Source organism: Glutamicibacter sp. NPDC087831, from assembly GCF_044742845.1.
In the GTDB taxonomy this organism is placed as follows: Bacteria; Actinomycetota; Actinomycetes; order Actinomycetales; family Micrococcaceae; genus Glutamicibacter.
The window spans coordinates 121998-178257 of sequence record NZ_JBIUVH010000001.1 but is presented as its reverse complement, the minus strand read 5'-3'; the positions used below and the strand labels follow the sequence as shown (position 1 = coordinate 178257).

Genomic DNA, 56260 nt, shown 5'->3' with positions numbered 1-56260 from the left:
ATGCCGCTGGCGTGCACCCTGATGACCTGAAGGAACTGAGCGACCTCGCCAAGTTCCCCTTCACCGACAAGGAAGATCTGCGCAAGAACTACCCTTTCGGCATGTTCGCCGTCCCGCAGCATGCAGTCGCCCGCATCCATGCCTCCTCGGGTACCACTGGCCAGCCCACCGTGGTTGGCTACACCAAGAAGGACCTGGAGGACTGGGCCAAGCTCGGCGCCCGCTGCCTGCGCCTGGCCGGAGTCAAGCCAGGCTGGAAGGTCCACAACGCCTACGGCTACGGCCTGTTCACCGGCGGCCTGGGTGCGCATGCCGCCGCCGAGCACCTCGGAGCGACGGTCATCCCCATGTCCGGAGGCCAGACCGACAAGCAGATCTCGCTGATCCAGGACTTCGAGCCTGATGCGATCCTGTGCACGCCGACCTACCTGTTGACCATTGGCGATGCCATGCAGCGCAAGGGCCTTGATCCGCGGTCCACCTCGCTGAAGGTGGCCGTCCTCGGTGCCGAACCATGGACCGAAGAGATGCGCCACGAGCTGGAAGAGATGTTCAACATCACCGCCTGCGACATCTACGGCCTCTCCGAGGTCATGGGCCCCGGGGTGGCCGGCGAATCCGGAGAACGCAAGGATGGCAGCCACATCTGGGAAGACCACTTCCGCCCGGAAATCATTGATGCCTTCGACGAAACCAAGGTGCTGCCCGATGGCGAGCACGGTGAATTGGTCTTCACCTCGCTGACCAAGCAGGCCCTGCCGATCATCCGCTACCGCACCCACGATTTGACCCGCCTGATGCCTGGCACCAGCCGACCGGGCCACCGCCGCATGGGCCGCATCACCGGACGCAGCGATGACATGATCATCCTGCGCGGCGTGAACCTGTTCCCAAGCCAGATCGAGGAATTGATCCTGAAGGTGCCGACCCTGTCGCCGCACTTCCAGCTGATCCTGACCCGTCCGGATCGCATGGACCAGCTGGCGGTGAAGGTGGAGCGCCGCGGCGAGGCGTCCATCGAAGATGCCACCAACGGCGCCAAGGAACTGGCCAAGCTGATCAAGATCCATGTCGGTTCTTCCTGCGCCATCGACGTTGTCGAACCGGAATCCCTGGAACGCTCCATGGGCAAGCTCAAGCGCATCTACGACATGCGCGCTAACTAGCCTCCGCCGGGACATGGGATAATCAACTAATCATGGAAACTACCGATACTGCCAACCGTCCGGCCAAGCGTGGCCGCCCTGGTTACGATCAAGAAACCGTTTTGCGCATTGCTGTCGAGGCATTCAACGAATACGGCTACGACGCGACCTCCATGGGCAAGCTCGCCGACCGACTGGGTATCAGCAAATCCGCGATTTACCACCATGTCCCGTCGAAAGAGGACCTGCTGCGCCTAGCGTTGGATGAGGCGCTGATTCCCCTGGAGGCGGTGATCGCCGAGGTCCGCTCGCATGAGGGCACCGCGGATGAGCGTCTGGAATTCTTCCTGCGCGCAACCTTCAGGATCCTGCTGGCCAAGCGTTCCTACGTGACCTTGTTGTTGCGTCTGCGTGGCAACACTGATCTGGAACGCCAGGCGCTGGAACGCCGCCGCGCAATGGACCGCCAGCTGGCAGAATTGGTGACTGCCGCGCAGTCGGATGGCAAGTTGCGTGCCGACTTGGAACCTCGGGCCACCGCCAGGCTGCTTTTCGGCTTGATCAACTCAGTGGTGGACTGGTACCGCGCTGACGGGCCGATCGACGGACCCGAGTTGGAGGACCAGGCTGTTTCGCTGCTCTTCAACGGCCTGCATACCGGCGGCGCCTGATTCCAAGTCCGGGCTCCCCATATCGGCTCCCGCCTTCCAGTCGGGAGCCGACGTCGCTAACCGGGCTGGGCGTCCGCTGCAATGTGGCGCAGCCAACCTTGTAATCTTGCCGTCCTCACAGAAATCACCGTTAGCATCGAAGGGGTGCTTTAGCACCTGTCATTCTCGATCAACCAAGTGAAGAGCGCTGTGGATTCCATCTTAGAAACCCTTTTCATGGCTACCGCCGACAGCAGTAGTTCCTTTGTCCAGATTTTGCTCTCGGCTGCGAGCATGCTGCTCGTCTTCGTCTCCGCCGCACTGCTGGCGCACCGCAACGACCTGGGTTGGTGGACCCTGATCCTGGGTGTCTTCGTAGGCCCGGTCATTTCTTCGATGCAGTTCGACCTGCTGGGCCTGATCTACGCCGTTCCGCTGCTGCTGATTGCAATCTTCGGCCTCTGGCGCTTCTCCCGCTACGAGCTCAAGGGAAAGTTCACCCGCATGGTCACGAGCACCGCGGTGACAGTGTGGTCCGCGCTCGGCCTGCTCGTGGGCCTGATCCTGCTGGTCGCCTTGCGCTTCGGCCCGTTCCTCTTCAATGGCGGCTTCATGAGTGCAACCCCGGAAATCTGGGTGCTGTACTTCGCTGATGCGGCCATCTTCGCATCGTTCGTCATGGTTGCCCGCGGTGTGCGAGCTGGCTGGCTGGTGCTGGCCGTGGCCGCCGTTGCCGATCTGGTCGTCTACTTCCTGATCTCCCCAATGCTGGGCATGCTGGGCCTGTTCGTCTTCATCGCCTTGGCGGCACTGTACGGCTTCTTCCTCTGGCGCAACCTGCCAGCCGCCGGCCAGGCCGGTCAAGGCATTGCAGAGCTCTCCGAGGCCGAGCTGGCACTGGATGCCGCCAAGGAAGCTACCTTGGCGAAGCTGAACAAGCAGCACGGAATCAACGGCGCTTCCTAGGCTTCGCGAAAATGGCGTTGGACCACGATTTCCTCATCGTGGCCCAACGCCATTTCTTGTTTCCCGCGAAGGGGTCAGCCGGACTTAGCCGTTCCAGTTGGCATAGGTCGAGTCGGTCTTTTCAACCAAGGTCAGCACGTCGTAGGTGGCGACCAGTTCATCGTTCTGGTTGTGCAGCACCGCATCCCAAGCAACCTCGCCGTATTCGTCGGTGACGCGCGGGGTGATTTTCTTGGCCGTCAGGGTGACGCGAATCGAGTCGCCGGCAGCTACAGGGGTGATGAATCGCAGTGATTCAAGGCCGTAGTTAGCCAAGACGGGTCCCGGAGCGGGCTCCACGAACAGTCCCGCGGCCCAGGAAACCAGCAAGTAGCCGTGGGCCACGATTCCCGGGAAGAACGGGTTGGCTTCGGCGGCGGCCTGATCGGTGTGCGCATAGAAGGTATCGCCGGTTTCGTGAGCGAATTCGGTGATCTTCTCCAAGCTGACTTCACGCAGATCCGAGACGAAACCGTCACCGATCTTCAGCTCAGCCAGCGACTTGCGGAACGGGTGGACGTTCTGCGGCTTACCGCCAAACTGCTGGCTGCCAGCGAGGGACTGCTGGGCACCGGTGTGCCAGACGCCGCTCAGCGCGGTGATCATGTTGGGTGAGCCCTGCACCGCGGTGCGCTGCATGTGGTGCTTGACCGAACGGATGCCGCCCAGTTCTTCGCCGCCTCCGGCCCGGCCTGGACCGCCATGGACCAGATGCGGAACCGGAGAGCCGTGGCCGGTGGTGGATCGTGCGGTTTCGCGGTTCAGGATGTGCACGCGCCCGTGGTGCGCGGCAATGCCCAACGACAGGGCGCGCATGGCTTCGGCGTCATTGGTGCACACGGTTGCGACCAGCGAGCCGGCGCCCATGGCAGCCAGTTCCACGGCCTCGTCAACGCTGCTGTAGCCGATGACGGAACTGACAGGGCCGAAGGCTTCGCGCGAGTGCACCATCGGGTTGCGCGCGTCGTTCCAGCGAAGGACCACTGGGGACATGAAGGCTCCGCCTTCTGCCACGGCGTCCTTTTCGGGAGCGACACGTACCGCAGGGGCATCCAGGCGGCCGTAGGCCAGCTCGCCGCCGGCAGCGATCATGTCCTCGACGGCCCCGCGCACATCGGCCAGCTGTTCCAGCGAAGCCAGGGCACCCATGGTGACGCCCTCAACTCGAGGATCGCCGATGACCACCCGTTCATCGATGCGCTTGCCAACGGCCGAAATGACCGCATCCACCTGTGCTGCAGGCACGATGTTGCGACGGATGGCGGTGCATTTCTGGCCGGCCTTCGACGTCATTTCATTGACGACAACCTTGACGAAAGCGTCGAATTCCGGGGTGCCTTCCACAGCGTCGGGGCCGAGGATGGCTGCATTCAGGGAATCGGTTTCAGCCGCGAAGCGCACGCCTCCGTCGATAACGTTGCGGTGCGACTTGAGCTTGCTTGCGGTGGATGCCGATCCGGTGAAGGCGAACATATCGCGGTAGTCCAGGTGGTCCATGATGTCGCGAGCAGAACCGGAAAGCAGCTGCAGGGAACCCTCTGGAAGGATGCCCGAGTCCAGCATCATGCGCACAGCCGCTTCGGTGAGGTACCCGGTGGGGGTTGCCGGCTTGACGATTGTCGGCACACCGGCGATGAAGGCCGGTGCGAACTTCTCAAGCATCCCCCAGACAGGGAAGTTGAAGGCATTGACCTGGACGACTACGCCGGCCATCGCGGTGTAGATGTGGGTGCCAATGAAGGAACCGTCCTTGCTCAGCGGCTCGGTGGGGCCATCGAGGATCACGTTGGAATTAGGCAGTTCGCGCCGGCCCTTGGAAGAGAAGGTGAACAGCACGCCAATGCCACCGTCGATGTCCACCATCGAGTCGATTTTGGTGGCACCGGTCTTGAAGGAAACCTCGTACAGGTCCTTGCGCCGCTCATTGAGGTACAGCGCTAGTTCCTTGAGCTTGAGCGCCCGCTCATGCAAGGAGAGCTTGGCTAGTTCGCGCTGGCCGGTCTGTCGGCCGTATGCCACGGCGCCAGCAACATCCAAGTTGTCCTTGGTGACGGTGACCAGCACTTCGCCGGTATTGGCGTCGCGGACCTCGGTTCCGCCTTGTGCCGCTGGGCTATGCCAGTTCCCCGCGATGTAGCTGGGTACTACGGTGATCTGTTCTGTCGTCATTGACGCAATTCCTTCCTGAACGGTCGGTCAGTATTACCGTTAACCATAGCAGGAAGGGGTGATCGAGGACACTTGCGCGCCTCGCTGCTTCGCCAGCGCTCTCCTGGCTCCTAGCGTGCCAGCTGGCGCAGGCGCTCCACGGCGTTCTCGCTCATTCCCTGGTCCAGCAAATACCTCCGCGTGGACCCGAGCCACCTGAGGAAATTCTCCAGTTCGCCAGCTCGGCCATGAATAATTTCCCGCAGTTGCCCTTCACTGCGGTAGCTCTCGTACGGGTGCTTGCGAGGGGAAATGCGATGCCACTCATTGATCCCCCTGACCGCGAGTTCATCATGGAGCAGGATCTGGCCATCCAAGCCAGCCAGCTGAAGCAGCATTGTGGCTATCAATCCCGATCGGTCGCGTCCAGCCGAGCAGTGGACCACCGTGCCCTGATCCGCGGTCGCGAGTCTCTCGAACACCGCCCGCAGGTGGTCGCCGAATTCCTCGCAGACCAGCTGGTACATCCCGGTGTGATTCATGTACGGCACCGCCACCGACTCGAAACGTTCATTGCCTGGCGATTCCAGCGGCAGGTTCACCAGCTCGATCCCTGCGAGGCTTGCCGCGGGCACCGCTGGGTCATGCTCGCGACGGCGGATTTCATCCGGGTTGCGCAGGTCGATGACTCTATTGACGCCAGCAGCGTGCATTTGCTGCCAACCCTCAGCCGTCAGCCACTCATGCCTGCCCATACGGTAGAAGGCTCCGCAGATGTGGCGCGCATTAACGGCTCCGCTCCAGTCCAGGTCCCCGGCTTGCTTGCGGTAGGTAAGGCTGTGGCTCATAAGCCTATTGCAACACATTGCCCGGCTGTTGTATTGTTCTAGTCATTGGCAAATGTCAATCAGTCTATTGAAGGAGGGGTAACAATGATTGCTTACCGCCTGAACAAGCCATTTCCCCCTTCTCCCAAGGACTACTTCCGATGCATTTTCCCGCTGGCCTCGAGGCCGCAAATTCGCCACTGATCGCCGCTGCCTCCACGGATGCCGATCAACAACTGAAATTCAGCAAGCACAAGCCGGTCTGGAACGACTCCGAGACCGGTGATCCGGCAAACGGCCAACGTTATTCGACATGGCCATTTATCGAGAAGGGCTTGCGCGGACCCAAACCGTATCCGCACTGGCTCATCGAAGAGGCCGCAGCCATCGACACCGAGCTGGGCATCTTGAAAACGGGCAAGGAAGGCGATGTCTTCCTGCTGGAACGTGCCACCGAAGATCGCAGCAGCCTTCTGGCAGCAAAGCGCTATCGTTCGCGCGAGCAAATGCAGTTCAGCCGCTCGCAGTCCTATAGCGACGGGCGCTCCGCACGGCGTTCGCGTGATAACCGCGCTATCCGCAACAACTCCACGTACGGCAAGCAGATCGCCGCTCTGCAGTGGGCCAATGCCGAATGGAGCTATTTGCTCCGTTGCTACGAGGCGGGCACACCTGTTCCCTACCCTGTGCAAATAGATGGCACCGAAATCCTCATGGAGTTCATTGCCGATCCAGACGATCAGCATGCGGCAGCGCCTCGCCTGCAGCAGCTCTCGCGCTTTGACCCGCGCCTTCCATCGCTATGGGACCAGCTCACCGGAGCATTGGAGAAATTTGCCGGGCTCGGCATCGCCCACGGAGACCTCTCCGCGTACAACATTCTTGTCTCCGGCGAAAGGCTGGTAGTAATCGATGTTCCGCAGTGCGTAGATCTGGCCGGCAACCCGAACGGCTTGGACTTCCTGCACCGTGATTGCGTGAATCTTTGCGATTGGTTCACTTCCAAGGGCTTGCCCAATGACCCCGATGAATTGTTCTCCTCGCTGATGAGCTACCTCTTCTGAGGACAGCCAGAACTGGGCGCGCCCGCGACGAATCCCGATGATTCGCCGCGGGCGCGCGCCTGCGACCAGCTTTCCGCCGCCCACTTCGCCCAGGTAGGCAGGACCTGGCGTCCCCAGGTGGCGTTCGCGACAATGGCAAAGGAGCCGTACCAAGCCAGGAATGCGGTAACCAGGCCCAACCAGCCTCCGAGTTCATGTATCAGCGTGCTGCCGGTGAAGGCACCGATAGTCAGGCAGATGAAGGCCGCGGTCAGCATGGTGAACACGGCAACCAGCACGCCATTGGTACGCAGGGCGGCGACCGCCATGTAGGCGGTGAAAATGGTCCACCCTAGAAGGAAGGCACCGAGGCCCGCCGGGCCCGCCGCCTGCGCTACCTCCGGGTTGGTTTCCAGCCACCAGAAGGCCATCCAGAATGCGCCATAGGAAGTGAACGCGGTGGCGCCGAAGACATTGCCTTTCGCGAATTCGATGACGCCAGCAATCAGCTGGACCAAGCCACCGTAGAATAGGGCAATCGCCAGGACGGCGGCGCCAGCTTCTGGAATGATCCCGGCGTTGGACAGGCTCAGCGCAAAGGTTGTCAGCGCAAAGGCGCCCAATCCCAGTGCCGCGGGGTCAGCCAGGCCCGGCTTGGCCGGTGCGGCTGGTGAGGCGATTCCAACGGGGTCTTCTCGGGTCAGCAGTGCGGTCATGGCGGATACTCCATCGTGTCAGCGGTCAGTTCAATCCAGGCAAGTGATGCCGATCACTTGCCTTTAGCGGGTATCCTAAATTGATGGTGAGTCGGATCACTACCATCTAAAGGAGGTAGCCGGTGACCACTGATTCTTCGCACGAAATAGCCCTTTTGGACCGCACGCTCAATACTTTGGCGGCACGCACCGGCCTGCCAGTTGCCTTTGGCGGATTCGCCCGGTCCACGGGTACGAAGCTGACTTGTTTCGCAGGAACCCGTACCGGTTCGCTGCGTGGCCTGGTGGTCAAGCCCGGTGAGGGCCTAGGCGGCTTGGCGCTATCGCGGCGTCAATTGGCTGCCACGGATTCGTACCATGAGACCCCGGAAATCATTCACAGCTATGACCGGGAAATTGGCGGCGAGGGAATACTGGTCTTGCTGGCAGTACCGGTCGTGGTTGACGACCAGGTGCGCGCGCTGATCTATGCCGGACTGCGAAACCGCCGGCAGCTGACCGATGGAATGCTGTCCGCCGCCGCAGCAGAGGCCCGCCGGCTCGCTTGGGAACTATCGGTCCATGAAGAGACCCAGAGGCGCATGGCGGTGCTCAGTGCCTACGAACCGCAGGCCGCGCACCCCTCGGAGATGGCATTGAGCCAAGAAGATTTCAATGCGCTCTACACCGAGCTGCGCGATATTGCGCGGATGGTGCAGGATCCGGAGCTCGCCGCACGGCTCAGCACGGCCGGCACGATGCTGCGCCCAGGGCAGGGGCCAGCGCCGCAGGCAATCGACGGCCCCTCGAACCTTTCGCCGCGTGAGCTGGATGTGCTTTCCCATCTGGCGCTGGGCAAGCGCAACGCCTTGATTGCGACGCATCTGGGATTAGCCGAAAGCACCGTCAAAAGCTATCCGGCCTCGGCCGTGCGAAAGCTGGGTGCCACGAATCGCTTTGATGTGGTGTTGCGCGCTCGCAGCCGGGGCCCGATCCCCTAGGCGGCCATTCCGGGGACCCCGGGCCCGGGCTACGGGCGTCGCAACTGGCTTCAGCCGTTTACCAGCTGTAGAAGCCCTGGCCGGTCTTGCGTCCGAGCTTGCCCTGGGCCACCAGGTCCTTGAGGATCTGCGGCGGAGCGAAACGCTCCCCCAGAGTCTCGTGCAGGTACTGGGCAATGCCCAGGCGCACATCCAAACCGACAATGTCGGTGGTCTTCAGCGGGCCGGTAGGGTGCTTGTATCCCAGGACCATCGCGTTATCGATGTCTTCGGCACTGGCTACGCCGTCCTCGACCATGCGCATGGCTTCCAGAGCGATAGCCACGCCCAAGCGGGAAGAAGCGAACCCGGGAGCGTCATTGACCACCACTGCGGTCTTGCCCAGTGCTTGAACCCATCCGCGCGATGCGTCCACCAGGGTCTTATCGGTCTGCTTGCCGATCACGACCTCGATCAGGGTGGAGGCGGGAACCGGGTTGAAGAAGTGCAAGCCCAGGAAGTTCGCGGGACGCTGCAATTCCTTGGCCAAGCCGCTGACCGACAGCGACGAGGTGTTCGAAGCGAGCACCGCCTCGGCGTTCAGCGCCTGCTCCACGGCCTGCAGGGAAGAAACCTTCAGATCCCAGATTTCCGGAACGGCTTCAACCACCAGCTGCGCGCTGGCGAACTGCTCGTAGTCGGTGCTGGTGGAGAAGCGGGCCAAAAGCTCTTCGCGGCTTTCGCTGATCTGGCCACGGGCAATGGACTTGTCCACGGATCCGGCCACGCGCTCATAGGCCGCCTGCGCCGCCTCGTCGTCGCGTTCAACAACGAGAACGGCGCTGCCGCTGGTCAAGAAGGCGTGGGCGATGCCGGCACCCATGCGTCCGCCGCCGAGCACGCCCATCTGCTGCGGCAACGCTCCGGTGGTGAAGCTGGTTTGTGCACTCATGGTTACTTCTTCTTTCGATCTAGGAATGCTTGCATGCGGTCGAATTTGGCTTGGGACTCGAAAAGCATGCCCTGGGCCAAGGTATCGATCACCGGATGGACTTCGCGCGGAGCATGGAAGACGGACTTGGTGATGCGCACCGCCAGCGGATCCTGGGCTGCTATGCGATCTGCCAGTGCATCGGCGGCGGCATCCAGCTCGGCAGCCGGATGCAGTTCGGTCACCAGGTTGGCGGCCAGGCATTGCTCGCCGGTGAGCACCTTGCCAGCCAGCAGGATTTCCTTGGCCAGCGGCTCGCCGACCAGTTCCTTCAGCCGCCAGGTGGCGCCTGCGGCGGCCATGATGCCCAGATTCGTTTCCGGGTTGCCCATGCGCAGCTCGGGGGTGCCGATGCGGAAGTCCGCGGCGTAAGCCAGTTCGGCGCCCCCACCCAGGGCGAAGCCGTCCAATGCCGCAACCACCGGCATCGGCAACTTGGCGATCCTGTCGAAGATGCCCGAGTTGATCCCGGCGAGCGCGTCATCCCGGCGGCGTTCGCGCAACTGGGAAATATCGGCTCCGGAAGCGAAGATGCCCTTGCGCCCCTTGGGATTCGCTTCGCTCGCTGCCTCTGCGGGGGTGCCAGCCATAATCAGGATCTTGGGATTCTTCTCCAGATAATCGCAGATGGTGTGCAGCTCGTCGACCATGGCCTGGTCAATGGCATTGCGGACCGCTGGGCGGTGCAGGCGCACCCAGAGGCGGTCATCGGTTTCCGCCAGCTTGAGGGTGGTGAACCCGCTGTTCAAATCGCCCACTTCTAGACGCCTTCCAGCAAGATCGCGGTGCCTTGGCCCACGCCAACGCACATGGTGGCAATGCCCAGCTTGCGCTGCTCGGAAGCCAGCTCCCGTTCCATGCGGCCCAGCAGGGTGATGACAATGCGGGAACCGCTGGAACCCAGCGGATGGCCCAGCGAGATGGCGCCGCCGTCGCGGTTGACGATTCCTGCATCGACCCCCAGCTCGCGCATGCTGGCCAGGGACTGGCTGGCGAAGGCTTCATTGATTTCCATGGCACCGATCTGGTCAATGCCCAGTCCCGCGCGTTCAAGCACCTTGCGGGTCGCCGGGACCGGTCCCATGCCCATGATTTCTGGTTCCAGGCCCGCGGCCTGCCCGTCGACGATTCGGGCGCGCGGCGCCAGTCCGTACTTCTTGATGGCCCGTTCGGAGACCACGAGGATTGCCGACGCTCCGTCGTTCAGCGTCGACGCATTGCCAGCAGTGACGACGCTTCCTCCCTTGACTACTGGGCGCAGGGCGGAAAGCACATCCATGGTGGTCCCTGGCCGTGGCCCCTCGTCGGTGTCCACGATGCTCTCTGCCTTGCGTCCCTTGACAGTGACCGGAACGATTTCATCGCGGAAATGCCCGGCCTCGATGGCGGCAATGGCCTTGGCGTGGGATTCGACGGCGAACTGGTCGCAATCCTCACGCGAGATGTTGTAGACGCGGGCGACTTCCTCGGCGGTTTCCGGCATCGAGAAGGTGGCTTTGCCATCGCGCGAGTACTGGCCGGAGAGGAATTGCGGGTTGGTGAAGCGCCAGCCGATGGAGGTGTCGAAGGTTGCTCCCGGCTTGGCGAAGGCCTTGGAAGGCTTTTCCATGACCCAAGGTGCCCGCGACATGGATTCGGTGCCGCCGGCGATCACGATGTCCGCGGCGCCGGCCTTGATCATGTGGCTGGCCATAGTGATGGCGCTCATGCCCGAGGCGCAGAGGCGGTTGACCGTGATGCCCGGGACGGTCACGGGCAGGCCGGCCAGCAGCGCAGCCATGCGGGCAACATTGCGGTTCTCTTCGCCCGCGCCGTTGGCGTTTCCGTAGATGACTTCATCAACGTCGGCCGGATCGATGCCCGCGTCTTCAATGACTCGGCGAATAGTCAGCGCGGCCAGGTCATCGGGGCGCACAGCACTGAGCGCACCTCCATAACGGCCTACCGGCGTGCGTGCTCCACCTACGAGAAATGCCTCGGTCATCTGTGCTCCTTATGCCAAAATGATTAGTGACCCTCAACACCTAAACTTACCGACCATTCGTTCAATAATAAAGTCGCGGGTCGCCGGATTTTCACAATTGAGCATTTCCAGGCCGCCGGGACCACATGGCCGGGCCACGGGCCAACCCCCGTTCTGTCCGCAATTGCGGGCAATCAATTCCATGTCAGTGGTTGATTTTAGAAATTGATTCGAATAGCCTCTGGTATTTAACCGACTCCGGGGAACTCCCGGATCGTGGACCGCGGCCAAGGCGATGAATTCCTATCTGGCCTTAGGGCGATCGGTCGACGGAAAGCTGAAAACAACGGAGCAGCAATGCAACCGGAACATAGCCAGCCAAACGACAACTCGAATGCACATAATTTCGCTCCCGACCTGGACCATGACATCGGGCCGGACATGAACACGCAAGACGGCCGGCAAGAAGTTCGCAAGGCCACTGCGGCATCTGCCATGGGCAACATGACCGAGTGGTTCGACTACGGTGTCTATGCCGTGGCCGTCACCTACATCACCGCCCACTTCTTCCCCACCGAGGGCGGCACCTTCATGGCCTTGGCCACCTTCGCCCTCTCCTTCCTGGTCCGCCCGATTGGCGGCCTGGTCTGGGGCCCGCTGGGCGACAAGCTGGGGCGCAAGAAGATCCTGGCCTTGACCATCATCATGATGTCGCTGGCCACCTTCCTCATCGGCATCCTGCCAACCTTCGAAGCCATTGGCGTCGCCGCGCCAATCCTGCTGGTGCTGCTGCGCATGATCCAGGGCTTCTCCACCGGTGGCGAGTACGGCGGCGCGGCAACCTTCATGGCCGAGTATGCGCCGGATCGCAAACGCGGCTTCTTCGGTTCCTTCTTGGAATTCGGCACCTTGGGCGGTTTCGCCCTCGGCACCGCCGTGATGCTGGGCCTGCAGGTGGTGCTCAGCGAGGAAGCCATGATGGCTTACGGCTGGCGCATCCCATTCTTCCTCGCTTTGCCCATGGGCCTGATCGGCCTGTACCTGCGTAGCAGATTGGAGGACACGCCGGTCTTCCAGGAGATGGAAGAATCCGGCGAAGCCCAGCAGGGCGGGTCGCTCAAGGAACTGGTGTTCACCTACTGGCGCCCCATGCTGACCATGACCGGACTGGTCATTGCGCTGAACGTCGTGAACTACACGTTGCTCAGCTACATGCCGACGTACCTGGAAACCCAGTTGGGGCTGGACCCCAACGCTTCGCTAGCCACCATCCTGATCGGCGAGGTGGCCATGATGGCCGTAATTCCATTTGCGGGCTCGCTTTCGGACAAGGTCGGACGCAAGCCAATGTGGTACGCCTCAGTCATTGGCCTGTTCGTCTTGGCAGTACCGATGTTCTGGCTGATGGGCAAGTCCTTCGCCTGGGCCATTGTCGGCTTCGCCGTGCTGGGTCTGCTCTACATTCCACAGTTGGCCACGATTACCGCGACGTTCCCGGCGATGTTCCCTTCGCAGGTGCGCTTCGCAGGATTCGCGATTACCTACAACATCGCTACGGCGGTCTTCGGCGGCACCGCCGCGATGGTCAATGAAGCGGCCATCAATGCCACCGGTTTCCTGCTCTTCCCGGCCATCTACATGATGGCAGCGTGCGTGATTGGTGCGATCGCCATCAAGTTCATGCCGGAGACCGCCGGCGCTTCGCTGCGCGGCACCGCGATTCCCGATGCCTTGGACACCGGCATCCTCGCTGCGGTGCAGCGCGATGAAAACCGAACGTCCTGAGCCATCCAGCCGCCAAGGGGGCGCATCAGTTGAACTGCTCCCTTTAGCGGCTGGCGCATAATCGCTGGCGGCCTAGAAATCAATGCCCGGCCGGGCGTGCTTGCGAGCAAAATGCCATCCGCCCCACAACAGCAAGGCGAACACCGGAATTGTGGCGATCGTGTACAGCCCCACCGGGAAGACCTCGCCGTTTTCCCCGGTCAAGGTATCGAAAGAAATCAGGACGGTGATAACCAGCAAGGAAATCAATCCGACCCAACCGGTAATGGGCGACCCGGGCATGGGCAGCGAGGAAACAGAGCCCTTTTTCTTGCGCAGCATGAGCTGGCATCCGAAAATCGAGGCCCAGGTGAACAGCACGCCGATGGATGCGGTATTCAAGGCAAGGTCGAAGGCGAAGGAATCTCCGAGCCAGATGTTCAGGATGACGCCGGCAAGATAGACCACGCCCACGGTGATAACGCCGGTCGAGGGAACAAAGTGCTTGTTCATCTTCGCGAGCCACTGCGGAGCATGCCCATTGCCGCTCATGGTGCGCAGGATGCGGCCGATGGAATACAGGCCCGAGTTGCACGAGGACAGCGCAGCGGTAATCACCACCAGGTTCATCGCGCTGCCAACCCAGCCCAGGCCCATCTTCTCGAAGACCGTGACAAACGGGCTGACCCCGGATTCGTATTCGTTCCATGGCAGCACCATGGCCAGCAGGGAGACGCTGCCTACGTAGAAGACCAGGATGCGAACGACCACCGCACGGATTGCCGATGGAACTTCCTTTTCCGGGTTCTCCATCTCGCCGGCGGCAATGCCCACCAGTTCAATGGCGTTATAGGCGAAGATCACCGAGTTCAGGACCAGGATGCTGACGAAGAAACCACGGGGGAACATTCCGCCCTCGCCGTTCTCATCGCCGATGAAGAGGTTGGCCACCGACGCGGTGTGGTCTCCCACCTGTGCGTTGGTCACCACCATGTATGTACCCACGGCCAGGAACAGGACGATCGCGGTCACCTTGATGCAAGCTGCCCAGAACTCGAATTCTGCGAAAGCCTTGGCGCTGAAGAGGTTGATGGCCACCAGCAGCAGCAACGCGCAGAACGCGGAAACGGTTACCGGAACATTCGGGAAGAAATACTGGAAGTACAGGCCGATGGCGATCAGCTCGGCAATGCCGGTCATGATCCAATTCAGCACGTACATCCATCCGGAGATGAAGGCGCCCTTGGGGCCGAAGAGCTCAGCCGCATACGAGACGAAGGAACCGGAAGTCTGGCGGTACATGATCAGTTCGCCCAGTGCCCGCATCAGCAGGTAGGCCAATGCGCCAGCTACCAGATAGGACAGCACCAGCGCCGGACCGGTCGAGGCCAGGCGCCCGCCGGAGCCCATGAACAGGCCCACACCGATGGCGCCGCCGATCGCGATCATCTGGACGTGGCGGCGGCTCAGGGATTTCTTGTAGCCCTCGGCACTGATTTCCGGGGTTGCCGGGCGATGCTGACCAGATGGCATAGATGAACTCCTGACCTACGGACGCGTTCAATGAATCCGTGCAAAAATCGTGAAATGAATCCGGTGATTCACTGGATGGTCCAAGCCGTACGGGCGGGGATTCCACGCGCAACCGCGAGTCGGGCCGTGAAAAGTCTACTCCTCCTTTCTTAGAGTTCCGGACGAAACCGACTAGCATTCATAGGGTGAGTAGCCTGAATAATTCCGCATTGCCCGAGAAGGTCTCCGATGTCTTCGATCCAACGCGCTGGCGCGTGGTCGAGGGATTCGACTTCACCGACATCACTTACCATCGCCAGGTCCAGCGAGCGGCGGATGGAAGCATCGTGCGCGACCTTCCGACCGTGCGCATCGCTTTCGACCGCCCCGAGGTGCGCAACGCCTTCCGCCCGCACACCGTGGACGAGCTGTTCCGCGCCATGGATCATGCCCGCATGACCAGCGACGTGGCCACTGTCCTGCTGACCGGCAATGGCCCCTCGGAAAAGGACGGCGGACACGCATTCTGCTCCGGCGGCGACCAGCGCATCCGTGGCCGTGACGGCTACCGCTATGCCGAAGGCGAGACCCGCGAATCCATCGACCCGGCGCGTGCCGGGCGCCTGCACATCCTGGAAGTCCAGCGCCTGATGCGCACCATGCCCAAGGTTATCCTCTGCGTCGTCAACGGCTGGGCTGCCGGTGGCGGCCATTCGCTGCACGTGGTCTCGGATCTGACCATTGCCTCGAAGCAGAACGGCAAGTTCAAGCAGACCGACGCTACCGTCGGTTCCTTCGATGCCGGATACGGTTCGGCATTGCTCGCCCGCCAGGTCGGGCAGAAGACCGCCCGCGAAATCTTCTTCCTTGCCCGCGAGTACTCGGCCGATGACATGGTCCGCATGGGCGCCGTCAACGAGTCGGTAGAGCACGAACGCCTCGAAGAGGTGGCCCTGGAGTACGCAGCCGACATCGCCCGCCAGTCCCCGCAGGCCATCCGCATGCTGAAGTTCGCTTTCAACTTGGCCGATGACGGCTTGGCCGGCCAGCAGGTCTTCGCTGGCGAAGCCACCCGCATGGCGTACATGACTGATGAGGCAGTAGAAGGACGCGACGCGTTCCTGGGCAAGCGCGACCCGGATTGGTCCAACTACCCTTACTACTTCTAATCTTCCGCGACGGAACGAGGACCGGATATGGACAGACAACTCTCTGAACTGCTCGCAGCCTTGGCCACGGCGGCCAATGACGGGGGGCCGGCCGTTGAGGTATTGCTCGATGAGAGCAACCCCAACGGCTGGCGCATCGAGTACTTTGCACCACAGGACCTGCCAGGTTTCGAGCAGCCCATGGCAGTGGTGCGGACTTCCGGTTCCACCGGCCGGGCCAAGCGCACGGTGCTCAGCGTTTCGGCGTTGGCATCCAGTGCGCAGGCCACGGCCGAGTTCCTCGGCTTCGAAGGCCAGTGGCTGCTGGCCTTGCCGGTGCACTATGTCGCGGGACTGAGCGTGCTGACGCGTTCATTGTTCGCCGGCACCAAGCCCGTGGTGATGGACACCGAGGGCAGCTTCTCGGCCACGGCATTCACCGAAGCCGCCAATCAAATGATCGACTCCCGCCGGATCACCTCGCTGGTTCCAACCCAGCTTGCCCGGCTGCTGGATAACCCGGCGCCGGAAACCTTGCAGGCGCTGAAGCGTTTCGACGCCATCCTCTTGGGCGGCGCGCGAGCCAGCAAGGACCTGCTGGTCAGCGCCCGACACCATGGGCTGAAGATTTTCCAGACCTATGGGTCCTCGGAAACTTCCGGCGGCCTGGTCTACAACGGCACGGCCCTTCCCGGCGTGCAGCTGGCAGCGCATGAGGGGCGCATCTGGGTCGCCGGCCCCATGCTCGCCGACGGATACGCCAACTCCCCCGAAGCCACCGCCGAGCACTTCATTGAACGCGATGGTGTCCGCTGGTACGTCACCGATGACCTGGGCACCGTTGAAAAACAGCGCTTGAAGATCATTGGACGCATCGATGATGTGATCAATACCGGGGGCATCAAGCTTTCGGCATCGAAGATTGAAGGGCTGCTGGAAGAATTCTTCACGCAGGCAATCGTGGTCCCGGTGCCCGATCCGCAATGGGGCCACAGCGTTGGCCTGGCCTATGCGGGCCCGACCAATACCGCCGATGCCTTCGAAGCGGTGCGCCGGACCTTGGGCAAGGAAGCGGTGCCCAAGCACGTGCGCCACTACCCTCTTGGCTTGCCGCAGCTGCCTAATGGCAAGTTCAATCGACAACTGGTCATCGAAGAACTAGGCGTTCGCGACTAGTCTCGATTCGCCTTGCACGCCTAATCGCGGGAAACTAGAGGGTACGAGTTTCCGCTTGCCCTGAAAGGACAGAAAGTGGCCACACTTTCCCAGTGGGTTTCTGGGGCGCGTTTGCGCACCTTGCCTATCGTCATTGCCCCGGTTGTCATCGGTACCGCAGCCGCGCTGGGCGAAACTGGAACCGTTCATTGGTTCCGTTTCGTCTTGGCTCTGCTGGTTGGCCTGCTGCTCCAGGTCGGAGTGAACTACTCCAACGACTACTCGGACGGCATCCGAGGCACCGATGACGAACGCGTCGGCCCGCTGCGCCTGACCGGTTCCAAGCTCACCGAGCCGAAGAATGTGCGCAATGCCGCTTTCGGCTGCTTCGGGCTAGCCGCCATCTTCGGTCTGGTCCTGGTCATCATTTCTTCCTCGTGGCCGCTGCTGCTGGTAGGCGTCGCCGCGATCTTCGCCGCTTGGGGCTACACCGGCGGCAAGAACCCCTACGGCTACCGTGGCTTGGGCGATATTTACGTTTTCATCTTCTTCGGCTTGGTCGCCACCTTGGGTACCACCTTCACCCAGATCAACCAGCTGACCATGGCTTCGCTGTGGGGTGCCATCGGCACCGGCCTGATTGGCTGCGCCCTGCTGATGGCCAATAACGTGCGAGACATTCCTACCGATAAAGAGGTGGGAAAGATTACCTTGGCTGTGCGCCTTGGCGAACACAATGCCCGCTTGAGCTACGTGCTGATGCTGGCGGTAGCCATCCTGCTCCCCTTGCTGGCCACCAGCGCCTTCCCGTGGATGTGGCTGATCCTGCTCACCTTCGTTCCTGCAGTGGCTCCATCGCTGCTGATGCTTCGCGAGCAGCAGCTGCCAAAGCTGGTGCTGGTGCTCAAGCAGACCGGCATGGTCAATGTCGTATATGCGGTGCTCTTCTCCTTGGCTATCGCCATCGAGGTTTTGGCCTAGCCACCGCTGCAGAAGGAAAAACGAGATGGGCTGGCCGGATCAATTGATCCGGCCAGCCCATCTCGTTAATTGTTCTGCCGGCCATGCGTGAATGGCTGGCTATGCAGTTCGAGGTGAACCTGCGTGGGGAAATTTACTCGGCGCCAGGGGTCTGCTTGCGCTGTGATTCGTCGAATTCATCCTCAACGGCTTCATCAGCTAGCTGCATCCTGGTCTTGTTTGCCGAGGTCTTGCTGAAAGCGTTGCGGATATCTTCGTTCGCCTTTAGCCGAAGTTTATTGAAGAAAAGGTAGGCCACCGCGAAGGCCACGACCAGGCCAATGATTCCGGAAACGAAGATTGGCCACCTCATACCTAACCAGAGGCCCAAGAAAACGGCTAGGAATATGCCTAGGCGGATAACGGTATATTTCACAAACTGCATAGTCTCAAGTCTACCGGTGAACCTGTGAACAGGATTATCACTAGAATGGAAGCATGGTCCGCTTATTGATTTTCGCCGCAGTGGTTTCGGTTGCTTTGACGATTTATACCCTGATCGAATGCGCTCGTGCAGAGCGCCGCAGCATTCGTTCATTGCCTAAGCCTGCGTGGATTGCGGTCGTCATCCTCCTTCCGCTAATCGGAGCCGGTTTGTGGTTCCTCCTAGGTCGCCCTGTTGCGTCAAATGGAGCCCCTGCGCAGAAGTCCATGGCTCCGGACGACGATGAGGATTTCCTGCGCCAGCTGGAGGTCTGGCGCCGCCAGCAACAGCGTGAAGCCGACTCGAAAGCGCGTGAGCAAGACCTCACTAAACGTGAAGACGTGCAGAAAGCCGATGGCGAGAAACCAGCCAAGCCTGAGGCCAAGGAACCGAAGCCAGGTGCAGAACGCAAGAACAAGCCAGAAGGCACCGACAGCTCTTCGTCTGAAACCGAATAACCCCCTAGTACTGCCGGGATCCCGGCAACCAGCCCAGCACGCGTGCCAGCGCCGCTGGGCTTTTTCATGCCTCGTGGGAACTTCGGGCATTCTTGCAGGCGGCCAGGGACGCGGGGCTTCCTCTACGGGCGCTGGAGGGGCGGACGGGGGCAGGCGCCGGTCAGTGCCCCGCACTTGAGTACCAGGGCCCGCAACGAACGCTTAAAGTACTGCGAGCGGCCTCCCCGCTAAAGGGAAACCGCTCGCAGTGCTGGATTCTTAGGAACTAGACTCCGGCGTAGGAGTGCAGACCGTCGAAGAAGATATTCACGATGGTGAAGTTGAAGACCACGCACAGGAAGCCGATGATCGACAACCAGGCCGAGCGTGGGCCCGTCCAGCCACCGGTGGCACGGGCGTGCAGGTAGCCTGCGTAGACAACCCAGATCACGAAGGACCAGACTTCCTTTGGATCCCAGCCCCAGTAGCGGCTCCAAGCGGCCTCAGCCCAGATCGCACCAGCGATGACAGTGAAGGTCCACATCACGAAGCCGATGGTGTTGATGCGGTAGGCGAAGTTCTCCAATGCGCCGGCACCTGGCACCACGCGCATGAAGGGCAGCTTGTCGTCCTGTCCAGCGGCCAGCCGGTTCATGCGAGCATGCTGTACCAGCTGCAGCACATTCATGGCGAAGCTGATGGCGAACAGTGCCGATGCCAGGACGGCGATGGAGACGTGAATGACGATCCATGGCGACTGCAGGGCAGGAACGAGGTGGCCAACCGGTGTCGGGAAGCCGATGGTGGCACCGCACAGCATCAAGGTGACCAGGCCGGAGATGAAGGATCCCATGAAGCGCAGGTCCTTGAAGATCAGCACCAGCAAGAAGACCAGAGCCACCAGGAATGCACCGGTGGACAGGAACTCGTACATGTTGCCCCAGGGCACTCGGTGCGCGGCTATCGCACGGGAAACCACGGCACCGCCGTGCAGGGCAGCGGCCAGCCACATCAGCACCACGGCAATGCGAGCCGTGGGGCGCTTGGCCGACAACTGCGTGTACTCCATCTTGTCGGTCACGATATGCTCGCCGACGTTGTCGGCACGCACAGCGGCACCCCGGCGCGAACGGGGCTTGGTGCCCACGGCTCCGCCGGCGCTAACCAGCAGTTCCTCGTCGCGCTTGAGCGCTTCGGAATCCATTTCGCTGATGGACTTGTTGGTCTTTGCCAGGTCCAAGGCGAAAATGATGAAGACCACTCCGTAGACCATGGCGGCCAGCAGCATGAACAACTGGCTGTATTCACCCAGCGTTTCATTGATTGGCGCTAATGCCCCAGCGTTATCCATTTACTGCTCCTTGGTTCTGCTCCTGGCTTGCCAATGGCCAAGCCTTGTCAAAGATCTTCTGTAGTTCTGCAGCTTCGCGTTCCAGACGCGGATCCTCGCCACGTGCCAGCAGTGCGTACTCGATACTACGCTTGCCATTTTCTTGTTTCAGCTTCACCCAGACGCGGCGACGCGGGGTGAACAGCGAGACTGCAAGGCCGATCAGCGCCAGACCTGAGAAAATGCCGATTGGCAGCTTGCCCGGGTCATGATTGATGTCCAATGCAACGAAGCGCTTGAGGTCGTCAAAGGTAATCGAGCCCTTGCCGTCGGGCAGCTCGTAGGTCTGCCCCGCTTCGAGGATGATGCCGCCGGCATCCAAATCACGGCTGTTCAGCGGTTCCATCTTCTCCGTGTCCAGCACGAACACGTTTTGCGGGTTGCCGTCGTCAAGGCCCAGATCCCCGAAGTACGAGTTCAGGTGCAGCTGGGGGTTGATGGCGTTGGGATCGCCCGAGATGCCGAAGCCGTTCTCATCCACCAGTGCGGTTGGCAGCAAGAAGCCCTGGAAGCCCAGCTGCGATGGCTCGGCGTCCGGAACCTTCAGCACGAACATCGAGGTGTAGACCGAATCCTGCGGAATGGAAACCGCCGGGCCGGAATAGGAGACATTGCCGTTGCCATCCTTGACGGTGATCACCGGGGCGTAGCCATTGCCGACCAGGTACACGTCACCGCCGCTGATCCGCAGCGGATGGTTGACCTTCAGCTCCTGCTTCACTGGCTCGGCATCGGGCGATTCGCGCACCTTGACGTGGGCGGTGAAGTCCAGCGGCTGTCCGAAATGCGATTTGGATTCGCGGTCGAAGATGATGTCGAATTTGTCCAGCGTCACAGCAAAGGGCGGCAAATTATCGGCATTGAAGCCGGTGCCCGGGGTGAAGGAGTCGTAGGCCACCAGCGAATTCACGAAGGTCTCCCCCTCGACAACCACGCGCTGCCCGGTGTAGCCCAGGGCTCCGCCGATCGCGGCCGAAGCCAGTACGCCCATCAGCGAGATGTGGAAGAGCAGGTTGCCGATTTCGCGGGTATACCCGCGCTCTGCGGCAACCGAGGCCCCGGTGGCATCCTCGCGGCGCTCGACACGATAGCCGCGCTTCTTCAGGATCCTGAACGAATCCTCGATGACCTGCTGGTCATCGGGCGTATCCGTCTCGCCTTCCAGAATTTCATGCGAGCTGTACTGGGGAAGTCGTTCCAGGCGCACCGGGGTCCTCGGCGGCGGGGTGCGCAAGGCTTTGGCGTGCTTCTTCACACGCGGGATGATGCAGCCAATCAGCGAGACGAACAGCAAGATGTAGATCGCGGAGAACCACACCGATGAATACACTTCGAACATCTGGAAGCGATCCAGCCATGGACCAGCGGTGGTGTGCTGTTCCAGGTACTGGGCTACAGATTCGGGGTTGGCGTCGCGTTGCGGGAAGATCGATCCCGGTACCGCAGCGACGGCGAGCAGCAACAGCAAGAACAAGGCTGTTGGCATCGATGTCAGCTGGGTCCAGATCCAACGCATGGAACCCATGAATCCCAGAGCAGGCGCGTCGCCAGTTCCCTTGGAATTCCGTTGTTGTTTCGCCATTAAATTGGCAACCTCACTTCATTGGCAAACCAGTTTTGCAGTTCTGCTACCCATGTTCCCCACAGGCCGGTCACCATGACCAGTCCCAAGGCAATGAGTAGTCCCCCGCCCAAACGCATGATGAAAACCTGGTGCTTGCGGAAGAACGCCAGCGCCTGCATGCCGCGCTGCAACCCCATTGCAATCAGGATGAAGGGCAAACCCAATCCGAGGCAATAGAACACAGTCAGGAGCGTTCCACGCCCTACGTTCGCGTCCACACCGGTGGACATGATCAGTACCGCACTCAAGGTGGGGCCGATGCACGGTGCCCACCCCAGGCCGAAGGTCAGCCCCAGAACCGGGGCACCCCACAGGCCTGCAGGCGGTTTCCTGTGGATCTTGCGGTCACGCTGCATCCAGGAGAAGCCGCCCATGAACACGATGCCCATGAAGACCACGACCAGGCCCAATGCCTGGGTGACCCAGGAGCCGTTGAACCTGAGCCACGCGGAGGCCTGGCTGAAAAGCACGCCCGCTGCGATGAAGACCACGGAGAATCCCAGGACAAAGAGCAGTACGCCGGAGACCACGCGGCCGCGCCGGTGCTCCTTCAGATCCGCACCAGTCAACCCGGTGACGTAACCGAGGTAGCCCGGCACCAGCGGCAGGACGCAAGGCGAAAGGAAGGAGACCAGCCCGGCCAGCAGTGCTACTGGGGCAGCCAGCAGCAACGACCCGTCCAGGACGATGTCGGCAAAGGGATTAGTGGTCACTGATCAGCTCACAACTCTTCGGTCAGAGCGGAGTCGATCAATGACTTCAGGGTGCCAGGCTCTACGGCACCGATCACGCGGGCACGGACACGGCCCTGGCGGTCCAGCACCAAGGTGGATGGAACCGCTTGCAACGGGACGTACTTGGTCATCGCCAGCTGGATGTCCCCGGAGGTATCCTGTACCGACTCATAGGGAATCTCGAAAGTGCGCTCGAAGGCCTTCGCCGCTTCGGCTTCATCGCGTACGTTGACGCCAATGAATTCGACTTTCTCGCCGAAGCCTTCAGCGATTTCCTTCAGATCCGGTGCCTCGATGCGGCACGGAGCGCAGGCGGCATACCAGAAGTTCATGACTACGGGCTTGCCCTGCCACTGCGTGAAGTCGATATCGGTGCCATGGTAGGTGGTGGCCTTGAGGGCAACCGGTTCGCTGCGCTTGGAAACTTCGTACTCTTCCACGGCGCCGTCGCCAGCGATGTAGTTCTTGCCGTCGCCGCTGTTTGCTTGCGCGGTCAGCGCATCTTCCTTGCCGCTGCAGGCAGCCAAGGGCACCACGGCGGCGGCAACCATGAGCGAACGCAACATGGTGCGGCGGCTCAAGTGGCGAGGATTAGGCACAGGATCTGTCATTTTGCTTTAGGCTCCAGGGATATTCGCCGCGCCGGCAAGCAGCTCGGGGCACGGCTCGGTGTAACGCACGGAGACCAATTCGTCTCCCTCAAAATCAAAGCTGGTGATGGAAGCCAGGGTGCACTCGCGCTGGCGCGGATCGTGCCAAAGCGGCTTCTTCTCGGCGGCGCGGCGCGTAACCCAGATCGGCAACTGGTGGCTGACGATAATGACTTCCGCTCCTTCACCGTGCTCGGCGAGGGCGGCCTTGCGGTGCTCATCCATGGCCAGGCGCATGCGAGCAACCTGCTGGGCATATGGTTCGCCCCATGAAGGCTTCAGCGGGTTGACCAGCAGCGGCCAGTACTTCGGCTGACGCAGGTGCTCCGCAACCTTGGACAGCCCTTCCAGCTTGTTGCCGGCTTCGATAACCCGCTCGTCGGTGTGGACCTGCAGATCCAGAGCATTGGAGGTCGGCGCGGCTGTCTGCTGGGCTCGCAGGAGCGGTGAGGCCACCAGGCGCACTACGTTGCCGCCTTCTGCTTGGCGCTTGGCAAAATATTCTCCTGCCCCATCGGCCATCTGGAATCCGAGTTCCGAGAGCCCGAAGCCGGGGATCCTGCCGTAGAGCATACGGTCAGGGTTGAAAACTTCCCCGTGGCGCAACAAATGGACGGTCGATAAAGGCATGCCTCCAGTGTCTCAAATATTCGGTGCAAATTAGCCATATTGTGGCCACCGTCAACTATTCACAGGACACGCATTGGAATCCCATATGGAAAAACCATCCTTTCGGAGGGGTTGCTCACAATCGACTGCCACTACGCTTAGTCAATAAGACAGTTCGACCAGAAGGACGCATCATGAGCGACAACGATCCTAACCAGCCGGGCCAGCCCTACAACCCGGGCCCTTCCGGCCAGGGTTCATCGCAGAACCCGTACGGCGAAAACCCCTACGGCCAGCAGCCCTCGCCGTACGGCCAGAACCCGTACGGCCAGAATCCGAATCCTTACGGGCAACCGCAGGCACCGGGCTACGACCAGTATGCCCAGCAGGGAGGTTACGCCGGCGTGCAGCCGCCGACCGAGCGGCCACGGACCTTGGCTATCGCCTTTGGCTTGATCATGCTCGCGGGCATCTTCAGTGCCCTCGCCAGCTGGCTGATGACCAACTCCAACATGATGGCCAACATGATTGGCCAGCAGTGGTCGCTGGTGCAAGAAGAGTTCCAGAACCAGATGCAGAGCACCCCGGGCATGGAGCAGGATCCACTGGTTGAACAGATGATGGCAAGCCCTGAGGCCTTCATGGCCCAGGTCAATTCCATGATGTCGACCTTCGTGATTATCTCCATGATCATCACCTTGGCCCTGTATTTCCTGGTGGGCTTCTTCGTTGGCCGCGGCGTGGGCGCCATGCGAATTATCGCCACGATCCTCGGTGCGCTTTCACTGCTGAATCTGGTGACTATCGTTCCAATGATCAGCATGTTCGCTGACACTCAAGCCGGAATTATCAACGCTGTCTACGTTGTGGGCATCTTGTTGGGCATTGCAGGCGTGGTCTTCGCCTGGTTGCGCCCTTCTTCGCAATACATTGCGCAGCGCCGCCAGGCTCGCCTGGCCGGCTTCCGCTAAACGCATGGCCGAGCCTCTTCGCGAGGCCCTGCAGGGACAATAAAGGCGTAGCCGCTCCATCCACCCAAGGGATGACGCGGCTACGCCTTTTCTCGTCTGCGCGGCTTCAGCCTTGAACGGCGAGGTATGCCAGAATCTGCAATTCAGTGGAAAGATCAACGCGCCGCAGGTTCATGCCCGCGGGTACGCGAAGCGGCATCGGTGCGAACGAGAGCACCGAGCGGACCGAAAGCGCGGCCAGTTCGTAGACCAGGTCCTGCGCAGCATCGCCCGGAATTGCCAGAACAGCGATGTTGATTTCTTCGCGTTCAACCACTGCGGCCAAGTCCGCGATCGCTTCCACGTGCAGCTCGCCGACCGGGCTGCCGACCAGTGCGGGGTCGATATCCAGGATCGCCTTGACATTGAAGCCACGAGTCCTGAAGCCTGCATATCCGCTGAGCGCGCGCCCCAGGTTACCGGCGCCGAGGATGGCCACACGCCAGTCCTGGTTCAGGCCGAGGGTGCGGCTGATATGTTCTGCCAGTTCGCGGACCACGTAGCCCACCCCGCGGGTTCCGTAGGAACCCAACCAGGAAAGGTCTTTGCGCAGGATGGAGGGGTTCACTCCAGCTTCCTTGGCCAGCACCCCGGAACTGGTGCGTTCCAGGCCCTGGGCTTCCAAGGCGTTCAGCGCGCGCAAGTACTGGGTCAGTCGAGCCAGCGTGGCCTCAGGCAGGACCCGGGCTTCAAGCTCTGACATCTTCGTTCTCCCGCACTTTTCGGTGCTCTTGAAGAGCACAACGCATTTTCATTTATTCGGCAGCGGCTAGCTGCTCAGTAGTCGTTCCAGACGCTGTGCGTCGATGTGCCAGAAGTCGCGGACTTCTCCGTTGATCAGCAGAACCGGCACTTCCTCGTGGTGCTTGGCCAGCAATTCAGGGTGCTGGTCAATATCCAGTTCGGAAAACTCCATATTCAACCGGCCAGTCACCTCGGCCACGGTTGCGCGTGCGGCCTGGCACAGGTGGCAGCCTTCTCGAACCAACAGCTGGATCTGATTCAAAGTACTCACCTGCCTATAATCTCACGAGCCGTAACCGCCCTTAAACTTGGCAATGAAATAAACTGGATCAAATGTCTTCCATCGATCATCACCCCAGCCCGAATTCCGCCCTGGCTCCGGACACGGTCGCCGCTTTCTTCGATGTAGATAACACCCTTGTGCGCGGTGCATCGCTGTATCTGCTGGCCCGGAAACTGCATGAGCGCCGCTTCTTCCAATTCCGCGAAATCCTCTGGTTCGCGCTCAAGCAGTTGCGCTTCGCCGCGCGCGGTGAGCACCTAGGGGACATTCACCAGATTCGCGACCGTGCGTTGATGATGGTCCGAGGGATCCCGGTGTCCGAGATCGAGAAGATCGGCAACGAGATCTATGACGAATACATCGAACCCAAGCTATGGACCGGTACGGTAGCCATTGCTCGCCAGCATCGGACGGTGGGCCGTGAAGTCTGGCTAGTCACTGCCACTCCCCTGGAAGTGGCGAATGTCATCTCGCAACGTCTCGAACTTACCGGTGCATTGGGCACTGTAGTGGCCAGCGAAGACGGTTTCTACACCGGAGCGCTGGCCAGCCCGATCCTGCACGCTGCGGAAAAAGCGCAAGCGGTGCGCACCCTGGCGAAGGCTCGCGGCATCTCGCTGTCGAAATCATGGGCATACTCGGATTCCTACAATGATGTTCCCTTGCTTGAAGCTGTGGGACACCCCGTATGCATCAATCCCGATGCGCGGCTTCGCGCCTACGCCAAGCGCCGCGGCTGGCAGGTCTACGATTTCCGCACCGGCCAGCGAGCCGCCAAACTAGGCCTGAAGGCCGCTGGAGTGCTTGGTGCGCTCTGGGCGGCGCGACGGTCCATTCTGCGCCGTTCCGGCTCTTAGGCCGGCGCTGGGCGGCTTTGGATAAAGCAATCGCCACCGTTCAACAGTTTCACTGTGAAGCGGTGGCGATGATTGCCAAGCGGCAAATGCTCAGAAGTAGATTTACTTCTTATTACGACGCTGGTGGCGGGTCTTACGAAGCAATTTGCGGTGCTTCTTCTTCGACATACGCTTGCGGCGCTTCTTGATAACAGAGCCCATAGTGGTTCCTCACAAACTAAATAAATGCGTCAACCCCAAATGCCTGCTTGCGCGCGAGCCCAAGGACAAGGTTGACCGGACGTTAAACGTTCCTTAACAGATTACCCGCTTTTCGGTCATGCTCTGACCATCGCGCGGACTATCGACCGTAAGAACCGGTACCGTGCTGCGGATCAATGGCCGCGGCATTCAGATATGATTCCACGGCGTTTTCCGGAACGCGATAGGAGCGACCGAACTGAACAGCAGGCAAATCACCGGCGTGGATCAGCCGATAAACGGTCATTTTGGAAACGCGCATCATGTCGGCCACTTCGGCCACAGTCATGAAACGGGCTCCGGCAAAATTCTGTTTATCCGTCATGCGGGATATTCTCCTGACGCTGATCTCTTATTCGTCGCGTTAATTTTGCGAAGATGAACTTACACGACTTTGGATCAACATCGGCGGTTCAGGTTCACGTTCGCTTTGTACTAGTCTAATCGCACTTTTGTAACTTTTGCATCACGAAACACACACGTGACCATCTGAATCACATTTTTTGATGCCTGAACGAGACAATCCGCGTGATTTCACCGGGTCCCCAATGAATTCACGCGGATTGCAGCGCTGCAGATTATTAGATGACGCCCTGTGCGAGCATTGCGTCTGCGACCTTCACGAAGCCCGCGATGTTGGCGCCGGCGACGTAGTTCCCCGGCATGCCGTACTCGTCTGCAGTAGCAGCACAGCTGGTGTGGATGCCGACCATGATCTCAGTCAGGCGACGCTCGGTGTGCTCGAAGCTCCATGCATCGCGGCTGGCGTTCTGCTGCATCTCCAGAGCCGAGGTAGCAACACCACCAGCGTTGGCAGCCTTGCCCGGGCCGAAGAGCACCCCTGCATCCTGGAAGATCGAGGTCGCTTCAGCGGTAGTAGGCATGTTGGCGCCTTCGGCCACTGCGATGGTGCCAGCAGCAACCATCTTCTTTGCGGCCTCAGCGCCCAATTCGTTCTGGGTTGCGCAGGGCAGCGCCACGGTGCCTGCAACGTCCCAGACGCTGCCACCGGCAACGTACTTCACCTTCTTGGTGCCACGGCGTTCGGCATACTCGGAGATGCGGCCGCGCTCAACTTCCTTGATCTGACGCAGCAGATCCAGGTCGATGCCGCCCTCGTCAACGATGAAGCCGGCCGAGTCGGAAGCCGTAACGACCTTCGCTCCCAGTGCCTGCGCCTTCTCGATGGCGTGGATTGCCACGTTGCCCGAACCGGAAACGACCACGCGCTGGCCATCGAAAGTCTGGCCGCGGGTCTTGAGCATTTCTTCAGTGAAGATCACTGCGCCGTAGCCGGTGGCTTCCGGGCGAACCAGGGAACCGCCCCAGCTCAAGCCCTTGCCCGTCAGCACACCGGACTCGTAGCGGTTGGTGATGCGCTTGTACTGGCCGAAGAGGTAACCGATTTCGCGGCCGCCAACGCCGATATCGCCGGCTGGCACGTCGGTGTATTCGCCAATGTGGCGGTAGAGCTCAGTCATGAAGGACTGGCAGAAGCGCATGACTTCGCCATCGGACTTGCCGCGCGGGTCGAAGTCCGAGCCGCCCTTGCCGCCGCCGATGGGCATGCCGGTCAGGGAGTTCTTGAAGATCTGCTCGAAGCCCAGGAACTTGACGATGCCAAGGTAAACCGATGGGTGGAAACGCAGACCGCCCTTGTATGGGCCCAGAGCCGAGTTGAATTCAACGCGGAAGCCGCGGTTGATCTGCACGCGGCCTTCGTCGTCAACCCATGGCACTCGGAAGATGATCTGGCGTTCAGGTTCGCACAAACGCTGCAGGATTGCGGCTTCGGCGTATTCAGGATGCTTGACCGATACAGCTTCAAGGCTGTCGAATACTTCCGTGACGGCCTGGTGGAATTCTGCTTCGCCGGGATTGCGGCGGAAGACTTCGTCGCGAATCGTCGCTAAGTGCTTATCCAAGTTTTTCTCCTCATCACTTGGGGCAGGCACAGGCGCACAAGGGGCCTCATTGCCGGCGTCACTGCCCCGCACACGAGAATGCCATGCTGGGCATTCTGAACAAAATTTTCATGTTATAAAACAGGATTGCGCGCGTAACTTAAAAGATTGACCATATTGCACGGTTGCAGCGCCGATGACTGGACAAGAGCTAGCGCCGACGCCCGAACCGCGGAAGTTTCTCGAAAAACTCTTGCGCACGTCCAGTAACTTGTTCCAGGCCTTGGCCAACGCGCCGCCCGATCTGCTGAGCCGTTGGATTCGATACCGCTGCCAGCTGCCCCTCGGCTTCGGCCTGCGTGGTTACCAGCTCCTGGCCCTCCGGTTGGGCAGGTACCAAATCGGCGCACCAGCGCACGAGGTCTTCCAGCGCTGAGGTATCAATGCTGTAGATGCGCCGCTGCCCGGCAGCGGCCATGCTCACGAGTTCAGCTTCGCGCAGCACCTTCAAGTGCTTGGAAACAGTCGGCTGGGAGATCTCCAGTTCAGTGACCAGAGTGCCCACTGCTTTCGGCTCGTTCTTGAGCGCTTCTATAATCTTTCGTCGGGTTGGTTCAGCCAACGCCGAAAACACTTCATCAATTGCCACACACATAACCCTAACGGCATATGAACGGTTGGCAATCGATTTCCATGCCTAAAATGCTGTGAAGTCTCGCCTCTGTCTCCGGTGGCCGCAGCCATGCGAGGCTAGTCGAACCATGGATCGAGCCCGAAAAGCGGGAATATCTCCTTGCGTGTAGCAATGATGGTTCGGTCTACCGGATCGGCCGGATCATAGCCGACTTCCCAATTGCGCCACCACAGCTGGGCGTCATCGCCCATGAGGTAAGGCATGGCACGGCCGTACCTTTCCAGAACGTAGCGGCGGAAGGTCTCGGGAACATAGGTACGCAACGGCACCGGCTTGCCGGCAACAATCGCCGTCAGGTGGGTCCAGGTACGCGGCACGACGGCGGTGACGTTGTATCCCCCGCCTCCGGTAGCCAACCACCGGCCTTCGCACAGCTCATCTGCCAACTGGGATATGTCCAGGGCCGCCTGGCGTTGCGCATCAACAGACAGCTTCAAATTGGTCATGTCATCATCGCGGTGCGCATCGCAACCGTGCTGGGAGACGATGATTTCCGGCTTGAAAGCGCGTACCAGCTGCGGAACGATCGCATGGAAGGCACGCATCCACCCGGAGTCCCCGGTCATTGCCGGCAGAGCAACATTTACTGCGCTGCCTTCGGCGTTCTTGCCGCCAATTTCATTGGCGAATCCCGTACCGGGGAACAGCGACAGCCCGGATTCATGGATGGAAATGGTCAGCACGCGTTCGTCATCCCAGAAGATCGACTCGGTGCCATCCCCATGATGGGCGTCCACATCGATGTAGACCACGCGTTGGGCACCCTGTTCCAGCATGCGATGGATCGCGGCAGCAGCGTCATTGTAGATGCAGAAACCGCTGGCCTTGCTTTTCGCGGCGTGGTGCATGCCACCGGCGAAGTTCACCGCACGGACCACGTCTTGGTCCATGATGGCTTGGGCCGCTGCTACCGAACCGCCAACAATGCGCCCGGCGGCTTCATGCATCCCGGCGAATACCGGGTCGTCTTCGGTGCCCAAGCCGAATTCTTCGGCAACGAGTGTTGGTTCCTGGCTCACCCGCCGCACCTGATCGATATAGCTCTGGTCATGGACGGAGCCGATGACCGCATCGTCGGCAATATCCGGAGCCTGTATCGTGACGTTCGGCGCATCGAAGATATCCAGCTCATCGCTGAGCCGATAGGTCAGTTCTAGCCGTGAAGGGTGCATGGGATGCCAGTCGCTGAATTTGTACTTCAGATACTCTTCATCCCACATCACCATGGTGGGCCGTGGGGCATGCTGCGGATCTAACACGATTTCAGGCTACCCGATAGTGACCCAACTCATGAATTCATGGCAGTTTGCGCGGCTTGTCGGGTCTTTAGCCGGGCAACACAAGCGTTTAGCGGTGGAAACGCGTAAATTACTAGAAGGACTTCAAATCCTCATGGCAAAGAACTGTTCCCCAGGAAACGGCGAGTAATAAATGAGCACAGCCAGTGCATCGGGCCCCAGCGCCCGGGCAGCTGAAATGCGCGAACAGCGACGCAAGAAATGGCTGACCGTTCGCATCGCAGTTGCGGACTTCACCGTGCGCTCCCCCGCGCGCTTGACTCTTGGCGCCTTCTTGCTGGCAATCACGTTGTTCACCTCCCTGCTCGCGGCGCCGTTTTCCTCGGCCACGGGGGAAGCCACCGCGCTGCATGACGCATTATTCACCGCTGTGTCGGCAGTTTGCGTTACTGGCCTAACGACCGTCTCCACCGCTGTGCACTGGTCATTCGCCGGTCAGCTGATCATGCTGGTCGCAACGTTCATGGGCGGCCTGGGCATTTTGACTCTGGCCTCCATCATGTCCCTGGCGGTATCCCGCAAGCTGGGCGTGCGAGCCAAGCTGATGGCGCAGAATTCGATGAACAGTTCTGGAGCCTCAGCCCTGGGTGAAGTAAGCTCATTGCTGCGCATCGTGATCCTCACAGCGATCAGCCTGCAGGCGGTCATCGCGCTCTTTCTGATCCCGCGCTTCTACATGCTGGGTGAAAGCGTCCTGTCCGCCATCTGGCATGGAATCTTCTATGCCGTCTCGGCTTTCAACAATGCAGGCTTCACCCCGCACTCCGACGGATTGGTTCCCTACGAAACCGACCTGTGGATCCTGGGCCCATTGATGGCCGGCGTGTTCACCGGTTCATTGGGTTTCCCGGTGATCATGGTGCTGCTGGCGCACAAGTTCAATATGAAGAAGTGGAACCTGCACACCAAGCTGACCATGCTCACCACCACCATCCTGCTCTTTGCCGGATCCTTCCTGTGGCTGATTTTCGAATGGGCCAATCCCAAGACCATCGGCGGCTTATCCATCAGCGACAAGCTCATTCATGGCTTCTTCGCCTCCACCATGACCCGTTCTGGCGGCTTCAACCTGGTGGATCAGAACGACATCCACCAGGTGACCATCTTGTTGACCGACGCATTGATGTTCGCTGGTGGCGGTTCAGCTTCTACTGCTGGCGGCATCAAGGTCACCACCATTGCCGTGATGTTCTTGGCGATCTTGGCCGAGGTCCGTGGCGATACTGACGTGAAGGCCTTTGGCCGGCAGATTCCGCAGGGCACCATGCGCGTGGCCATCTCCGTGGTCGCCATGGGTGCTTCGCTGGTGATGGTCGCTACCGGCGCGCTCGTGACCATCGACGAATCGGTGGGCTTCTCGCGAGCCCTGTTCGAGTCGATCTCGGCCTTTGCTACCGTGGGCCTGAGTAGCGGGGTTTCGCAAGAAGTGCCTCCGGCCGGCAAGTATGTGCTCAGCGCGTTGATGTTTGCCGGACGCATCGGCAGTATTACGCTCGCCAGCGCGTTGACCATGCGCCACCGCAATACGCTGTTCAGACTCCCAGAAGAAAGGCCGCTCATTGGCTGACAAGAACATAGACCACAATGCCCCGGTGCTGGTTATCGGCCTGGGCCGCTTCGGTGCATCTGTCGCTGAAACGCTGGTCAAGCAGGGGCGCGAAGTGCTGGCCATTGAGCGCAGCCCGGAGCTCGTTCAGCAGTGGGCCAGTACCTTGACCCACGTGGTCGCGGCCGACGCGACCAATATTGACGCCCTGCGCCAGCTCGGCGCCCAGGAATTCTCCTCTGCCGTCGTGGGCGTGGGTACCTCCATCGAATCATCCGTGCTGATCACCGTGAACCTGGTGGATCTGGGCATTGAGCATCTGTGGGTCAAGGCCATTACGCCCTCCCATGGCAAGATTCTTACCCGCATTGGTGCCAACCACGTCATCTACCCGGAAGCCGATGCCGGTGTGCGTGCCGCGCACCTGGTCGGTGGCCGCATGCTCGACTTCATCGAATTCGATGACGGCTTCGCCATCGTGAAGATGTACCCTCCGAAGGAGACCCAGGGCTTCACCTTGGCCCAGTCCCAAGTCCGCTCCAAGTACGGGGTGACGATCGTTGGTGTGAAGTCCCCGGGCGAGGATTTCACCTACGCCATGCCGGATACCATGGTGACTCGCCGAGATGTCCTGATCGTCTCGGGGCACGTGGACCTGCTCGAGCGTTTCGCAGCACGCCCGTAGGGCACGAGGATCGTGAATACGGCGGTGGCCGGCAACCAATCGGTTGCCGGCCACCGCCGTATTGAATGCTCGTTCCTAGCCGAGCTCTTCACTCAGCTGCGCTGCACGGGTGGCTGCCGCTTGCGTGCCCGCAGCAATAATCTTTGGAATTCCCTGCTCATCGAAGGTGGCGATAGCCTGCTCGGTGGTGCCCTTCGGGCTGGTTACCGCCTTGCGCAGGGTCGCGGGATCCGCGTCAGGGTTCGAGAGCATCTTGCCGGCACCGGCCACAGTGGCACGTGCCAGCGCGATTGAAAGCTTTTCATCCAAGCCCATGGCCACACCGGCATTGGCCATGGCCTCAGCCAGGTAGAAAGCATAGGCCGGACCGGACCCGGAAATTGCCGAGAGCGCATTTTGCTGCTCTTCGTCGATGACGTGCACGTCGCCGGATCCGGAGAGCAGATCGGTGACCAACTTGGCCTGCTCGTCGCTCACGCTTGCCGCCGGGCTGATTCCCACCACGCCGGCACCGACCATCAAAGGGGTGTTCGGCATGGAACGGATGACCGGCTGGCCAGCTGGCAGATGAGACTGCATGCTGCTCAGGGTGATAGCGGCGGCTACGGAAACAACGACCTTCTGCGCGTCCAGCGATCCGGAAATCTCCTCGCACAGTTCGGTGATGCCTACCGGCTTCACGCCCAGGAAGATAATGTCTGCGCTGGCGGCAGCCCGGCGGTTGGCTTCGGGATCTTCCTCGCTGACCAAGACGTTGATGCCCAATTCGCGCAGTTCCGCTACGCGGTTATCGCTTCGCACAGTAGCGGTGATGAGCTGCGGGTCATGGCCCGAGGCGATAATGCCACGCAGGATGGCGCCGTTCATGGAGCCGGCGCCGAGGAAGGACAGGGACAGATTCTTTGTTGCTTCACTCATATGGCTATTGTGTCATTGGCTTGGGGTCGCTGCCGACTGTTAAGTGCTGGCGGGCAAATTCTAGGGTCTTTCCCAGCCATTCTTCTTTTTGCCCGGTGTTCCGAGCTTTGCGTGTGGAGACCTCGACCGCTACGGTTCCGCTCCAATTGGCATCACGCAGATATTGCAGCGTTTCGGCCACCGGTTGGGTGCCCAGGCCTGGCACAAGGTGCTCGTCTTTGCCGTTATCCAAACCATCGCACAGATGAACGTGCGCCAGTCGCTGGCCCAGGTCCTCGACGGCTTGGCGCGAATCCATATTGGCAATCGCCGCATGGGAGAAATCCCAGGTCACATGCTGGTAGTGCTGCGGGACTGGGTTCCAGTGTGGAAGGTACATTTTCGCTTCACGGCCCCGGGCACGCCATGGGTACATGTTTTCCACGGCGATTTTCATCCCCGTGGTCTCAACCAATCGCTGCACGCCTTCGGCGAATTCTTCGGCGTAGGCGCCCTGCCACCTGAATGGCGGATGGGCGACAACCACATTTGCGCCGACCGCTTGGGCCAGGATGACCGAACGTTCGATCTTGGCCCAAGCAGAGCCCCACACCTGCTGGGTGAGCAGCAGTGTCGGTGCGTGGATGGCCATGATCGGCAGTTGGTACTTGTCCATCAAGGCTTTGAGCGCGGTCGCAGATTGGCTGGCTGCGTTGCCGGTAATCAGCACTTCCAGCCCGTCGTATCCCACGTCCTTGGCCATCGCGAAGGCGTCATGGACGGTCAGCGGATAAACTGACGCGCTAGAGAGGGTGACTGGCACCTTCATTGTGCTCTTCTGGTCTTCCATGCTCTTGCCTCCTGTTACCGTGTCCACTGTGCGGGCACCGCTTAGCCAAGAAGGTTAGCTGCTGGGTTTGGCGAGAAATTTGTACTTCTCGTTATCCAGAGCTACTTCCCCAACTCCAACGCTACTACTGAGCGGTGTCGCAGAGTCAAACATCACGTGATCAAAACGTCGCAGCATCAAGCCTTCACGAATCGCCCAAGGGCAAATCCGCACAGATTTCAGTTTCAAGGCATTCATCGCTTCGTGAGCGACAATCGCCCCGGCAAGCAGTTGCGGGGCGCGAATCTCCGAGACACCGGGCAGTTCTGCCCGTTCAGCCCAGCTCATCGCGGTCAATCGGTTGGTCCACAATTTCAATGCGTCACGATTGAGCACGCGCTTAACATAGGGGCCTTCCGTGCTCGGCGCGGCTCCGGTGATGCGAGCCAGCGAGCGGAAAGTCTTGGAAGTAGCGGTGGCCAGGGTGGGCTTGCCATACTGGCGCAGCTCGGTAGTCGGGTCCGTGAGAACGTCGCGCACGTACGTACGCAGTTCCTTGACTTCCTTAATGGACGGCAGGTCGTTAGGAAGCCATTCGCGGGTCAGACGGCCGGCGCCCAGGGGCACGGAAAAGGCTGTTTGCGGGAACTCGTCAACGCCCAAGGCCAGCTCCAGCGAGCCTCCGCCCATATCCAGGTTCAGGATGGATTCCGAAGACCAGCCAAACCAACGGCGTACGGAGTAGAAGGTCATGCCGGCTTCTTCTTCGCCGGTCAGTTCCATCAAGCTCACGCCCGTCTCGACTTCGACGCGTTCCAGGACGGCAGCACCGTTGGAGGATTCGCGAATCGCTGAAGTGCAGAAAGCCATGAAGTCCTCAACCTGGTGGTTTTCGGCGAACTTGGCGGCTTCCTTGATGAAGGAGATCAGCTCGCGCTGGCCCTCTTCAGTTATGGCGCCATACTCATTGAGGTAGCGCACCAAGGACAAGGGTCGCTTGTGCGAGGCATAGGGAACCGGGCGGGCTCCCGGATATGCATCGACGAGCAACAGGTGAACGGTATTCGAACCGATATCCAATACACCGAGTCTCATGGTGCGCTCCTCGTTAGGCCTGGCAAGAAAGACTAGTCAGTCTTTTTCGCGGTCGTCTTCTTGGCCGTAGCCTTCTTCGCCGGGGTCTTCTTGGCTGCTGGCTTCTTGGCCGGCGCCTTCTTTGCCGTGCGCTTCACCGGTCCGCGGGCACGTTTGTCGGCCAGCAGCTCGATAGCCTGCTCGCGTGTCAGTTCCTCCAGGGAGGTAGTGCGCGGAACGGTGATGTTGGTGACGCCGTCGGTGATGTATGGACCGAAGCGGCCATCCTTGACCACGATGTTCTTCTCGCTGGTCGGGTCCACTCCGAACTCGGCCAATGGCGGTACCGCGGCACGACGGCCACGCTGCTTCGGCTGCGCGTAGATCGCCAGCGCTTCGTCCAAGGTGATCGTGAAGATCTGCTCTTCGCTCTCGATCGAGCGCGAATCGCTGCCCTTCTTCAGGTACGGACCGAAGCGGCCGTTCTGCACGGTGATCTCTTCGCCGTCAGCGTCAGCACCCAGTACACGAGGCAGGCTCATCAGCTTCAGGGCATCTTCCAAGGTCACTGATTCGACAGTCATGGACTTGAACAGCGACGCGGTGCGCGGCTTGACCTTGGCTGGCTTCTTCGGCGGCTTCGGCTTGCCATTCTTGTAGTACTCGACCGGCTGGGCCGCCAATTCCTCTTCGGTTGGCTCCGGGATGATCTCGGTGACGTAGGCGCCGTAGCGGCCATCCTTGGCTACGATCTGGCGACCGGTTTCCGGATCAATGCCCAAGTGCATTTCGGAGACCTGCGAGTTGGCAAAGAGCTCCTCTGCCTTTTCGGCAGTCAGCTCATCCGGGGCCAGATCCTCAGGCACGTTGGCGCGCTGCGGCTCGGTGCCTTCCTCGGCGCCTTCCGGGATGGCACGTTCCAGGTACGGGCCGAACTTGCCCACACGCAAGGTGATGTCGTCGGTGACCTTGATCGAGTTGATCGCACGGGCGTCGATGTCGCCGAGGTTATCGACCACATGCTTCAAGCCTTCGGATTCGGTCTCCGCGCCCTTGCCGAAGTAGAACAGGTTCAGCCAGTCGGTGCGGGCACGATGGCCCTTGGCGATCTCATCGAGATCATCTTCCAGGCGGGCGGTGAAATCGTAGTCCACGTACTTCGCGAAGTGCTCTTCGAGCAAGCGGATCACCGAGAAGGCGATCCAGCTCGGCACCAGGGCGCCGCCTCGCTTGGTGACATAGCCGCGGTCCATGATCGTGGAGATGGTTGGCGCGTAGGTCGACGGGCGGCCGATCTCGCGCTTTTCCAGCTCGGCCACGATCGAAGCTTCGGTGTAACGAGCCGGCGGGGAGGTTTCGTGGCCCAGAGCGGTCAGTTCATCGCCGGCCAGCTGCTGGCCCACAGCCAGCTGCGGCAGGCGGGCTTCGGCATTCTCTGCCGCGGCTTCCAGGGCCTGTTCGTCCTTGCCCTCCTCATAGGCGGAAAGGAAACCGCGGAAGGTGATTACGGTGCCGGAGGCCGAGAACTCGGCCACGCGCTGATCGCTGGCGGTGCCCTGCAGCTTGATGGTGGCGGTGAAGCCCTTGGCATCGGCCATCTGCGAGGCGACGGTGCGCTTCCAGATCAGCTCGTACAATGCGTACTCGTCCTTGGACAACGAGGAACGCACGTCCTTCGGGCGGCGGAACATGTCACCGGCCGGGCGGATTGCCTCGTGGGCTTCCTGCGCGGCATCGTTCTTCGCCTTGTAGACGCGCGGCTTGGCTGGAACGGAATCCGCGCCATACAGTTCGGTTGCCTGCTTGCGCGCGGCATTCACTGCCTCGCCCGAGAGGAAGACCGAATCGGTACGCATATAGGTGATGTAGCCGTTTTCATACAGCCGCTGAGCGATCTGCATGGTGATCTTGGAGCTCCAGCGCAGCTTGCGGGATGCTTCCTGCTGCAGCGTGGAGGTGGTGAAAGGGGCGGCCGGACGACGGGTGTACGGCTTGTCCTCGACGGAGGTCACCGCAAAGCCGGTGTCCGACAGGTTCGCCACCAGCGACTGGGCCGACTCCTGATCCAGGTGGGCCAGCTTATTGCGGGTGGTCTTCAGCTGGCCGCGGTCATCGAAGTCACGGCCGGAGGCGACACGGGCGCCGTCCACTGCCGAGAGCTTCGCTGCGAAGCCTTCGCCTTCACTGGTGGCGAAGTTGCCCTTCACATCCCAGTATCCGGCGGGGATGAAGGCCATGCGTTCGCGTTCGCGCTCGACGACCAAACGGGTTGCCACGGACTGCACGCGGCCTGCGGACAGCCCGCGAGCCACCTTGCGCCAGAGCACCGGTGAAATTTCGTAACCATAGAGGCGGTCCAGGACACGGCGGGTTTCCTGGGCGTCGACGAGGTCGGTATCGAGCTCGCGCATGTTTTCCAGTGCGCGGGCGATGCCTTCCTTGGTGATTTCGGTAAATGCCAGGCGGCGTACCGGAACCTTTGGCTTCAGGACCTGCAGCAGGTGCCACGCGATGGCTTCGCCTTCGCGGTCCGCATCGGTTGCGAGGTAAAGTTCGTCAGCTTCTTTGAGCTTCGCCTTCAGTTCGGAAACGCGCTTCTTCTTGTCCGGGTAGACCATGTAGTAAGGCTCAAAGTCGTTGTCCAGATCGACAGCGAACTTGCCTACTGAAGTCTTTTTCAGCTCGGTTGGCAGTTCTGAGGGCTGCGGAAGGTCGCGGATATGGCCCACTGAGGCATCCACGTCAAAGCCTTCACCCAAATATTTGGCGATCGACTTCACCTTGGCAGGAGACTCCACGATTACGAGTTTCTTACCAGTCTTTTCCTTGGCCTTGGGGGGCACAGCACTCCTTTAGACAACACGGACCTAGGACACCCATTTCCGGGCCCTGATCGATCCGCCATCGCAGCTTCGTTCTTCATGCCTACTCTATAAGCACATTTCCCGATGATCTTACACCGAAGAATCTGCGCTCCCTGAGCCGGGCATACTTATGATGATGCCTCCCCCATGCTCTGGTATTCGGGAAGCAATGAGATTAAGTAGAACATACGCCGCGAATCAATACTGCGTTCCTCGGCTGTTGCCTGTGCCTCGTATTCGTAGACCAGATCCAGCATTCTGCGGTTGAACTCGCGTTGCTTGGCTTCCGAGAGGAAGACCAAACCGCTAGTCAGCATCGGCGGACGATCCGGGTCCGGAGCGATTCCGGTCTTCGCTTCTGCCTCGCGCCGCTGGACTTCAGCATTGAGCCGGGTGCGGAATGCGTTCAATTGCACGTTCAAGTACGCAGTTTTGGCGTTCGCCGAGTCGATCTGCGTGTTCAGCTCTAGCCGTTCACCAGCCGCTCGCCACCGCCGCTCGCGTGCGTCTCCTTCGCTGGCAGCACGAATCACGTACCCGTACTTCTCCAGGGCCCGGAGGTGATAGCTCATGGCGCTAGGTGTCAGCGCACACAAGGATGCAAGTTCTGTAGCGGTGCGGGTGGTCTGCGAAGCAAAGAGCTCATCCAAGACGATCAGTCGAGCATCATGGGCCAACGCTCGAATCGCCTGAGGGTCAGTGATCGAGACAACTTGTGGGATTTCCGCCTCATCGCGCGAGGCGGCCCCACCTTGTTCCTCAATTGTGTTCCGTGTCATAGGGAAAAACTTTAGCGCTTGTTTCACATTTTCTGAAGCAGGCCATGTCGCAAGAGTCGCTTCACTGCTTCATAAAGCAGGTCCGCGAAGTCTTCTTGCCCTTCTCCAATCAAGGAATCCAACGCGTTGACTAGTTGCGATACCGACAAATCACCATCGCAGGCGGAAACAAATCCTGCCTGCGCGGTATCAAGCAATTCAGTACGGCGCAGCCCTGCCCCCTGCCGCAGCAAGATCACGCCGGGGTGCTCCGCCCCCGGACGCTGATGGCGCTCCTCAGTAACATCCTCGGCCACCAGCAGGTGCCAATCCTTGAACCCTTCATTGGCGGCGGCCAGCTGGTCGGACATGGCAATGTCCCGCTGCAGGGTCGGGGCCAGCGGCTGTTCCACCTGGTGCGAGATCTGCTCGTAGCGCTGCAGTACCGGATGGCCTGCGGCTGGACGGCGGAAGTACACCAGACCGAAGCCGATGGCACCCACGCCGCGGGACTCGAAGTCATCGAGGTATGCGTTGTAGGCGGAGATGTATGAAGTGCTGTCCTCGGTCTGGGAAGCGTCGCGCAGCCATGTCTCGGCGTAGCCGCTTGGCGTTGTTTGCTCGCGCTCGATCACCCATACGTCCAGCTGGTCGCCGAACCACTGGCGCACGCGGGCATCCCACGGCTGGTTGGATTCATCATCTAGGCGAGGAATCTCCCAGTTTGACAGCATTTGCATGCAGCCACCCGGCGCCAGGAAGCCAGGAGCCTGCTCGATCAAGGTGCTCACCAGCGTATCGCCGGCCATCCCGCCATCACGGTAGGTGAACCGGTCCTTGGCGCGCTCGTTGCTGCTTCGCGGGGTAATCACGAACGGCGGGTTGCTGGCGATCAGGTTGAAAGTGGATCCAGCCACCGGATCGAACAGGCTTCCCTGGAGCAGGGTGACCCGCGATTCGAGGTTATCCGGATCCAGCTCCAGGGCCTGGTAGTTGAGCATCAGGTTGAAGCGGGTGAAGCCCAGGGCTCGGGCCGACAGGTCTGTGGCCGTAACATGCTCCGCGTGCGATAGCAGATGGAACAGCTGGATGCCGCAGCCGGTACCCAAGTCCAGTGCGCGCTCGACCTTTTCGCGGATCGTGATCTGCGCCAGGGTCAGGGACGCCTGGCCAATGCCCAGCACATGGTCGGTGCGCAACACGCCGGGACGCTGGTGGGCACCCAGGTCGTGGGCCACCCACAATTCACCGTCAGCATCGGAGGAATGCAGCGCCAGGGCAATCTTGGCCCGGTAACCGGTAGCCCAGGACTCGATCAGGCCCAGCTTGAGCAATCCGTCGGTCTTCAATGTCGGGAAGGCGGCATTGATGGCCGCGTCTTCCTGGGTCTGGCCCATTTGGAAGAGGCGAACCACACAGGCAAGCGAGCTATCTGGCCTGCTACGATCCAGGTTTCGCAAGGCAGGGTGGAGCTGGTCGCGGGCAAATGCTGCCGCAGCTTCCTCACCAAGCAGCCCCGCAACATTTTCATAGTTGTACCCGACATCAGTGAGGTCTTTGGCTAGCGAGTCGATGAGCAGTTGATTGTAGCTCTGGGGAGCGTCATCAATGGAAGAAAATTCAGCAGCATTCACACCTCCAAGTCTACCGAGTAACTCAACGGGTGATAGCTAGGCCAGGCAAACTACGGCGACCTATGATGTGGGCATGACCCAAGTAACGGTGACCTATCTCCAGCAACTCGACTCCGCTGATGTCATTCGCTCGGCCAAGTCCTTGCCCGAGGACGCCCGGATCGAGCTGGCCAAGGAGATCACCCCGGAATTTTCGCGGTTTCTGTATCAGAGCGTGGGCAGCGAATTGAACTGGTCTGACCGCCTGGGTTCGACCCGAGACCAGTGGGACGAAGTGCTCCGACGCCCGGGCTCAGAAACCTGGGTGCTCTACCAGCACGGTGCTCCCCAGGGGTACGTGGAGCTCGTCACGGAAGTCGCGGACGCCGGCAGCGAGGTCGAGATCTTCTACTTCGGCTTATTTCCCGAAGCTACCGGCCGCGGCCTTGGCGGGGTGCTGCTCAGCGAAGCACTGCAACAGGCCTGGGCCCTGGGTTCACGATGGCCGCAGCTGCCTGAGGTCAGCCGGGTATGGCTGCATACCTGCTCACTGGACGGACCGGCGGCGCTACCGAACTACCAGGCGCGAGGGCTGAGAATCTACCGGACCGAGGTGGAACAGGTCGACGTCAAGGATGCGTCGCGCGGAATGTGGCCGAAGGTGACCGCATAGAAAACGCGGCCTGGACTTATGGAAAGTCCAGGCCGCGGTTGGTGAAAGCTGAAGTTAGGCGTCTACGGTGCTGCAGTCTGGGCAGCGGCGCAGTGCTTCGTCCTTTGCGCAGTCCTCGCAGAACAGGCGCAGGTTGCGGCAGGCCGGGTCCGAACAGTTCTCGAACTTGTTGGTTGGACCTTGGCAGCCCACGCATTCACCGATGGTGACAGCGTCTTCGGAGAATTCGGTATGCATGCGCTTATCGAAAACGTAGAGAGAGCCTTCCCATAGGCCTTCATCCCCGTACTTCTCGCCATAGCGGACGATGCCGCCCTGCATCTGGTACACCTCTTGGAATCCGCGTTTGACCATCAAAGCCGAAAGCACTTCGCAGCGAATGCCGCCGGTGCAGTAGGTGACCACCGGCTGGTCCTTCAGGTGGTCGTACTTGCCCGAATCCAGCTCGGCAACGAAATCGCGGGTGGTGTCCACTTCGGGGACAATCGCGTCCTTGAACTTGCCGATCTGCGCTTCGAATGCGTTGCGGCCATCGAAGAAATGGACCTTCTCGCTGGTCTTCTTCTTGTTGTCAACCAGCTCGTGAAGTTCTTCGGGGCGCAAGTGGGTGCCACCACCGACAACACCGTTCTCGTCAACTTCCAGTTCGCCAGGAGCGCCGAAGGTCACGATCTCGTCGCGAACCTTGACGGAGATACGCGGGAAGTCTTCTGCCGAACCTTCCGACCACTTGATATCCATCTTCTTGAAAGCTGGCAGTTCTCGCGTGGCCTTGACGTAGGCCTTGACTGCGGAGATCTCGCCACCAACGGTGCCGTTGATGCCGTCTTTGGAGATGATGATGCGTCCGCGCAAGCCCCAGCGCTCCAGCAGCGAGCGCTGCCAAAGGCGGATTGCCTCCGGGTCTGGGAGCGGAGTAAAAGCGTAATACAGAACAATACGATGAATGGCCACCCTACAATGTTAGTAGCTTTTGGCCGCGAAACGCCGAGGAAAAGAGCAATGTCACATTGATCTTTCCCGAAAATATCGAGCTCTCGGCCAGTGCAATAGTTCCAAGTAGGCAACGATTAGTTCAATGTCAGCTAATTCCTAGGAAAGACAAGGTAGGGTCAAATTATGGCATCAAACGCAAGCGATGAACTGATTGGCACCTGGGTAGCAGGCTGGGCTGGGGCTCGTGGTTATGAAACCCGCAACGAAGGACGGGTCCACGCTGCGCTGCGCCACGACACCACTGAAGACTGGGAATACGTCATCTATGGTCCCTCCAAAGAGGAACTCGCAGCAGTAGCCGAGACCCTGACGAAGCACCCGAACCGTCGGCTGACGGCTTTCGACGACTCCGCCGAGAATCTGGTTGCCATTGCGGCTGAAGTAGGCCTGCAGGTCACTGCCGATGACGAAGCACTGATGGTCACCGAACTAGCCGTGCACGACGTCGAGGTCCCACTGCCTGCAGACGGGTTCGTCTTCCAGATTGAACGCGATGGCACTCATGCCTACGTTTCGCTGCATCCCGAGGACAACCAGGAAGTCGTTGCGGCATCCGGCCATGTCTCAGCAGTTGGCGGATACGCAATCTTCGACCGCATCATCACCGGCGCCGATTTCCGCCGCAAGGGCCTAGGTACCCTGATCATGCGTGCGCTGGCTTCGCTGGCTCAAGAACACGATGTTGATCAAGGCCTGTTGATCGCTTCGGTCGATGGCCAGCAGCTTTACGCTTCGCTGGGCTGGACTTCGCTGGGCAAGGTTGTCATGTTCAAGGCCTAGGGCCTCCAAGATTACTCTTATCGCCGTGCTTGACGCTTCCGCGTCAAGCACGGCGATAGTCTTTAACTCCAGCAGTTCTCGGTCCGGAAGGCGTCCTCGTGAAGTCAGTGCGTTCTCTCTTAGATCCCTATGACCGGACCAATGATCCCGATGCTGTGGTGCACCGCCGCACCAGGACTGCCAAAGACGAGATCACCAGCCAATGGCCAGCGTGGCTCAGCGCTGAACTAGTTGGGATATTCCAGGGACTGGGCATCCAACAGCCTTGGCTACACCAGGCCCAAGCAGCCAACCTCATCCACGAGGGCCACCACACCATAGTTTCCACCGGTACCGCCTCAGGCAAGTCCATGGCCTACCTGATGCCAAGTCTGGAACAGTTGTACCAGGCGAAGGACAGCGGATTCAACGATGCTGATGCCGGTGCATCGGTGCTTTATATCTGCCCAACCAAAGCACTGGCAGCCGACCAGCTTTCCGCTGTGGAGTCCCTAGGCGTTCCCGGGGTCCGAGCCGCTCCCTACGATGGCGATACCGACCAGGCCACCCGTGCTTGGGTACGCCAGCACGCCAACTTCGTCTTCACCAACCCAGATATGCTGCACCGCGGCATCCTGCCCAACCATCCGGCCTGGTCCAGATTCTTCAAGCGCCTTCGCTACATCATTATCGACGAGGCCCATTCCTACCGTGGGGTCTTTGGCGCACACGTAGCCAACCTGATGCGCCGGTTGCGTCGCATTTGCGCCTATTACGGCAGCTGCCCGGTCTTCATCGGTGCGTCCGCGACGAGCTCAGACCCCGAAGCATCCTTCGGGCGTCTCATTGGGGCGCCAGCTCAAGCGGTGACCAATGATTTCTCCGCCAGCGGTGAACTGGTGATGGCCTTGTGGGAACCTCCGATGAGTGATCACCGCGGTGAAAACGGTGCGCCGGTACGGCGTACCGCCATCGCCGAGAGCGCTTCGATCCTCACCGATCTGATGGCTGATCATATTCGAACCATTGTCTTCATCAAGTCCCGCCGCGGTGCTGAAACAATCGCAACGCTCACCCGCAAGCATCTGGAAAAATTTGCACCGGATCTATCCGTCCGGCTTGCAGCGTACCGCTCGGGCTACTTGCCTAATGAACGCCGTGAGGTGGAAAAGCAATTGCGCAGTGGCGAGCTGCTGGGTGTCACCTCAACTTCGGCGCTGGAACTGGGTATCGATATTGCGGGGCTGGACGCGGTAGTGGTGGCTGGGTGGCCAGGCACCCGCGCATCGTTCTTCCAGCAAATCGGCCGTGCCGGACGTTCGGGCCAGGATGCGCTGGCGATCTTTGTCGCAGCTGAAGATCCGTTGGACACCTACCTGGCACATCATCCCGAAGCCATCTTCGATTTGGGTGTCGAAGCGACAGTCTTTGATCCGCAGAATAAGTATGTGCTTAGCGGCCACCTCTGCGCCGCCGCGCAAGAATCTCCCCTGCGCCCGGAGGAGTTGGAAATTTTCGGTCCGCAGACCGAACAGCTTCTGGATTCGCTGGTGCAACGCGGCTACTTGCGCCGGCGCCCGGCTGGATGGTTCTGGACGCATCCGCAACATGCGGCAGGGATGTTCTCCATTCGGGCCGATGGCGGTGGACCAGTGGACATCATCGATGCGGAAACCGGCGCTCTGCTAGGCACGATGGATTCCCCGCAAACGCATTATCAGGCGCATCCCGGGGCCATCTACGTCCATCAGGGTGCCAGCTACCATGTGGAAGAACTTGATGAGCAGAACCACGTGGTGATCGTGACTCGGGTGAATCCTGATTACTACACCACGGCGCGTGATCTCACCACGGTTGCCATTGATTCCGAGGAACGCAGCCGTAACCACCGAGAACTGACGATTCATTTCGGTGAAGTCACTGTGACCACCCAGGTCGTGTCTTTCCAGCGGAAGTCGGTGGCTTCTAATGAAGTGCTGTCCGAAGAACCGTTGGAGCTTGAAGCCCGGGATCTGAATACCAAGTCCATTTGGTTCACCCTGACCGAGCAGCGATTGCTTCGAGCTGGTTTGGAGGTAGATCAGTTCCCCGGAGCCTTGCATGCTGCCGAGCATGCCATGATCGGGTTGCTGCCGCTGGTTGCTACCAGCGACCGTTGGGATATCGGCGGAGTATCCACTGCGCTACACATGGATACCGGCCATCCGACAATTTTCGTCTATGACGCGCAGCCTGGCGGTGCTGGATTCGCCGAGCGTGGTTTCGAGCGCTTCACCGATTGGATCCGGGCCACCCGGGATGCCATCGAGGCCTGCGAATGCCAGCACGGCTGCCCAAGCTGCGTGCAGTCCCCCAAGTGCGGTAACCGCAATAATCCATTGGACAAGGCTGGAGCGATCTTGCTGTTGACGGCCGTGCTTGACGACGTGGAGCCAGCGCACCACCGCTAACCGCTTCCGCCATGCTCACCGCCCCGGTGCATCCAGTGGCGGTGCTCCCGCCCGTGCCTGGGCTTCGGCCAGATACAGTTCTATGCCCAGGGCACGGAATCCGACAGGAACGTTAGTCGTAACGCGCACCGACTGGCCGTCGGGTTCCACCGTGCATGCTGCCAGCAGTGCACCGTTGGATTCGGCCAACAACGCCGCAACTGTGCAGGGGTCCCCGGGGCGCAACCCGCGGGCCGTATCCGCAGCAGCCAGCGCCGACAGATCGGCGGCGCTGGCAGCCTGCATCGCGGCTCGGGTTGCTGCAACCCATGCTAAAACGGCACCGGCAATTAGCAGTGCAACAACCACGAGCGCTGTTGCCATGACCGTTCCGCTACCCTGTTCGCTTCGAAGGCTCCGCCGCTTTTTCATTCGACGGCCACACTGGCTTGTCCATGGATTTGAAGGCTGCCAACGATTGGAAGGCTCACCGATTTGCTGACGTGAACCTGCCAGTAGCCGTTGGCTGTTGAGAGCGAGAAACGGGCTTGGCTTCCTGCCAGCCTCACGCCGCTGGCGCGAGCGGTTGCATCGTCCTCGCCGCGGGCCAATTCCCTGGCCATGGCACCGGCTGCCTGCTGAACTTGGATCTGCTGGATCCCGACGACACCCAAGCACAAACCCAAGGACAGCATCATGGCAACCGCGGGTAGCAGCACCGCAAATTCGGCGGTACTGCTACCCGATTCGTCGCTGAAGCTCATGGCCTACAGCGACAGCGCTTTAGTAATCAGGCCCATCAGCATGCCACGTACGTCGCCGCTGGACAGGATGCTGATCAGCAAGCCGGCAAAAGCCACGGCAGCCAGCGTGACCATAGCAAATTCGGCGGTGGTGGATCCCTGCTCTTCTCGCAGCAGATCCCTGATTTCCCGGAACCGTCGGTTCATTGTGTTGTCCTTTCTAGACTGTCATCCCCGGCGTCGATACCGTGGATGTTGTGCTTCTACCATCGGCGAGCGCCGCGGGCAGCAACATGGGTTTCCTACGAGCTGGGCATAACCTTCGGCCGGGGATTACTGGTAGCTGGGGAATAGCGCGATGATCAGTGGAACCACGCCCAGGGCGATGAAAGCCGGCAGTGCGCAGGCCCCTAGAGGCAGTACGAGCCTGGTACCGAATTGTGCTCCGAGGCGCGCGACTTTCTGTGCATGTTCACGGCGTTGCAGAATCGCGGTATTTCGTAGCAGATTGGCTGCCGGCGCTCCGGTCATGTGGGCAAAGTGCAGTGCTTTCCGCAGCGGGTCGAGCCAGGGCGGAACGGCTTCCCAGGCTTTGTCCCACGCCATGTTCATTTCCAAGCAGCGCGCTACGCTGCGCAGCACCGCGCACTGTTCAATGCTGTGACCGAGCAGATCGAGGATCTCGGTGATGGGCATCCCCGAGTCCAACAGGCTGGCGCTCAGATCCAGGATCAGCTCGACAGGTTTTTCATCTTCCTGCCGTCTTTTCCCAAGGCACTGCGGCGCCTTGCCTTCTCGACTTTTCGAGTTGGGCCGTCCTAATGCCAAAGCGATGGAAAGCGCCCCTAGAAGCAGAATCAGAACGATCATGACAGTGCCTGGCTAGTGGTTGCCTGCATGAGCCGCCGGCACCAGATCCGGTTGGCGATCCACAGCAATGCTCCAATGAGCACGCTGAGTTGCGCCGCCCATGATCGGCCTATTGTGCCCAGAACATCAATGCCCACAAGCAGACCGAATCCAAACCCGACTAGTGGAAGCCATGTCAGCAACTTAGTCGTTGCTTTCGGGCCAGCCATAGCCGCCTCGAATGCTTGCTGGGCTACTAGGGCGCATTCGAGGTCTTCGGCTAGCCGTTCCAGCACATCGGCAAGGCTTGCGCCGCTGCGTTCGGAGAGTTCCAGGCACCAGTGCAGTCGTCGCACCGCTGGACCTTGTCCCTGCTCCGCCGGAAGACCGGGTCCGGGAGCGCTGTTGCTTAGCCGATGCGTTGCTTGGAGGTCTTTGAGCGCTCGGATGATGTTCCCGCTGTCGTCCTCGGCCTCCAGCAACGCATCAACTGCGGGATGGAAATCCAATCCGCTTCGGAGCAGCGCCGAGAGTTCACGAATGATGCGGGCATCGGTGCTCAGTACCTGGTCATCGTCCGTGTGGCGTTCCGCCCCGCGATCCCGGAGCCTGCGCAGGGAACCCGCTTTGATTTTGCTTGCCGGGTGCGCGGGGATCCACAGCCACAAGGCCAGTGCGCCAAAGATGAGGATCAGCATTGGTCAACGCTCCTTGGCGTGCTCATCGCCTAGCGCCTTGGCAATGGTGCACGTGAGCGATGGGCCAAATCTGTTCGCCAGAAAGTTGTGCCCGTAGTCGGCCAGCGGTTCGGCGGCGTCCAGGTCTATCAGGCGCCGCATGTGCATCTGGCCATCGCTACCGGTGTCCAGGCATCCAAGGGCCACCGGTCCGCGCTGCCCTTGGCTCCCCCTGTTCATGTGAATGACAAGATCCAAGGCGCTGGAGGCCTGCAACGAAGTCGCCTGCACGCTCCATCCGGCGAGCGCACCCAGCGCCGCCAAGCGGGCCGGAACTGACTGCGGGTTGTTGGCGTGCATGGTGCCTGCGGCTCCCTGATGCCCCGTGTTCATGGCTGCCAGAAAATCGCGTATTTCCTCCCCACGGCATTCGCCAACGACCAGACGGTCAGGGCGCATGCGCAGGGCTTGGACAACCAAATCCTTCAGCTGCACCTGGCCGGCAGATTCGACGTTGGCCGACCGGGTTTGCAAGGACACAACATGCGGGTGCGGTACATGCAGTTCTTGCGAGTCTTCCACGATGACCAGACGGTGCCGCGGATTGGCTTCGGCAAGCATGGCTTGCAGGAGGGTAGTTTTGCCGCTGCCTGTTCCTCCGGTAATCAGGAAGTTCATCTGGCGTTCCACGATGGCTTGAAGCAGCGGTAGCCAGAACCCGTTCGATCCTTCCAGGACGGTGCCCAGTTCGAGCTGGGCACTGCGCTTGACGCGAATCGAGATCAGTGGTCCGGCTGTGGCAATTGGAGGCAGTACAGCGTGGACGCGGTAATTCTTCAAGCTCATGTCCATGAACGGGCTAGCTGAATCGAGCCGTCGGCCCGCAAGGGTTGCAAGATGGACGGCCAGGGTCCGAACCTGCTCTGGGGAAGAAAACCGGAATTCGGTGGGCTGCAGGCCGGCCGGAGAATCCGTCCAGACCATCCCTTGCCCGTCGACCAGGACATCGGTCACCTCGGGCCGCTGTGCGAAAGGCTCGAGGATTGATAATCCTGCCACTTCGTTCTGCAGCGATTCCAGCGATTGTGCGGCACCTTGGGAACCCAGAGCCGCGCCGGAGTCGTGAACGGCTCCTGCCAAGGCAATCGCATCAAGCTGCCCGCCGGTGAGCAATGCGCGTTCACGCACGGATTCAAGGATTTTGGCATCCAGCACAGGCCCGCCCGTTGATGGGTTGGCGTTGTGGCTATGCCGGCCCGGGCTCATGGGTGCTGCTCCTTCATTTGCGGTATCAGGCAGAGGTTGGACAGGTGCTGGCGCAATGCCCGGGATTTGAAACTGTCGTATAATTGGCCGCGCTCGATCGCTTTGCTGATCCGGGGAAAATCGGGGAAGGCACCAAGAATCTGAGGAAAACCCGCAGGGGTGCTGCGTAGTTTCTGTTCCCCGCACAGCACCACTTCCCCAGAGGCTGGCACGGTCAGCGAACTGACAGTGGCGATATTCCGGTCTATGAATTGGTTCAGTGCCAGCCGTTGCGGATGCGGTGCGCGCCCGGCATCCACTACGACCAGATCGAATCCTTGCCGGGCGGCGGCCAGCAGGCGGATCACCAGCTGGTCCTCCAGCTCATGCGTTCTGCTTGCCTGGGACCAGGTCAAGATCGCGGTATCGCGAAGCTTCGGCAGCGTTTCAGCCAGTTGATGAGCAGCAAGCGCGCCACCGGATTGCCGCAATTCTTCCCATCCAATTCCCGTTGGCGGTTGGGTGCAAACCAGCGGCCAAGCGCCCTGGGAATGCGGATCCAGATCAATCATGGCGCTGCGAAGACCACTTAATGTCCCGGCATGCGCCAGCAACAGGGCCAGGGTCGTTGTTCCCAGCCCGCCTGCTGTGGAATGCAGTGCCAGTGTGTGTCCATGCCCTGCCCTCATGGCCCATAGACCCAGGTACTCGCCGAGCCATTGGCTGGCCGAGGGCAAAACTGCCACCCTTGCCTTGGGAATTCTGCTGGCCAAGCTCCACACGATGGCCTCGCCATCTTCCAGACCGACCAGGACATCCACCGGCCGGCTCGTATTTTCGGCTAGTGCTGCCATGTCGCTGCCCCACAGCACCGGCCCAGAACCATCGGCGGGCAGCAGCTGCGGGTCGGTGCATTTGTTGATTCTCACCGCCGCGCCGACCGCGATCACTGCGCATCGCTCAATAATCCGTGCATCGTTGCTCACGATGGTGCAGATCGGTTCATCTTCCGCCGTGTGGTCAGCCGCTGCCGGCCTCCTGGTGCTGTTCGGAGGCGCCTGCGCGAAATCCAGTTCAGTCATCACGAATCGTTGGGTGTCCTTCAGCGGTTTAGCCGATGAGGACTCTGATAGCCATTTCATGCATCGAGCGTGGCATCTGCCTAATCATTTGCGTGCCGCTCGCCAACCAACTGGGGATATCGGCCGCTGGCACGGCACAATAGATCCATGAGTGCCATCGCTTTCCTTGCTGCCGATCCTGATGGCTATGCCCTGATCGATCTTCGCGACCAGTATTCTGGCAACTCGCTGCAGCCGGTCGTCTCGGTATCCCGGGATGATTTTGCCGGATTTGTTGCCGAAATCGAAGCACGGCATTCGCCCCGATGGGCCATGCTCCGCACCACCCCGTGGATGCAGCCACTTGTTTCTGCGGGTGTTCATCTGGCCAAGGCCTGCATTCTCTCCTTGGCCCAACGCATCTTGCACCGCTCGCCGCTGAGTGAGGAAAAGCTCGAAGACTTCGATCTTGAACGACCAGTTCAGGCTCACGAAAGGGCCAACCAGGATGCGCTCTTTGCCGCCCCGACCTCCGGCGAATCCCTTTCCGAGCTCGTAGCCATGTACGTTGCCCAGCGCAAGGCGTTGCCGCAGGATCCCAGCACCCGTCAGCGTCTGGAATTATTGATCCACGCCGAATCGGTAGGTGCGTTGATTGCCTGCGAGATGGAAGCGGCCGGTTTGTCGTGGGATGAAGCCGGACACCGCGCCCTGCTGCGCGAGCAATTGGGCGAACGCGTATCCGACTATGGACGGCCGCCGAAACTCGAGGCCAAGGCCCAGCAATTGGCCAAGGCATTAGGCAGTCCCGGGCTCAACCCGGATTCGCCGCAGGAGCTGTTGCGCGCCCTGCATAAGGCCGGTTTCGCGGTGAGCTCGGTGCGGGCCTGGGAACTGGAGCAGATCAAGCATCCATTGATTTCTGAGGTTCTTGAATACAAGAAACTCTCGCGTCTTGCCAGCACCCATGGTGATGCGTGGTTGGATCAATGGGTGAAAGGCGGCCGTTTCCATCCGCATTATGTGCTGGGAACGGTGACTTCAGGACGCTGGGCCGCTTCTGGTGGCGGGGCGCTCCAATTGCCGCATTCCATCCGGCAGGTCGTGCGCACCCGTCCCGGCTCGACGTTTGTGGTGGCCGACGGGAGGCAACTGGAACCTCGAATCCTGGCAGCTATTTCCAATGACCAGCAATTGCAAAAAGCAGGCCAGCAAGATGACCTGTACCAGTGGCTGCTCGATGCCCAGCTCGTGGCTTCCCGAGATGAGGCCAAGCTGGGCATGCTCTCGGTCATCTACGGCGGTGGCGGCGGTGCTTCAGGTGCAGTGGGTGCGGCCCTGACCCGCAGTTTTCCCACCGCCATGCATTTTGTCGAACAGGCAGCTCTTGCCGGCGAGCAAGGTGAAGGCGTGCGCAGTTTCCTCGGCCGCGGCTGCCCGCCAGCCGATGAGCAGTGGCTGCAGGCGCAGAAAGCTACCAACGATGAAGCATCGCAGCGGGCTGCTGACGGCGCGGCGAGAGCCCGCGGCCGGTTCACCAGGAACTTTGTCGTACAGGCGACCGCCGCGGAGTGGGCTTTGGTGTGGATGGGCCACGCACGGCACCTGATCCATCAGGCCGGGTGGAGCCAGACCTGCCGCCAGGTGTTCTTTGTCCATGACGAAATCGTCTTTGAATGCCCCACCGAATTGGCTGGGCAACTGCAGGAGCTCATCCGGCATGCGGCCATGCTCGCCGGGCGTTCCCTGTTCGGCCAGGCCTCGCCGCGCTTCCCGGTCAGTGTTGCGATCTCCGGGAACTACGCGGATGCGAAGTAGCCGGCTTCAGGCCATGCGCAGTTCACGGCGGTTGTTCCACGGCTGGGTCCAACCCAGCTCGTTGAACAGCCTGTCCAGCACGATCGCGGTGAAGCCCCAGATGATCCGGTCTTCAAAATCGAAGGCCGGGGACTTGAACTTCTGATTGCCGCGCTGCACCACGCCGGTCAGGCGATTCCTCGGCTCCAGCAGGTGCGCCACCGGGGCGCGGAATACGCCGGCGCTTTCGGCCGGGTCAGCCGGATAAACCCTGGATTCGGTATGCCACCAGCCAATCACCGGGGTGACCAGGAAGTTCGAAACCGGCAATTCGGTTTCCCCCAAGGTGCCCAGGACCTCGATCCCGGAGGTGTCCACGCCAGTTTCCTCCCACGCCTCGCGCAAGGCGGCGTCGGCAACGCTCGAATCCTCCTGGTCGATCCCGCCTCCGGGGAAAGCGATCTGGCCCGCGTGCTTGCGCAGGGTCGCGGCGCGCTCCACGAACAGCACGTCCAGATCGCCGGCCCGGGAGTGCGGCTCCAGGGCCGCTTCGCCGGCAGCACCGAACAGGATCAGTACCGCGGCACGGCGTGCAGCACCGAGCTCGATATCGCTCATCACCCATTCGCTGGGCAGTTTCTGCGTTGCCCCGACCTGTGCCGTGTGGCGGGCAATTACTTTTTCCAGTTCCAAGCGCGCGCTCATGCGTCCAATCCGTATCCTTCAGCCCTCAGCTCGCGGCGGGTTGCGCCGGCGATCATTTTCGCCAGCAATTCTTCCCGTCCTGGTGCGAGCTCATACTTGAGGAACGCTGTGGCCTTGGCAGGTATTTCCTCGCCGATGCCGAACGAGGGGCAAAGCTTGGCGATGGCGCAGGCCCCGCAGGCAGGTTTGCGCGAGTGGCAGACGCGGCGGCCATGGAAGACCACGCGGTGGCTGAGCATCGTCCAGTCGCGTTTTTCGAACAGTTCCCCCACCGCGTGCTCGACCTTGACCGGATCGGTTTCATCGGTCCACCCAAAGCGGTTGGCCAGGCGCCCGAAGTGGGTGTCCACGGTGATTCCGGGAACACCGAAGGCATTTCCCAGCACGACGTTGGCGGTTTTGCGTCCCACCCCGGGAAGCTTCACCAGCTCTTCGAGCTTGGCTGGCACTTCTCCGTCAAAGCGTTCAACCAAGGCGGCGGATAGCCCGAGCAGGGAGTCCGTCTTGGCGCGGAAGAAACCGGTGGGGCGGATCAGCTGCTCAAGCTCGCCCCGTTCGGCTTGGCTCATTGCGTGGGCGTCCGGGAAACGGGCGAAGAGCGCTGGAGTGATGGCATTGACCCGCACGTCGGTGGTCTGCGCGGAGAGCACGGTGGCTACCAGCAGTTCGAAGGGGTTCTCGAAGTCCAGTTCGGGCACCGCGTAGGGGTAGGCCTTCGCCAGTTCCCGGTTGATCTTGCGTGCCCGGCGCTTCAGCCCCAGCTCGGTTTCGTTGTCCAATTTCTTCGCCACGCTTTAGATCGTGTCATGAGGGCGTGAAGTTTTCACCCTTGGACACCACCTTGGCGTGCTGTTCATCGCGTGCAGCTAACCGCTCGGCGCACAAAATACCCCATTTCCCCTTTCCCGGTGACACAAAGCACACCGGCCCTGCTGGAGGATGTAACTTTGATCACAGGGAAATATTTGTGACTACGCGGAAGGACGCGAACCCAGTGAGTGATTCGAAAACCTTGGATAACCTGTCGACCGAAACCCGTTCCTTTGCCCCGAGCAAGGACTTCAGCGATCAGGCCATCGCAACGCAGGCCCGCTACGACGCAGCCAAGGCAGACCGCTTGGGCTATTGGGCGGACCAGGCACGCCAGGTACTGACCTGGGACACCGATTTCACTGAAACCTTGGACTGGTCGCAGGCACCGGTGGCCAAGTGGTTCGTCGGCGGCAAGCTCAACGCGGCCTACAACGCGCTGGACCGCCATGTGGAAAACGGCCTGGGCGACCGCGTCGCCATCTACTTCGAAGGCGAGCCGGGCGATACCCGCACCTACACTTACGCGCAGCTGACCGAAGAGGTCAAGAAGGCCGCCAACGCTTTCGAATCCCTGGGCGTGGCCAAGGGCGACCGCGTGGCCGTCTACCTGCCAATGATCCCGGAAGCCGTCATCACCATGCTGGCCTGCGCCCGCATTGGCGCCATCCACTCGGTGGTCTTCGGCGGCTTCTCCGCCGACGCGCTGCGCAGCCGCATCGATGATGCGGACGCCAAGCTCGTGGTCACCGCCGATGGCACCTGGCGCCGCGGCAAGCCGTCCTCGCTGAAGCCGGCAGTCGATGCGGCGCTGGAAGCACCGGGCCACACCGTGGAAAACGTTCTGGTGGTCAAGCGCAACGGCGAGCCCACCGAATTCGGCGCACTGGACAAGTGGTGGGATGACGTCGTCGGCACCGCCGCCACCGAGCACACTGCGGTAGCCCACGACTCCGAGCACCCGTTGTTCGTGCTGTATACCTCGGGCACCACTGGCAAGCCCAAGGGCATTGTGCACACCACCGGCGGCTTCCTGGCCCAGGGCGCCGTGACCCACCGCGACACCTTCGATTTGCACCCGGAAACCGACGTGTACTGGTGCACCGCGGACATCGGCTGGGTGACCGGCCATTCCTACGTCACCTACGCGCCGCTGGTCAACGGCGCCACCCAGGTGATCTACGAGGGCACCCCGGATACCCCGCACCAGGGCCGCTGGTGGGAACTGGTGGAAAAGTACGGCGTCACCATCCTGTACACCGCGCCCACCGCAATCCGCACCTTCATGAAGTGGGGCCGCGAGATCCCCGATGGCTACGACCTGTCCTCGCTGCGCGTGCTGGGTTCGGTGGGCGAACCGATCAACCCGGAAGCATGGATGTGGTACCGCGATGCCATCGGCACCAACAACGGCAAGAACGGCGAGCGCAAGGAACACCCGGCCCCGATCGTGGACACCTGGTGGCAGACCGAAACCGGCGCGCACATGATCGCTCCGCTGCCGGGCGTCACCGCAACCAAGCCGGGTTCGGCCCAGGTGGCCGTGCCGGGCATCGCCATTGACGTGGTGGATGAAGCCGGCGAATCCGTGGCCGACGGCGAGGGCGGCTTCCTCGTCATCCGCGAGCCGTGGCCAGCGATGCTGCGCGGCATCTGGGGCGACATGGAACGCTACAAGGACACCTACTGGTCGCGGTTCGAGAACATGTACTTCGCTGGCGACGGTGCGAAGAAGGACGCCGATGGCGATATCTGGCTGCTGGGCCGCGTGGATGACGTGATGAACGTCTCCGGGCACCGCCTGTCCACCACCGAGATCGAGTCCTCGCTGGTCGCCCACCCATACGTGGCAGAGGCCGCCGTGGTGGGAGCGAAGGACGAGACCACCGGCGAGGCCGTGGTGGCCTTCGTGATCCTGCAAACCGAGCCGGCGGAAGGCGAGGATGTGGTGGCGACCCTGCGCAACCACGTGGGCAAGGACATCGGCCCGATCGCCAAGCCGAAGCATGTGCTGGTGGTTCCGGAACTGCCTAAGACCCGCTCGGGCAAGATCATGCGCCGCCTGCTCAAGGACGTGGCCGAGGGCCGCGAGGTCGGCGATGCCACCACGCTGTCCGATTCAACGGTGATGAGCCAGATCGCGCAGTCCATGGGCAAATAGCCTCAGCACGCCCCAGTGCAGCAAGCCGCCGTGGGGGGGGGGGGGGGGGGGGGGGGGGGGGGGGGGGGGGGGGGGGTGGGGGGGGGGGGGGGGGGGGGGGGGGGGTGGGGGGGGGGGGTGGGGGGGGGGGGGGTGTGGGATAGCT

At 60.9% G+C, this 56260-nt stretch carries 55 protein-coding genes (1 of these 55 running past the window's edge); 19 read left to right on the top strand and 36 right to left on the bottom strand.

Features of this window, described 5'->3' with window-relative positions; genetic code table 11:
* The 3 genes from ACIOJF_RS00840 to ACIOJF_RS00830 form a co-directional block, all read left to right on the top strand.
* Positions 1 to 1166 carry the 3' portion of a phenylacetate--CoA ligase family protein gene (locus ACIOJF_RS00840; protein ID WP_105656932.1) on the top strand. The gene continues 154 nt to the left of window position 1, outside the view, so 1166 of the gene's 1320 nt are visible here — the last part of the coding sequence; the start codon falls outside the window, past its left edge; the stop codon is at positions 1164 to 1166.
* Positions 1167 to 1198: 32 nt separating this feature from the next.
* Entirely contained in the window at positions 1199 to 1816 is a 618-nt protein-coding gene (locus ACIOJF_RS00835) for a TetR/AcrR family transcriptional regulator (RefSeq protein ID WP_105656933.1), read from the top strand.
* Between the two features lie 216 nt (positions 1817 to 2032).
* Positions 2033 to 2761 carry a nicotinamide mononucleotide transporter gene (locus ACIOJF_RS00830; protein ID WP_402695869.1) on the top strand — a complete coding sequence of 243 codons (729 nt, stop codon included), beginning with the start codon at positions 2033 to 2035 and terminating at the stop codon, positions 2759 to 2761.
* A gap of 84 nt (positions 2762 to 2845) precedes the next feature.
* Here the strand turns inward: ACIOJF_RS00830 and paaZ are convergent, their stop codons facing one another.
* Both paaZ and ACIOJF_RS00820 read right to left on the bottom strand, forming a co-directional pair.
* Positions 2846 to 4969: a phenylacetic acid degradation bifunctional protein PaaZ gene (gene paaZ / locus ACIOJF_RS00825; protein WP_105662536.1), complete on the bottom strand. Its 2124-nt coding sequence runs from the start codon at positions 4967 to 4969 to the stop codon at positions 2846 to 2848.
* Positions 4970 to 5079: 110 nt separating this feature from the next.
* Entirely contained in the window at positions 5080 to 5796 is a 717-nt protein-coding gene (locus tag ACIOJF_RS00820) for a tyrosine-protein phosphatase (protein WP_402734698.1), read from the bottom strand.
* 140 nt (positions 5797 to 5936) lie between these two features.
* Between ACIOJF_RS00820 and ACIOJF_RS00815 the strand changes: the two genes are divergently transcribed.
* Positions 5937 to 6839 (top strand): serine protein kinase RIO, encoded by a 903-nt coding sequence (locus tag ACIOJF_RS00815; protein WP_402741095.1) that lies wholly within the window; start codon positions 5937 to 5939, stop codon positions 6837 to 6839.
* Here ACIOJF_RS00815 and ACIOJF_RS00810 read toward each other — a convergent pair.
* Positions 6827 to 7534, bottom strand: coding sequence for an acetate uptake transporter (locus ACIOJF_RS00810; RefSeq protein WP_402741094.1), 708 nt, complete (start codon positions 7532 to 7534; stop codon positions 6827 to 6829). The genes ACIOJF_RS00815 and ACIOJF_RS00810 overlap by 13 nt on opposite strands.
* Before the next feature lie 122 nt (positions 7535 to 7656).
* Here ACIOJF_RS00810 and ACIOJF_RS00805 point away from each other — a divergent pair, with 122 nt between their 5' ends.
* Positions 7657 to 8514 (top strand): response regulator transcription factor, encoded by an 858-nt coding sequence (locus ACIOJF_RS00805; protein ID WP_402741093.1) that lies wholly within the window; start codon positions 7657 to 7659, stop codon positions 8512 to 8514.
* 58 nt (positions 8515 to 8572) lie between these two features.
* Here the strand turns inward: ACIOJF_RS00805 and ACIOJF_RS00800 are convergent, their stop codons facing one another.
* From ACIOJF_RS00800 to ACIOJF_RS00790, 3 genes are read right to left on the bottom strand one after another with little or no spacing between them, the layout of a single operon-like run.
* Positions 8573 to 9445, bottom strand: coding sequence for a 3-hydroxyacyl-CoA dehydrogenase family protein (locus ACIOJF_RS00800; RefSeq protein WP_105656940.1), 873 nt, complete (start codon positions 9443 to 9445; stop codon positions 8573 to 8575).
* Between the two features lie 2 nt (positions 9446 to 9447).
* Positions 9448 to 10242, bottom strand: a complete 795-nt coding sequence (locus tag ACIOJF_RS00795) for an enoyl-CoA hydratase/isomerase family protein (protein WP_105656941.1) — start codon at positions 10240 to 10242, stop codon at positions 9448 to 9450.
* A gap of 2 nt (positions 10243 to 10244) precedes the next feature.
* The gene (locus ACIOJF_RS00790; RefSeq protein WP_105656942.1) at positions 10245 to 11468 is read right to left on the bottom strand and encodes an acetyl-CoA C-acyltransferase; all 1224 of its coding nucleotides are present in this window, start codon (positions 11466 to 11468) and stop codon (positions 10245 to 10247) included.
* Between the two features lie 336 nt (positions 11469 to 11804).
* On the opposite strand from ACIOJF_RS00790, the gene ACIOJF_RS00785 reads away from it, so the two are divergent.
* Entirely contained in the window at positions 11805 to 13232 is a 1428-nt protein-coding gene (locus ACIOJF_RS00785; protein ID WP_105656943.1) for an MFS transporter, read from the top strand.
* Between the two features lie 72 nt (positions 13233 to 13304).
* On the opposite strand, the gene ACIOJF_RS00780 is transcribed toward ACIOJF_RS00785, so the two are convergent.
* Positions 13305 to 14744 (bottom strand): amino acid permease, encoded by a 1440-nt coding sequence (locus ACIOJF_RS00780; protein WP_388022866.1) that lies wholly within the window; start codon positions 14742 to 14744, stop codon positions 13305 to 13307.
* A 185-nt stretch (positions 14745 to 14929) separates the two neighbouring features.
* On the opposite strand from ACIOJF_RS00780, the gene ACIOJF_RS00775 reads away from it, so the two are divergent.
* From ACIOJF_RS00775 to ACIOJF_RS00765, 3 genes are all read left to right on the top strand, one after another.
* Positions 14930 to 15892, top strand: a complete 963-nt coding sequence (locus ACIOJF_RS00775; protein ID WP_402741092.1) for a 1,4-dihydroxy-2-naphthoyl-CoA synthase — start codon at positions 14930 to 14932, stop codon at positions 15890 to 15892.
* Positions 15893 to 15919: 27 nt separating this feature from the next.
* The gene (locus tag ACIOJF_RS00770; RefSeq protein ID WP_402741091.1) at positions 15920 to 17047 is read left to right on the top strand and encodes an AMP-binding protein; all 1128 of its coding nucleotides are present in this window, start codon (positions 15920 to 15922) and stop codon (positions 17045 to 17047) included.
* Positions 17048 to 17122: 75 nt separating this feature from the next.
* A complete protein-coding gene (locus tag ACIOJF_RS00765; protein ID WP_332594627.1) occupies positions 17123 to 18007 on the top strand; it encodes a 1,4-dihydroxy-2-naphthoate polyprenyltransferase in 885 nt (294 codons plus the stop codon).
* Positions 18008 to 18140: 133 nt separating this feature from the next.
* On the opposite strand, the gene ACIOJF_RS00760 is transcribed toward ACIOJF_RS00765, so the two are convergent.
* Positions 18141 to 18431 (bottom strand): DUF4229 domain-containing protein, encoded by a 291-nt coding sequence (locus tag ACIOJF_RS00760; protein WP_402741090.1) that lies wholly within the window; start codon positions 18429 to 18431, stop codon positions 18141 to 18143.
* A gap of 53 nt (positions 18432 to 18484) precedes the next feature.
* On the opposite strand from ACIOJF_RS00760, the gene ACIOJF_RS00755 reads away from it, so the two are divergent.
* Positions 18485 to 18928, top strand: a complete 444-nt coding sequence (locus ACIOJF_RS00755) for a PLD nuclease N-terminal domain-containing protein (RefSeq protein ID WP_332502784.1) — start codon at positions 18485 to 18487, stop codon at positions 18926 to 18928.
* 265 nt (positions 18929 to 19193) lie between these two features.
* Here ACIOJF_RS00755 and ccsB read toward each other — a convergent pair whose 3' ends face one another.
* Genes ccsB through ACIOJF_RS00730 form a run of 5 tightly spaced genes read right to left on the bottom strand, consistent with a single transcriptional unit; the run spans position 19194 to position 23935 of the window.
* The gene (gene ccsB / locus ACIOJF_RS00750) at positions 19194 to 20258 is read right to left on the bottom strand and encodes a c-type cytochrome biogenesis protein CcsB (protein ID WP_105656949.1); all 1065 of its coding nucleotides are present in this window, start codon (positions 20256 to 20258) and stop codon (positions 19194 to 19196) included.
* Positions 20251 to 21879, bottom strand: coding sequence for a cytochrome c biogenesis protein ResB (locus tag ACIOJF_RS00745; RefSeq protein WP_105656950.1), 1629 nt, complete (start codon positions 21877 to 21879; stop codon positions 20251 to 20253). Before ACIOJF_RS00745 ends, ccsB begins: the two co-directional genes overlap by 8 nt.
* The gene (locus ACIOJF_RS00740) at positions 21879 to 22634 is read right to left on the bottom strand and encodes a cytochrome c biogenesis CcdA family protein (protein WP_332485938.1); all 756 of its coding nucleotides are present in this window, start codon (positions 22632 to 22634) and stop codon (positions 21879 to 21881) included. The genes ACIOJF_RS00745 and ACIOJF_RS00740 overlap by 1 nt, the downstream gene beginning before the upstream one ends.
* A gap of 8 nt (positions 22635 to 22642) precedes the next feature.
* Positions 22643 to 23236 (bottom strand): TlpA disulfide reductase family protein, encoded by a 594-nt coding sequence (locus ACIOJF_RS00735; protein ID WP_332485937.1) that lies wholly within the window; start codon positions 23234 to 23236, stop codon positions 22643 to 22645.
* Positions 23237 to 23272: 36 nt separating this feature from the next.
* The gene (locus ACIOJF_RS00730; protein WP_105656953.1) at positions 23273 to 23935 is read right to left on the bottom strand and encodes a histidine phosphatase family protein; all 663 of its coding nucleotides are present in this window, start codon (positions 23933 to 23935) and stop codon (positions 23273 to 23275) included.
* Between the two features lie 173 nt (positions 23936 to 24108).
* Here ACIOJF_RS00730 and ACIOJF_RS00725 point away from each other — a divergent pair, with 173 nt between their 5' ends.
* Complete coding sequence (locus tag ACIOJF_RS00725) at positions 24109 to 24885, top strand: DUF3824 domain-containing protein (protein ID WP_105656954.1); 777 nt, start codon at positions 24109 to 24111, stop codon at positions 24883 to 24885.
* Between the two features lie 106 nt (positions 24886 to 24991).
* Here ACIOJF_RS00725 and ACIOJF_RS00720 read toward each other — a convergent pair whose 3' ends face one another.
* Positions 24992 to 25666, bottom strand: coding sequence for a redox-sensing transcriptional repressor Rex (locus tag ACIOJF_RS00720; protein ID WP_286134124.1), 675 nt, complete (start codon positions 25664 to 25666; stop codon positions 24992 to 24994).
* Positions 25667 to 25693: 27 nt separating this feature from the next.
* Positions 25694 to 25939, bottom strand: coding sequence for a glutaredoxin family protein (locus ACIOJF_RS00715; RefSeq protein ID WP_332485935.1), 246 nt, complete (start codon positions 25937 to 25939; stop codon positions 25694 to 25696).
* Between the two features lie 62 nt (positions 25940 to 26001).
* Here ACIOJF_RS00715 and ACIOJF_RS00710 point away from each other — a divergent pair, with 62 nt between their 5' ends.
* The gene (locus ACIOJF_RS00710) at positions 26002 to 26808 is read left to right on the top strand and encodes an HAD family phosphatase (RefSeq protein ID WP_105656956.1); all 807 of its coding nucleotides are present in this window, start codon (positions 26002 to 26004) and stop codon (positions 26806 to 26808) included.
* Positions 26809 to 26910: 102 nt separating this feature from the next.
* Here the strand turns inward: ACIOJF_RS00710 and ACIOJF_RS00705 are convergent, their stop codons facing one another.
* The 5 genes from ACIOJF_RS00705 to ACIOJF_RS00685 all read right to left on the bottom strand — a co-directional run bounded on the left by ACIOJF_RS00705 (position 26911) and on the right by ACIOJF_RS00685 (position 30872).
* A complete protein-coding gene (locus tag ACIOJF_RS00705; RefSeq protein WP_005504750.1) occupies positions 26911 to 27009 on the bottom strand; it encodes a 30S ribosomal protein bS22 in 99 nt (32 codons plus the stop codon).
* A gap of 139 nt (positions 27010 to 27148) precedes the next feature.
* Positions 27149 to 27373, bottom strand: coding sequence for a helix-turn-helix domain-containing protein (locus ACIOJF_RS00700; RefSeq protein ID WP_013349804.1), 225 nt, complete (start codon positions 27371 to 27373; stop codon positions 27149 to 27151).
* A 256-nt stretch (positions 27374 to 27629) separates the two neighbouring features.
* Positions 27630 to 28973 carry an NADP-specific glutamate dehydrogenase gene (gdhA, locus tag ACIOJF_RS00695; RefSeq protein ID WP_105656957.1) on the bottom strand — a complete coding sequence of 448 codons (1344 nt, stop codon included), beginning with the start codon at positions 28971 to 28973 and terminating at the stop codon, positions 27630 to 27632.
* A gap of 190 nt (positions 28974 to 29163) precedes the next feature.
* The gene (locus ACIOJF_RS00690; RefSeq protein WP_402470377.1) at positions 29164 to 29601 is read right to left on the bottom strand and encodes an ArsR/SmtB family transcription factor; all 438 of its coding nucleotides are present in this window, start codon (positions 29599 to 29601) and stop codon (positions 29164 to 29166) included.
* Positions 29602 to 29702: 101 nt separating this feature from the next.
* The gene (locus tag ACIOJF_RS00685) at positions 29703 to 30872 is read right to left on the bottom strand and encodes an acetoin utilization protein AcuC (protein WP_402741369.1); all 1170 of its coding nucleotides are present in this window, start codon (positions 30870 to 30872) and stop codon (positions 29703 to 29705) included.
* 205 nt (positions 30873 to 31077) lie between these two features.
* On the opposite strand from ACIOJF_RS00685, the gene ACIOJF_RS00680 reads away from it, so the two are divergent.
* Together ACIOJF_RS00680 and ACIOJF_RS00675 are read left to right on the top strand one after the other, a co-directional pair.
* Positions 31078 to 32511: a TrkH family potassium uptake protein gene (locus tag ACIOJF_RS00680; protein ID WP_402741089.1), complete on the top strand. Its 1434-nt coding sequence runs from the start codon at positions 31078 to 31080 to the stop codon at positions 32509 to 32511.
* Positions 32512 to 32536: 25 nt separating this feature from the next.
* Positions 32537 to 33175 carry a TrkA family potassium uptake protein gene (locus ACIOJF_RS00675; RefSeq protein ID WP_105657082.1) on the top strand — a complete coding sequence of 213 codons (639 nt, stop codon included), beginning with the start codon at positions 32537 to 32539 and terminating at the stop codon, positions 33173 to 33175.
* A gap of 75 nt (positions 33176 to 33250) precedes the next feature.
* Here ACIOJF_RS00675 and proC read toward each other — a convergent pair whose 3' ends face one another.
* The 6 genes from proC to ACIOJF_RS00645 all read right to left on the bottom strand — a co-directional run bounded on the left by proC (position 33251) and on the right by ACIOJF_RS00645 (position 40994).
* Complete coding sequence (proC, locus tag ACIOJF_RS00670) at positions 33251 to 34093, bottom strand: pyrroline-5-carboxylate reductase (RefSeq protein ID WP_402741088.1); 843 nt, start codon at positions 34091 to 34093, stop codon at positions 33251 to 33253.
* 4 nt (positions 34094 to 34097) lie between these two features.
* Positions 34098 to 34922 carry a sugar phosphate isomerase/epimerase gene (locus ACIOJF_RS00665; protein ID WP_105656960.1) on the bottom strand — a complete coding sequence of 275 codons (825 nt, stop codon included), beginning with the start codon at positions 34920 to 34922 and terminating at the stop codon, positions 34098 to 34100.
* Between the two features lie 54 nt (positions 34923 to 34976).
* Complete coding sequence (locus ACIOJF_RS00660) at positions 34977 to 35996, bottom strand: Ppx/GppA phosphatase family protein (RefSeq protein WP_105656961.1); 1020 nt, start codon at positions 35994 to 35996, stop codon at positions 34977 to 34979.
* 32 nt (positions 35997 to 36028) lie between these two features.
* Positions 36029 to 38818: a type I DNA topoisomerase gene (gene topA / locus ACIOJF_RS00655; protein WP_402741087.1), complete on the bottom strand. Its 2790-nt coding sequence runs from the start codon at positions 38816 to 38818 to the stop codon at positions 36029 to 36031.
* A 149-nt stretch (positions 38819 to 38967) separates the two neighbouring features.
* The gene (locus ACIOJF_RS00650; protein WP_105657083.1) at positions 38968 to 39618 is read right to left on the bottom strand and encodes a helix-turn-helix transcriptional regulator; all 651 of its coding nucleotides are present in this window, start codon (positions 39616 to 39618) and stop codon (positions 38968 to 38970) included.
* Positions 39619 to 39641: 23 nt separating this feature from the next.
* On the bottom strand, positions 39642 to 40994 hold the full coding sequence (locus tag ACIOJF_RS00645) for a methyltransferase (RefSeq protein WP_286172127.1): 1353 nt from the start codon (positions 40992 to 40994) through the stop codon (positions 39642 to 39644).
* 310 nt (positions 40995 to 41304) lie between these two features.
* Between ACIOJF_RS00645 and ACIOJF_RS00640 the strand changes: the two genes are divergently transcribed.
* Positions 41305 to 41883, top strand: a complete 579-nt coding sequence (locus tag ACIOJF_RS00640) for a GNAT family N-acetyltransferase (protein ID WP_105656964.1) — start codon at positions 41305 to 41307, stop codon at positions 41881 to 41883.
* A gap of 54 nt (positions 41884 to 41937) precedes the next feature.
* Here the strand turns inward: ACIOJF_RS00640 and ACIOJF_RS00635 are convergent, their stop codons facing one another.
* A complete protein-coding gene (locus ACIOJF_RS00635; RefSeq protein WP_402741086.1) occupies positions 41938 to 42837 on the bottom strand; it encodes a rhodanese-related sulfurtransferase in 900 nt (299 codons plus the stop codon).
* 165 nt (positions 42838 to 43002) lie between these two features.
* Here ACIOJF_RS00635 and ACIOJF_RS00630 point away from each other — a divergent pair, with 165 nt between their 5' ends.
* Together ACIOJF_RS00630 and ACIOJF_RS00625 are read left to right on the top strand one after the other, a co-directional pair.
* A complete protein-coding gene (locus ACIOJF_RS00630; protein ID WP_402741085.1) occupies positions 43003 to 43659 on the top strand; it encodes a GNAT family N-acetyltransferase in 657 nt (218 codons plus the stop codon).
* 98 nt (positions 43660 to 43757) lie between these two features.
* A complete protein-coding gene (locus tag ACIOJF_RS00625; RefSeq protein WP_133833579.1) occupies positions 43758 to 46088 on the top strand; it encodes a DEAD/DEAH box helicase in 2331 nt (776 codons plus the stop codon).
* A 15-nt stretch (positions 46089 to 46103) separates the two neighbouring features.
* Here the strand turns inward: ACIOJF_RS00625 and ACIOJF_RS00620 are convergent, their stop codons facing one another.
* The 7 genes from ACIOJF_RS00620 to ACIOJF_RS00590 all read right to left on the bottom strand — a co-directional run bounded on the left by ACIOJF_RS00620 (position 46104) and on the right by ACIOJF_RS00590 (position 50723).
* Positions 46104 to 46499 carry an Rv3654c family TadE-like protein gene (locus ACIOJF_RS00620; protein WP_133833578.1) on the bottom strand — a complete coding sequence of 132 codons (396 nt, stop codon included), beginning with the start codon at positions 46497 to 46499 and terminating at the stop codon, positions 46104 to 46106.
* Positions 46496 to 46831, bottom strand: coding sequence for a TadE family type IV pilus minor pilin (locus ACIOJF_RS00615; protein ID WP_105656969.1), 336 nt, complete (start codon positions 46829 to 46831; stop codon positions 46496 to 46498). The genes ACIOJF_RS00620 and ACIOJF_RS00615 overlap by 4 nt, the downstream gene beginning before the upstream one ends.
* A 3-nt stretch (positions 46832 to 46834) precedes the next feature.
* Complete coding sequence (locus tag ACIOJF_RS00610; RefSeq protein ID WP_105656970.1) at positions 46835 to 47017, bottom strand: DUF4244 domain-containing protein; 183 nt, start codon at positions 47015 to 47017, stop codon at positions 46835 to 46837.
* A gap of 126 nt (positions 47018 to 47143) precedes the next feature.
* A complete protein-coding gene (locus ACIOJF_RS00605) occupies positions 47144 to 47680 on the bottom strand; it encodes a type II secretion system F family protein (RefSeq protein ID WP_133833577.1) in 537 nt (178 codons plus the stop codon).
* A complete protein-coding gene (locus ACIOJF_RS00600; RefSeq protein WP_133833576.1) occupies positions 47677 to 48357 on the bottom strand; it encodes a type II secretion system F family protein in 681 nt (226 codons plus the stop codon). Before ACIOJF_RS00600 ends, ACIOJF_RS00605 begins: the two co-directional genes overlap by 4 nt.
* Positions 48358 to 48360: 3 nt before the next feature.
* Positions 48361 to 49602 (bottom strand): TadA family conjugal transfer-associated ATPase, encoded by a 1242-nt coding sequence (locus ACIOJF_RS00595; RefSeq protein ID WP_133833575.1) that lies wholly within the window; start codon positions 49600 to 49602, stop codon positions 48361 to 48363.
* Entirely contained in the window at positions 49599 to 50723 is a 1125-nt protein-coding gene (locus tag ACIOJF_RS00590) for a hypothetical protein (protein ID WP_133833574.1), read from the bottom strand. The genes ACIOJF_RS00595 and ACIOJF_RS00590 overlap by 4 nt, the downstream gene beginning before the upstream one ends.
* Positions 50724 to 50810: 87 nt before the next feature.
* Between ACIOJF_RS00590 and ACIOJF_RS00585 the strand changes: the two genes are divergently transcribed.
* Complete coding sequence (locus tag ACIOJF_RS00585) at positions 50811 to 52460, top strand: bifunctional 3'-5' exonuclease/DNA polymerase (RefSeq protein WP_402741084.1); 1650 nt, start codon at positions 50811 to 50813, stop codon at positions 52458 to 52460.
* 6 nt (positions 52461 to 52466) lie between these two features.
* On the opposite strand, the gene ACIOJF_RS00580 is transcribed toward ACIOJF_RS00585, so the two are convergent.
* Together ACIOJF_RS00580 and nth are read right to left on the bottom strand one after the other, a co-directional pair.
* Positions 52467 to 53144: a CoA pyrophosphatase gene (locus ACIOJF_RS00580; RefSeq protein ID WP_105656976.1), complete on the bottom strand. Its 678-nt coding sequence runs from the start codon at positions 53142 to 53144 to the stop codon at positions 52467 to 52469.
* Positions 53141 to 53935: an endonuclease III gene (gene nth / locus ACIOJF_RS00575; protein WP_402741083.1), complete on the bottom strand. Its 795-nt coding sequence runs from the start codon at positions 53933 to 53935 to the stop codon at positions 53141 to 53143. The genes ACIOJF_RS00580 and nth overlap by 4 nt, the downstream gene beginning before the upstream one ends.
* 203 nt (positions 53936 to 54138) lie before the next feature.
* Here nth and acs point away from each other — a divergent pair, with 203 nt between their 5' ends.
* Positions 54139 to 56115, top strand: a complete 1977-nt coding sequence (gene acs / locus ACIOJF_RS00570; protein ID WP_105656978.1) for an acetate--CoA ligase — start codon at positions 54139 to 54141, stop codon at positions 56113 to 56115.
* Positions 56116 to 56260: the final 145 nt, after the last annotated feature.

Excerpts from the sequence above, each read along its gene's own strand:
- proC (WP_402741088.1), bottom strand. The coding sequence starts at position 34,093 with ATGAGTGAAGCAACAAAGAATCTGTCCCTGTCCTTCCTCGGCGCCGGC.
- ACIOJF_RS00830 (WP_402695869.1), top strand. The coding sequence starts at position 2,033 with ATGGCTACCGCCGACAGCAGTAGTTCCTTTGTCCAGATTTTGCTCTCG.
- ACIOJF_RS00650 (WP_105657083.1), bottom strand. The coding sequence starts at position 39,618 with ATGACACGGAACACAATTGAGGAACAAGGTGGGGCCGCCTCGCGCGAT.
- ACIOJF_RS00790 (WP_105656942.1), bottom strand. The coding sequence starts at position 11,468 with ATGACCGAGGCATTTCTCGTAGGTGGAGCACGCACGCCGGTAGGCCGT.
- ACIOJF_RS00730 (WP_105656953.1), bottom strand. The coding sequence starts at position 23,935 with ATGCCTTTATCGACCGTCCATTTGTTGCGCCACGGGGAAGTTTTCAAC.
- ACIOJF_RS00600 (WP_133833576.1), bottom strand. The coding sequence starts at position 48,357 with ATGCTGATCCTCATCTTTGGCGCACTGGCCTTGTGGCTGTGGATCCCC.
- ACIOJF_RS00800 (WP_105656940.1), bottom strand. The coding sequence starts at position 9,445 with ATGAGTGCACAAACCAGCTTCACCACCGGAGCGTTGCCGCAGCAGATG.
- ACIOJF_RS00815 (WP_402741095.1), top strand. The coding sequence starts at position 5,937 with ATGCATTTTCCCGCTGGCCTCGAGGCCGCAAATTCGCCACTGATCGCC.
- ACIOJF_RS00640 (WP_105656964.1), top strand. The coding sequence starts at position 41,305 with ATGACCCAAGTAACGGTGACCTATCTCCAGCAACTCGACTCCGCTGAT.
- ACIOJF_RS00605 (WP_133833577.1), bottom strand. The coding sequence starts at position 47,680 with ATGATCGTTCTGATTCTGCTTCTAGGGGCGCTTTCCATCGCTTTGGCA.
- ccsB (WP_105656949.1), bottom strand. The coding sequence starts at position 20,258 with ATGGATAACGCTGGGGCATTAGCGCCAATCAATGAAACGCTGGGTGAA.
- ACIOJF_RS00755 (WP_332502784.1), top strand. The coding sequence starts at position 18,485 with ATGGTCCGCTTATTGATTTTCGCCGCAGTGGTTTCGGTTGCTTTGACG.
- ACIOJF_RS00770 (WP_402741091.1), top strand. The coding sequence starts at position 15,920 with ATGGACAGACAACTCTCTGAACTGCTCGCAGCCTTGGCCACGGCGGCC.
- ACIOJF_RS00680 (WP_402741089.1), top strand. The coding sequence starts at position 31,078 with ATGAGCACAGCCAGTGCATCGGGCCCCAGCGCCCGGGCAGCTGAAATG.
- ACIOJF_RS00615 (WP_105656969.1), bottom strand. The coding sequence starts at position 46,831 with ATGAGCTTCAGCGACGAATCGGGTAGCAGTACCGCCGAATTTGCGGTG.
- ACIOJF_RS00660 (WP_105656961.1), bottom strand. The coding sequence starts at position 35,996 with ATGAGACTCGGTGTATTGGATATCGGTTCGAATACCGTTCACCTGTTG.
- ACIOJF_RS00835 (WP_105656933.1), top strand. The coding sequence starts at position 1,199 with ATGGAAACTACCGATACTGCCAACCGTCCGGCCAAGCGTGGCCGCCCT.
- ACIOJF_RS00710 (WP_105656956.1), top strand. The coding sequence starts at position 26,002 with ATGTCTTCCATCGATCATCACCCCAGCCCGAATTCCGCCCTGGCTCCG.
- ACIOJF_RS00585 (WP_402741084.1), top strand. The coding sequence starts at position 50,811 with ATGAGTGCCATCGCTTTCCTTGCTGCCGATCCTGATGGCTATGCCCTG.
- ACIOJF_RS00630 (WP_402741085.1), top strand. The coding sequence starts at position 43,003 with ATGGCATCAAACGCAAGCGATGAACTGATTGGCACCTGGGTAGCAGGC.
- ACIOJF_RS00685 (WP_402741369.1), bottom strand. The coding sequence starts at position 30,872 with ATGGTGATGTGGGATGAAGAGTATCTGAAGTACAAATTCAGCGACTGG.
- paaZ (WP_105662536.1), bottom strand. The coding sequence starts at position 4,969 with ATGACGACAGAACAGATCACCGTAGTACCCAGCTACATCGCGGGGAAC.
- ACIOJF_RS00725 (WP_105656954.1), top strand. The coding sequence starts at position 24,109 with ATGAGCGACAACGATCCTAACCAGCCGGGCCAGCCCTACAACCCGGGC.
- ACIOJF_RS00620 (WP_133833578.1), bottom strand. The coding sequence starts at position 46,499 with ATGAAAAAGCGGCGGAGCCTTCGAAGCGAACAGGGTAGCGGAACGGTC.
- ACIOJF_RS00785 (WP_105656943.1), top strand. The coding sequence starts at position 11,805 with ATGCAACCGGAACATAGCCAGCCAAACGACAACTCGAATGCACATAAT.
- ACIOJF_RS00595 (WP_133833575.1), bottom strand. The coding sequence starts at position 49,602 with ATGAGCCCGGGCCGGCATAGCCACAACGCCAACCCATCAACGGGCGGG.
- ACIOJF_RS00745 (WP_105656950.1), bottom strand. The coding sequence starts at position 21,879 with ATGGCGAAACAACAACGGAATTCCAAGGGAACTGGCGACGCGCCTGCT.
- ACIOJF_RS00645 (WP_286172127.1), bottom strand. The coding sequence starts at position 40,994 with ATGGGCCAGACCCAGGAAGACGCGGCCATCAATGCCGCCTTCCCGACA.
- ACIOJF_RS00590 (WP_133833574.1), bottom strand. The coding sequence starts at position 50,723 with ATGAAATGGCTATCAGAGTCCTCATCGGCTAAACCGCTGAAGGACACC.
- ACIOJF_RS00580 (WP_105656976.1), bottom strand. The coding sequence starts at position 53,144 with ATGAGCGCGCGCTTGGAACTGGAAAAAGTAATTGCCCGCCACACGGCA.
- ACIOJF_RS00610 (WP_105656970.1), bottom strand. The coding sequence starts at position 47,017 with ATGAACCGACGGTTCCGGGAAATCAGGGATCTGCTGCGAGAAGAGCAG.
- ACIOJF_RS00700 (WP_013349804.1), bottom strand. The coding sequence starts at position 27,373 with ATGACGGATAAACAGAATTTTGCCGGAGCCCGTTTCATGACTGTGGCC.
- ACIOJF_RS00780 (WP_388022866.1), bottom strand. The coding sequence starts at position 14,744 with ATGCCATCTGGTCAGCATCGCCCGGCAACCCCGGAAATCAGTGCCGAG.
- ACIOJF_RS00810 (WP_402741094.1), bottom strand. The coding sequence starts at position 7,534 with ATGACCGCACTGCTGACCCGAGAAGACCCCGTTGGAATCGCCTCACCA.
- ACIOJF_RS00820 (WP_402734698.1), bottom strand. The coding sequence starts at position 5,796 with ATGAGCCACAGCCTTACCTACCGCAAGCAAGCCGGGGACCTGGACTGG.
- ACIOJF_RS00665 (WP_105656960.1), bottom strand. The coding sequence starts at position 34,922 with ATGGAAGACCAGAAGAGCACAATGAAGGTGCCAGTCACCCTCTCTAGC.
- ACIOJF_RS00705 (WP_005504750.1), bottom strand. The coding sequence starts at position 27,009 with ATGGGCTCTGTTATCAAGAAGCGCCGCAAGCGTATGTCGAAGAAGAAG.
- ACIOJF_RS00760 (WP_402741090.1), bottom strand. The coding sequence starts at position 18,431 with ATGCAGTTTGTGAAATATACCGTTATCCGCCTAGGCATATTCCTAGCC.